The organism is Rhodococcus sp. GXMU-t2271 (assembly GCF_041414735.1).
Classification (GTDB): domain Bacteria; phylum Actinomycetota; class Actinomycetes; order Mycobacteriales; family Mycobacteriaceae; genus Rhodococcus; species Rhodococcus indonesiensis.
On sequence record NZ_JAUIZP010000063.1, the window covers coordinates 1 to 57671 of the forward strand.

A 57671-nucleotide genomic window follows, 5' to 3' on the forward strand; every position below is an offset into this window, starting at 1 on the left:
GACCCTGAGCCTGCGCATGGAACGCCACGTCGCCAACGCCGAGCGCGTCGCCGAATTCCTCGACCGGCGCCCCGAGGTCACCGCCGTCGCCTACGCCGGCCTTGAGTCCTCGCCCTGGCACGACCGTGCCCGGCACCTGGCCCCCCGCGGCGCCGGGGCGATCGTCACCTTCGAACTCGCCGGCGGCATCGACGCCGGCAAGCAGTTCGTCAACGCGCTGACCCTGCACAGCCACGTCGCCAACATCGGCGACGTGCGCTCGCTGGTCATCCACCCCGCCTCCACCACCCACTCCCAGCTCACCGCCGCCGAACAACTCGCCGCCGGCGTCACCCCCGGCCAGGTCCGCCTCGCCGTCGGCATCGAACACATCGACGACATCCTCACCGACCTCACCACCGGCCTCGAGGCGGTCGCGTCTTGACGGCGCGCGTCGACCGGCGCCACGTGGAGCTGCCGCCGGAGGACGGCCGTCTCGGGACGGTCGACATCGGGCCGCTGACGCTCGAGTCCGGCGCGACCCTGCCCGACGTGACCGTGGCGGTGCAACGATGGGGCCGGCTGTCGCCGTCGCGCGACAACGTCGTCCTCGTCGAACACGCCCTCACGGGGGACTCGCACGTGACCGGGCCCGCCGGACCCGAACACCCGTCGCCCGGCTGGTGGACCGGGATGGTCGGTCCGGGCGCGCCGATCGACACCGACACGTGGTGCGTCGTGGCGACGAACGTGCTGGGCGGCTGCCGCGGCACCACCGGACCGGGTTCGCCCGCTCCGGACGGCAAGGCGTGGGGTTCCCGGTTCCCCGGCATCACGGTGCGCGACCAGGTCGCCGCCGAGGTCGCGCTCGCCGATGCGCTCGGCATCGACAGGTTGGCGGCCGTCACCGGAGGGTCCATGGGCGGCATGCGGACGCTCGAGTGGATCATCGGGTATCCGGAACGGGTGCAGGCGGCCCTCGTCCTCGCCGTCGGCGCCCGCGCCACCGCCGACCAGATCGGCACCCAGACCACGCAGATCGCCGCCATCACCGCCGACCCGGACTGGCAGGGCGGGGACTACTACGGAACGGGACGGGTGCCGCGGGCCGGGCTGGGCATCGCACGGCGGATCGCACACCTGACCTACCGGACCGAGGGCGAACTCGACACCCGCTTCGCCAATTCCCCCCAGGGAAGCGAAAACCCCTGGAACGGCGGACGATACGCGGTGCAGAGCTACCTGGAGCACCAGGCCGACAAGCTCGTCGCGCGGTTCGATCCCGGTACGTACGTCGCGCTCACCCAGGCGATGAACCGGCACGACGTCGGACACGGGCGGGGCGGTGTGGCCGCCGCACTCGGATCCACCCCGGTGCCGACGATCGTCGCCGGCGTGGACTCCGACCGCCTGTATCCGCTGCGGCTGCAACAGGAGATCGCCGACGGCCTGCCGGGCTGCGACGGGCTGCGCGTCCTCGAGTCCCGGGACGGTCACGACGGTTTCCTCACCGAGGCCGACGCCGTCGCCAAACTCCTGACCGAGCTCGTCACCCTCGCACGAGGCTGAGGGCCGCGCGCCGCCGGGCCGCGGCCCGGCGGCTCATCCGGTGCCGAGCGGATCGATCGAGACCGCCAGGGCGATGACGAGTCCGCCCACGACGAGGAGCGCGGACACGTCGAAGGCCCGGCTGCGCACGGCGAGCACACCGACCTGATCCTCGGGCACCCACAGGCGCAGCAGACCGGCGAGCAGGGTGGCGCTGCCGAAGACGAACGCGCCACGACGCCACCGGTCCGCCAGGACGAGGATCACCGCCGCGGCGATGACGACCGTCACCGCCAGCAACGGCAGGTTCCGCCGGGCCAGCCGCAACCAGCGCTCCGCGCCGGCCAGGTGCACCACGGGCTCAGCGGCCGGCGAGCTGTTCGGCTCGCTCGACCACGTTCGCCAGCAGGAACGCACGGGTCAGGGGGCCGACGCCACCGGGATTGGGCGACAGGAACCCGGCAACCTCGCCGACGTCGGCGGCCACGTCGCCGCGCAGGCCCTCCGGGGTCCGGCTCACACCCACGTCCAGGACCGCCGCACCCGGCTTGACCATGTCCGCGGTGATCAGTCCCGGTACACCCGCAGCGGCGACGACGATGTCCGCGCGCCGTACTTCCGCTGCGAGGTCCTTCGTGCCGGTATGGCAGAGGGTGACCGTCGCGTTCTCGCTGCGGCGGGTGAGCAGCAGCCCGATCGGCCGGCCGACGGTGACGCCGCGGCCCACCACCACCACGTGGGCGCCCGCGATCGGCACCTCGTACCGGCGCAGCAGATGCACGATGCCGCGCGGGGTGCACGGCAGGGCCGCCTCCTTGCCGAGGACCAGGCGGCCGAGGTTGATCGGGTGCAGACCGTCGGCGTCCTTGTCGGGATCGATGCGCTCGAGCGCGGCGTTCTCGTCCAGGTGCTCAGGCAGCGGCAGCTGCACGATGTAGCCGGTGCAGCCGGGGTCGGCGTTCAGCTCGTCGATCACCGCGTCGAGCTGCTCCTGCGTCGTGTCGGCAGGCAGGTCGCGGCGGATCGAGTTGATCCCGACCTTGGCGCAGTCGTTGTGCTTGCCGCGCACGTACGCTGCCGATCCCGGGTCGTCGCCGACGAGCACGGTGCCCAGGCCGGGGGTGATGCCCTTCGCCTTCAGCGCGGCCACGCGGGCCGTCAGGTCCTCGAAAATCTCGTCGCGGGTCGCTTTGCCGTCCAGGATCGTCGCAGTCACAACCGTCATTGTCTCAGGTCGCCCGGCAACGTCGGACGCAGCCTCACCGACGGGCACGCTCTCGCACCGGACAGCCGCACGTCCGGCACCGCGCGGCTGTCCGCTCCGGGCGCAGTCGGTCCCCGGCGGCACCGCCGGAGGTGCGGCTGGCAAGCTGAATCGGTGTTCCGAGTGATGTTCTACGAGCCGCGCATCCCACCCAACACCGGCAATGCGATCCGCATGGTCGCCGGGACCGGCTGCGAGCTGCATCTGGTGGGGCCGCTCGGATTCGATCTCTCCGAGCCGAAACTGCGCCGCGCGGGCCTGGACTACCACGATCTGGCGTCGGTGAGCGTGCACGAGGACCTCGAGGCCGCGTGGGCCGCGCTGCGGCCGGAGCGGGTGTACGCGTTCACCGCGCATGCGAGCGTGTCGTATGCCGCACTCGAGTACCGGCCCGGCGACGTGTTCCTCTTCGGGCCGGAACCCACGGGACTGCCCGACGAGGTGCTCGCCGATCCCCACGTCACGACCCGGGTGCGGATTCCGATGCTGCCGGGCCGGCGTTCGTTGAACCTGTCGAACGCGGCGGCGGTGGTCACGTACGAGGCGTGGCGTCAGCACGGTTTCGCGGGGGCGGTCTGAACCGGCCGGGCAACGGACCCATCCGCGCCGGGGACGGCCCCGAATCCCCTTCGACGCCGCGCGGAGCCTCGTCGTGAGGAGACGCCGCAACTGTGGGAACGTGGAACGGGGAGGTGGAGACGTCGTGACTCTTGTCGTGCTGGTCGACCGCGACGGTCGGGAAGTGGGAACGGCCGAGAAGGTGGCAGCGCACCGCCCTCCGGCGCCGCTGCATCGAGCCTTCTCGGCGTTCCTCCTCGATGCCGACGGCAACGTCCTGCTGCAACGCAGGAGCCTGGACAAGTACCACTTCGCCGGCCTGTGGGCCAACAGTTGCTGTGGGCATCCCCTCCCGGGTGAGAGCGTGCTCGACGCTGCGGCCCGGCGTAGCTGGGACGAACTGGGTGTGCGCCCGTCGGACCTGCGGGAAGTGGCCTCGGTCGTCTACTCTGCCCACGATCCGGACTCGTCGCTCATGGAGCACGAGTTCGACCACGTCGTCGTCGGACGCGTGCACACGGCTCCTCGTCCTGTTCCGAGCGAGGTGGCCGAGGTACGGTTCCAGTCCCTCGCCGAGGTCGTGCGCGACGTCGAGCAGACCCCACAGGTGTTCGCGCCGTGGATGCCGCACGTCCTCGGCGCGGTGCTGCCGGCGCTGGCCCGTTAGGCCGCCCGGCCGGTCCCGGCGACGGGCCGGACGTCGGCGTCCCGCTTCTCGTCGCAGGAGAAACGGACGCAGCATCGAAATGTTATACGTCGTTATCATTTCGTGATTTTCCCGCGTCGGGTGTGACACCCGCGCCGGGAATTCTCGGTATCCGGACCACTCCGGGACACCCGGCGACGCGCTCGCCGCCCGGCAGTCGGACGAACGAGTCGGAGAACAGACATGGCGGCACCACACCTCCCCCACCGTCCGAAGAACCCGTCGGCACTGCTCGAGGATCCGCACGCCGGGATCGTCCTCGCGGGCGTCCTCACGGTCGTGGGTGTGCTCGCGGCGGTGGCGATGGCCGGTTCCGCGCTGCTGGCCGTCGCCCTCGCCGTCATCGTGGCCGGTGCCGTGGCCGTCGTCGCCGCCGCTGTCTGACGGCGCGGTGAGGACGCACTTCAGTGCGTTCGGTCAGACCCCGACTTCGATGTCGCGACCGGACTGCTGCCAGGCGACGGTGCCGCCGGCCACCGACACGGCGTTGATGCCGCGGCCGGTGAGATAGCTGGCGGCCTGCGAACTGCGTCCTCCGACCGCACAGATCACGTAGACCGTCTCCGCGTCCGGAATCTCGTCGGCGCGGGCGACGAACTCGCTGAGCGGAATGAGCGTCACTCCGGGCACCCGCACCTGCAGGTACTCGTCGCGCTCACGGACGTCGATGACAGGGGCACCGGCGGCGAGCGCGGTGTCCAGGGCGGCCAGGCCGACCTCACGCATCCTGGTCGTTCCTCTCCGGGTTCGGGACTGGTTCCGGTTTGCCCCGCCGCGCGAGGAGCCGGACGATCACGTAGACGACGGCTGCGCACACGGCGAGAAACCCCACCCACGGTAACGCGACGCCCAGAGCGACCACCGACCCGGCCAGTGCCGAGCGCAGCGCGTCCCATCCGGCGAGGACTCCGTCCCAGAAGCTGTCCCGGTCCGCACGGCGCTCCGCCGAGATGTCCACGGTCAGCGTGGACAGCTCGATCTGGTCTGCGAGGTAGCGCTGCTGGGCGACGAGGCCGTCGAGTTCGCTCTGACGCTGGGCCAGCGCGTTCTCGGCCTCGATGAGGTCGGCGGTGTTCGCGGCGGAGGCCATCAGTGCGCGCAACCGGTCCACGGACGACTGCAAGGCCGCGATCCGCGCCTCGAGATCGGTGTACTGGAGCGTGACGTCCTCGCGGGTGGTGGTCAGGCTGGTCACGTCGCCGAGACCGCGGATGTCCTCGATCGTCCCGGTGAGCCGGTCCGCCGGCACCCGGACGGTCAGCACACTGCTGGTGCCCGGCTGCTCGGTGACCGAGTCCACCCGCCCGCCCGCGGCCTCGACGAGCGTCACCACCTGTCGTCCGGCAGCGATCGGATCGTCGGCACGCAGAACCAGGTAGCCGGTGACGATCTCCTTGCGCGCGGTGGGCTGCGCGTCCGCGGGTGCCGATTCGCGGGTGCCGTCGGACAGGGACGGCTGCGGCGGTGCGGCTGCGCTCCCGTCACCCGGTCCTTCCCCGCCTCCGGCGCATCCGGCGAGGAACAGCAGGGCGAGCAGGATCACCAGGGGGCGTCGCATGCCGCAGGATGCTAACGGAAGTCGCGGGACTTTCCGATGATGCGCAGATCCATGCGCTGCAACCGGTCCGCGACCACCGTCACCGCCCCTTCCGCGTTCTGCACCCGTCCACGCACCAGCAGCGCCGGTGCGGTGTGCGCGAGCGTGCGGTAGCGCGCCCACAACCCCACGGAGCACACCACGTTCACCATCCCGGTCTCGTCCTCGAGGTTGAGGAAGGTCACACCCTCGGCGGTCGCGGGTCGCTGCCGGTGCGTGACCGCGCCTCCCACGAGTACCCGGGCCCCGTCGGCGACCTGCAGCAGCTGTGCTGCCGGCACGACACCGAGCGCGTCGAGCTGCGGGCGCAGGAACTGGGTGGGATAGCTGTCCGGGGAGATCCCCGTCGCCCACACGTCCGCGGCGGCCAGTTCGACATCGCTCATGCCGGGCAAGGCGGGGGCCTGCGTCGAAGCGCCGACGCCGGGCAGCCGGTCGGGCCGCTGCGCCGCCGCGGCGCTCGCCGCCCACAGCGCCTCCCGGCGGGTGATGCCGAAGCACCCGAGGGCTCCCGCCGTGGCGAGGGCCTCGGCCTGGGCGGTGCCCAGTTCGACCCGCCGGGACAGTTCCGGGAACGACGTGTAGGGGCCGTGCGCCGTGCGCTCGGCGACGATCCGTTCGGCGAGCGCGTCACCGAGGTGGCGGACCGCGCCGAGGCCGAGGCGCACCTCGCGGCCGCGGTTCTCGGTGGTGGCATGGGCGAGGCTCACGTTCACGTCCGGCCCGTGGACCACGACACCGTGACGGCGGGCGTCGGCGACGAGGGACTGCGGGGAGTAGAACCCCATCGGCTGCGCGCGCAGCAGGCCCGCACAGAATGCCGCGGGATGATGCAGCTTGAACCACGCCGAATAGAACACCAGGGCCGCGAAACTCTGCGAATGACTTTCGGGGAAACCGAAATTCGCGAAGGCATAGAGCTTCTCGTAGATGCGGTCGGCAACGTCGCCGGTGATGCCGTGCCGCTCGCGCATACCGTCGTAGAGCCGGCCGCGCAGCCGTTCCATCTTCGCGGTCGAACGCTTGGCCCCCATCGCCCGGCGCAACCGGTCGGCCTCGGCCGCCGTGAACCCGGCCGCGTCGACGGCCATCTGCATCAGCTGCTCCTGGAACAGCGGTACCCCGAGGGTGCGTTTCAGGGCTTTCTCGAGGCAGGGATGGTCGTAGGTGACGGGTTCGAGCCCGTTGCGGCGCCGGATGTACGGGTGCACGGACCCGCCCTGGATGGGACCCGGCCGGATGAGTGCCACCTCGACCACCAGGTCGTAGAAGACACGCGGCTTCAAGCGCGGAAGGGTGGCCATCTGCGCACGGGACTCGACCTGGAAGACCCCGACGGCGTCGGCGCGGCGCAGCATCTCGTACACCTCGTCCTCCGCGAGGTCGAGACGCGCGAGATCCACCGTGATCCCTTCGTGCTCGGCGACGAGGTCGATCATGTAGTGCAGTGCGGACAGCATGCCCAGCCCCAGAAGGTCGAACTTGACCAGTCCCGCGGCGGCACAGTCGTCCTTGTCCCACTGCAGCACGGTGCGGCCCGCCATCCGGGCCCATTCGACCGGGCACACGTCGGCGACGGGACGGTCGCAGATCACCATCCCGCCGGAATGGATGCCGAGATGGCGCGGCAGTCCTTCGACCTGTGCGGCGAGTTCGAGGACGGGCGACGGGATGTCGGTGTCCGTCTCCTGGTCCACACCGTGCCACCGGGTGACCTGGCGGCTCCAGGCGTCCTGCTGGCCCTGCGCGTAGCCGAGAGCCCGCGCCATGTCGCGGACGGCGGATTTGCCGCGGTAGGTGACGACGTTGGCGACCTGAGCGGCGTGGGTCCGCCCGTACTTGGCGTAGACGTACTGGATGGCCTCCTCCCGCCGATCGGATTCGATGTCGATGTCGATGTCGGGAGGTCCGTCGCGTTCCGGGGACAGGAAGCGTTCGAAGAGCAGTTCGTTGCGGACCGGGTCGACGTTGGTGATGCCGATGGCGTAGCAGACGGCGGAGTTGGCGGCCGAACCTCTCCCCTGGCAGAGGATGTCGTTGTCCTTGCAGAAGGTGACGATGTCGTGCACCACGAGGAAGTAGCCGGGAAAGTTCAGCCGGCCGATGACGTCGAGTTCGTGCTCGATCTGACGGTAGGCCGCCGGATCGTCCTCGGGGGTGCCGTAGCGGTGCCGTGCCCCGTGCAGGGCGAGTTCGCGCAGCCGGCTGAGTTCGGTATGCCCCTCCGGTACGTCGAACGGGGGCAGATCCGGGGCGATGAGCCGCAGGTCGAACGCACAGTCTCGGGCGAGTTCGGCGGCCCGGCGGACGGCACCGGGGTGGGCGGTGAACAGTTGCGCCATCTCGGCACCGGAACGCAGATGGGCACCACCGGTCGGGAGGAGCCGCCCCGCGGCTTCGTCGAGACTCTGCCGGTCGTGGATGGCGGCCAGCGCTGTCGCCAGTCGCCGGCGGTGCGGCGTGGCGTAGTGGGCCGCCGTGCTCGCAATGCACGGAAGACCCTGGCGATCGGCGAGTTCCGCGAGGAACGCGTTGCGTTCGCCGTCCTCGGGGAGACCGTGGTGAGTGAGCTCGACCGTGACCCGATCGGCACCGAAACGCTCGACGAGGTCGCGCAGGGCCGCCTCGGCCGCCTCGGGGCCCCCCACGTCGAGGGCTCGGCGGACGTGCCCGCGTCGGCAGCCGGTGAGGATCTGCCAGTGCCCACCGGCCGCATCGGTGAGCGCGTCGTAGTCGTAGCACGGCCGGCCCTTCTCCCCACCGGTCAGATGCGCGGCGGCGATCTCGCGGGACAACCGCCGATACCCCTCCTGCCCCCGCGCGAGGACCAGGAGGTGCGTCTCCTCCGGAGACCCGGCGGCGAGGGAGAGTTCGGCGCCGAACACGGTTCGCATCCCCAGTTCGCGGGCGGCCTCGGCGAAGCGCACGACGCCGTAGAGACCGTCGTGGTCGGTGAGCGCAACGGCTTCGAGACCGAGGCGCACCGCCTCCTCCACGAGTTCCTCGGGGCCGGAAGCGCCGTCGAGAAAGCTGAATGCCGAATGGGCGTGCAGTTCGGCGTAGGGCACGACGGGCCCGTCGGGCGGCCGGACGCGCGGTTCGTACTCTCCGCGGGTGCGCGACCAGGCGGGACTGTCGCTGCCGTCACCGGGGAATTCGACGTCGCGCCGGGGCCGGCCCGACAACACGCGTTCGAGCTCCGACCAGGTCGGCGGCCCACTCCCCCAGCCCATCCCTGCACCGCCTTCGGCTCGACCGTCTACGCGTATCGTACATATGTTCGATTTGCGCGATCCGCCGGGCGGACGGTCACCGCCGCAGTTCCGCCGGACTTTCCAGCCGCCCCAGCTTGTGGGGGTTGTTGACCGCGTAGAGGTGAGTGATCCGGCCGTCCTCGACCACCAGACTCACCGCAGCGGCTGCGCCCTCGACCTCGAATCGCACGCCCGGCATCCCGTTGAGCCAGGCGCCGGCCGCCACGAAGCCCGGGGCCTGGGCGAGGCGGAGCAGCAACGCCGTCAGCCTCTCGGCTCCGGCGATCGGTTTGCGGGCCGCCGGCACCACCCCGCCGCCGTCGGCGATCGCCACCACGTCCGGGGCAAGCACCTCCATCAGACCTTGCACATCGCCCGTCGCGAGGGCCGACATGAACTTCTCGACGACTGCCAGTTGCTCGGCCGGCGCCACCCGCATCCGCGGTCGCCGCGCCGCGACGTGCCGGCGGGCACGGTGAGCGATCTGCCGGACCGCGGCCGGGGCCTTGCCCACCACCTCGGCGATCTCGTCGTAGGGCGTATCGAACACCTCACGTAGGACGAACACCGCCCGCTCGACCGGACCGAGGGTCTCCAGCACGGTGAGCATCGCGATCGAGACGCTCTCGGCGAGTTCGGCGTCCTCGGCCACGTCGGGACTCGTGAGCAGCGGCTCGGGTAGCCATTCCCCGATGTACTCCTCGCGTTGCCGCGCCAATGCCCGCAGCCGGTTCAGCGCCAGCCGCGTGACGATCCGGACCAGGTAGGCGCGCGCATCCCGCACGTGCGTCCGGTCCACGTCGGCCCACCGCAGCCAAGTCTCCTGGACGACGTCCTCGGCGTCGGCGGCGGAGCCGAGCATCTCGTAGGCGACGGTGAAGAGCAGGTTGCGGTGGGCGACGAACGGGTCGTCGGTCACGACTTCGACGCTACGGCGAGCGGCTCGAGATTGCAGGCGGCGGACAACCCCTGCGACTCGATGCCGAATGCCGTGTTGGAGCGGGTCATGAAGTTCACCAGCGCGATGTAGGCGGTCAGCTCCACCATCGCGGCCGGGCCGAGCGCCTCCAGCAGCCGGGCCGACAATTCGTCGGTGACCGTCGGCGGCGTCTGCGTCATTGCCTCGGCGTACTCCATGACGTCGCGCTCCAGCGGCGTGAACACATCCGACTCACGCCACCGGGGCACCTCACGCGCCTTCCTCAGATCCAGCCCCTTGTTGTGGGCGTCGAAGTAGCCGAGGTCCAGGCAGAAGCTGCATCCGACCAGTGCGGCCACCGCCATGTGGGCGAACGACTTCAGGTTCTCGTCACACCGGTCCCACTTCCGAATCCGGCGAGCGACCGCGAATCCGAAGTTCAGCACCCTCCGGTTGTGCCACATCACCCCCACCCCCTCGGGCACGTCGCCGAGCACCTTCCGGGCCGTCCGCTCGACGAGCGCGCCGTAGAGGCCGGTCACCTCCGCTTTCGGGATCCTGCTGGTCATGATTCCTCCTCCGATCGTCTGTTCTCGGCATGGAGACACCGGCCACGAACCGGATGTGACAGCCGGGCCGGAAATCGCGGCCGGGGCGGCCGAACCGACGAGAGCACCCCGTCGAGAACTCCACCGGCGCCGGTGGCCTTACGAAACCGGACGAATGGTTTTTCGGTGGTATGCTGCGAGCGCTACCAGAGACAGACCTCCGGGACGTGCCTTGTGCCGCGGCACGGACGGGCCTCTGGTGGCTCCGCAGGGAGCGGAGGGTGAGGTTCCGTTCGGGCAGGCTCGGGGGGCCGGCCCGAACGGAACACCTCCGTCCGCACCCGGTCACGCAGGGCGGCCGACGAAGCGAGGAGTGGACATGCCCCGGGACTCCGTCGGTGCACCGACCGTCGAACCGGCAGCCACTCCGGCCGCTGCGAACCCCCCGTCCGAGACTTCCGCCGCCGGGCGCCCGGCCCAGCAGCGCGCGATCCGGACCCGCCAGCAGATCCTTCTCGCCGCCGCCCGGTTGTTCGCCGACAACGGCGTCCACGGCACGGCCCTCGCCGAGGCCGCGGCCTCGGCCGAAGTGACCAAAGGAGCGCTGACCTTCCACTTCCCCACCAAGGACGCCCTGGTACAAGCGTTGATCAGCGAACAGGAACAGCGCACCCGCACCGCGATCGGCGCTGTCCTGCACACCGACGTCCCCGCGCTCGAGCAGCTGGTCGCGCTCACCCATGCGCTCGGCCGGTTGTTCACCGAAGACCTGATCGTCCAGGCCGGTCTGCGGCTGACCGGCGAGTACGAGCGCGCCGACCGCGAGGCCTACCGGAGCTGGATCACGGTGTTCGAAGGCCTGTTCCGGCGCGCGTCGGACGAGGAGGAACTGAGCGCCCGGCTGGACCCGGCCGCACACGCCCGGTTCCTCGTCTCCTCCGTTGCGGGGGTGTACCTGCTGTCGATGGTTCTCGCCGGCCGCGCGGACCTCGAGGCCCGCCTCGACCAGATGTGGGAGCTGTTGCTCCCCAGCATCGTCCGTGCCGATCGGCACGATCGGATCCCGGCGATCCGCTCCGCGCGCTGACTGGTTCCCCACCCTCCGAGACGGGCGGTTCGTACAGACGTGCGTCGCCGGGGCGGATCGCCGTACCGGACCGAAGCCACCGGGAGGAATCGCGACGAGAAGGCGGTTCCCGCGGTATCGGCCGAGTAGCGGGCCCGGCAACTGCCCGCTCGTCACAGGAACCTCCCGTTCGGCCCGCTGGGAGCACCCGCGCACACCGGTCCATTTCGGGGTTGTCCCCCATCCCGATTTCGGGTGTGCGCCCGGATGTGCCGCTCCGCCCACCGCAGCAGTATCGATCTCGTGAAGCGGATCCTGCTGCAACTGTCCGCCGCCGCGGGCGCCGTCATCGTCGTCGTCACTGCGATCGCGGCAGGCGTCGTCGTGCACGCGTGGAACTCGGCGGTGGTCGACACCACCGGACAGGTCACCTTCGACCGTGCGCTGCACATCCCGCCGCTCGCGACGAGCGAGATCGCACCCGACGGGGTCCGCGTGTTCGACCTGACCATGCAGCGCGGCACCACGGACCTCGGGCACGGTCCCGGCACCCGGACCTGGGGCGTGAACGGGGCGTATCTCGGGCCGACGTTGCGTGCAGGCCGCGGCGAACAGGTCCGGGTGAACGTCACCAACGATCTCGGCGAGGCGAGCACCCTGCACTGGCACGGCGTGCACCTGCCGGCCGTCGCAGACGGTGGTCCGCACCAGGTGATATCTCCGGGGGCGACGTGGAGCCCGCAGTGGACGATCGACCAGCCGGCCGCAACGCTGTGGTACCACCCGCACCCGCACGGCGCCACCGCCGACCACGTCTACCGCGGGATCGCCGGGCTGTTCCTGCTCGACGACCCGGCCGGCGGTCCGCCCCTGCCCGACCGGTACGGGATCGACGACATCCCACTCGTGGTGCAGGACAAGCGGTTCGACCGCGATCAACTCGACACCGACGAAGCGATGTTCGCCGCCGTCGGCCTCCTCGGCGACGAGATCGTCGTCAACGGCACCCCGCGGCCCTACCTCGACATCACCACCGAGCGGGTCCGGCTGCGATTGCTCAACGCCTCGAACGCTCGCGTCTACAATTTCTCCTTCGATACCGGTCTGCCGTTCCTGCTCGTCGGCACCGACGGCGGCCCGCTCACCCGTCCGGCACCGATGCGCCGAATCCAGCTCTCCCCAGGCGAGCGCGCCGAGATCGTCGTCGCGCTGCCCGCAGGCGCGACGACCGTGCTCCGCAGCACCCCGCCGGACCTGGGTGCGGACTTCTGGCAGACCAGGTTCTCCGGCGGTGACGACGAGTTCGACATCCTCGAACTGCGCGCCGCGCATACGCTCGCGCCGAGTGCGCACGCACCGGAAGGACCGGTCACCCACGAGGATCCCGGTACCCCCGCCGTCACGCGGCACCTGGACCTCACCGGCTCCGGCACCATCGACGGCCGCGCGATGGACATGTCCCGCATCGACCAGACCGTCGCCGCCGGCGCCACGGAGGTGTGGGAGGTCCGCAACAGCAGCGGGGCGATCCACAACTTCCACGTCCACGGCACGAGCTTCCGCGTACTCGGCGACGGCCATCCCGCCCTGTCCGGACCGAAGGACACCGTCTACATCGCACCGGGGCGCACCGTCCGATTGCTGATGCGGTTCACCGGCCACCCCGATCCCGCGGCGCCGTACATGTACCACTGCCACCTGCTCCGGCACGAGGACGACGGCATGATGGGGCAGTTCGTCGTCGTCGGCCCGGGTGCGGGGCCGCCACCCGAACCGCCCGCCCACACCGCCGTCCACGAGTAGCGTGCGTCCTATGACGTCCGCGATCCGGATCGACGGACTGGTCAAGCGATTCGGACGCTTCACTGCGCTCGACGGCCTGGATCTGGAGGCCGCCGCGGGCGAGGTGCACGGTTTCCTCGGCCCCAACGGGGCCGGCAAATCCACCACGTTGCGGGTCCTGCTGGGTCTGCTTCGCCCGGACGCCGGGCACGTCGAACTGCTCGGCGGCGACCCCTGGCGCGACGTGGTGAGCCTGCACCGGCGGCTCGCCTACGTGCCGGGCGATGTGAGCCTGTGGCCCGGAATGACCGGTGGGGAGGCGATCGATCTGCTCGGACGGTTGCGCGGCGGGCTCGACCGGCGGCGCCGCGCAGATCTGCTCGACCGGTTCGAGCTCGACCCGACCAGGCGCGGGCGTACCTATTCGAAGGGCAATCGGCAGAAGGTGGCGCTCGTCGCGGCACTGGCCTCGGATGTGGAACTGCTGCTGTTCGACGAGCCGACCTCGGGGCTCGACCCGGTCATGTCCGCGGTGTTCCACGACGAGATCACCCGGGAGAAGCAGCGCGGGCGGACGGTCCTGCTGTCGAGTCACGTGCTCAGCGAGGTCGAGGCGCTCGCCGACCGGATGAGCATCATCCGCGACGGTCGGGTCGTCGAGACCGGCACGCTCGAGGACATGCGTGCGGATCTGCGCTCGACGATCGACGCGGTCCTCACCGCACCCGTGGCCGACCCGACGGCACTGACCGCACTGCCCGGGATCCACGACGTGCGGATCGACGGCCCGCGCGTGCACTGCGCGGTCGAGCACGGCCACGCCGGTCCGGTGCTCGCGGCTCTGGGCCGCAACGACATCCGCAGCATCACCGTCTCGCCACCGTCCCTCGAGGAATTGTTCCTGCGGCACTATCACCGGCACGGGCAGGGCCCGACGTGACGGCCTCGTGGACGGGGATGCGGCCGCTGCTGCGGGCCACCGTCGAGCAGGACCGCGGCAGCGTCGCGCCGTGGATCGTGCTCGTCACGGCGCTGTCGGTGTCGTCGGTCCTCGCCTACGGCTGGGTGTTCACGGATGCGGCGAGCCGCCGCACCCTCGATGCCACCCTCGGCGCGAACCCGGCGCTGCGGGTCGTGTTCGGCCCGGCGCGCGACCTGACGTACGCGGACGGATTCAACGCGTGGCGGGCCGGGGCGCTCGGCGCATTCTTCACGGCCCTGATGGCCATCCTGGCCGTCACCCGCAACAGCCGTGCCCACGAGGATTCGGGTCAGGCCGAACTCGTCGCCTCGGGCGTCGTCGGCCGCCAGGCCCGGCTGGCGACGGCCGTCGCGTGGTCGTCGCTGGCCTCCGTCGTGCTCGGTGTCGTCTGCGCGGGCGCGACGATCCTCGTCGGCGGCGGTGTCGCCGACTCGGTCACGCTGGCCGCGACGTTCACCGCGTCCGGGCTGGTGTTCGGTGCGCTCGCCGCGGTCACCGCCCAGCTGGGGTCCTACGCGCCCACCGCCAACACCCTGGCGGTCGGGGTGCTCGGGGCCTGCCTGCTGGTCCGCGCCTACGTCGACGTGGTCGCCCCCGACGGATGGGCGATCTGGACGACCCCGCTGGGCTGGGTGCAGCAGGTTCGTCCCGCGTCGGGAAACGACTGGTGGCCCCTGGCGGCCTGCCTGGCGCTGACTGCGGTACTGCTGCTGATCGCTTTCGTCCTGCAGGCCCGGCGCGATTTCGGGGTCGGTGTGATCGCGCCGTCGCCGGGGCCCGCCGAAGGCGGCGCCGCAACGAACGTGTGGGGCCTGGCGCTGCGTCTGCACCGCGGCGCGCTCGCCGCGTGGACGACGGTGTTCGTGGCGCTCGGGGTGGTGTTCGGTTTCATGTCCACCACGTTCACCGAGGTCTTCGCCGACAATCCGGCACTCGGATCGCTGCTCGGGAGCGGACGCGGCTCGCTCGTCTTCGGTTTCGTGGTGACGATGCTGCAGCTGATGGGCATCGTCGCCGCCGTGTTCGGGGTCCAGGTGATGATGCGGCTGCGCGCCGAGGAACTGGCGCTGCGCGTCGAACCGGTGCTGGCCGGGGCCCTGACCCGGACCCGGTTCTTCGCGTCGCACGCGGGAATTGCGCTGCTCGCCCCCGCGGCGACGCTGCTCGTGGGGGCGACGCTGTTCGCGTACGTCTCGTCGGCGCGGGGTGGACGGATCGCGGCCGGAGATCTGATCCGGCAGGCGCTCGTGACGATCCCGGCGGTGTGGGTGCTGGTCGGGCTCGCGGTCGCGGTGATCGGCGCCCGGCCCCGGGCGCGGATGCTCGGCTGGCTCGGGGTGGTCGCGGCATTCGCGCTGACGATCCTGGGCCCGCTGTTCCGGCTGTGGAACTGGATTCTGGGAATCAGTCCGTTCCGGCACGTGCCCGTGGTGACGGCGGCGCCGCCGCAGTGGCTCGGGCTCGCCGTGCTCACCGTCGTGGCCGCCCTGTTCGTGGCCGTGGGGTTCGCGGGGTTCCGGCGCCGGGACGTCGGCTGAGGACCGGCCGCACTACAGTCGCGGAGCATCGGGTCGTCACCGGGAACGGAGCACCGCATGAACCGTTGGGCCACATTCGTCGTCGACCGGCGCTGGTGGGTGCTCGGGCTGGCGGTCGTCGTCGTCGTGCTCGCGGGCATCTGGGGCGCCGGGGTGTTCGGGCGGCTCTCGCAGGGCGGGTTCTACGACCCCGGCAGCGAATCGGCCGAGGTGCAGCGCATCGTGGACGACAATTTCGGTCCCCAGACCGCCGACATCATCGCGATCTACACCCCGCCGCCCGGGCGCACCGTCGCCGACATCGGACCCGAGGTGACCGCGGTGCTCGATCGGTTCGCGGCCGAGGTGCCCACCCATTCGATCGACTCCTACTGGTCGGCCACGCCGCCGGCGAAACAGTTGCTGCTGTCGAAGGACGGCGGCAGCGCGGCGGCGGCCGTCACCCTCGAGCCCGGCTCGGAGATCACCGTCCAGACGTTCCAGGGCCTGCTCCCGAAACTCGAGGTCCCCGGTGTCGACGCGCAGTTCGCGGGAAACTCGGTCGTCGGCGTCGCGTTCACCACCCGGCTCGAGCGCGATCTGCTGTTCGCGGAGGCGATTGCGCTGCCGGTGACGCTGGTGCTCCTGGTGTTCATCTTCGGCGGTCTCGTCGCCGCAGCGGTCCCGGTGTTCGTCGGGGTCCTCGCCGTCCTCAGCGCCCTGGCGACGCTGCGTCTGCTCACGATGTACACCGAGGTGAGTTCGTTCGCGCTGAACGTCACGTCCCTGATCGGTCTGGGCCTGGCGATCGACTACGGCCTGTTCATCGTCAGCCGTTTCCGGGAGGAACTCGACTCCGGCGCCGACCCGGCCACCGCGACGCATCGCACCGTGCTCACCGCGGGCCGCACGGTCATGTTCTCGGGGCTGTTGCTGATGTGCGCCTTCGCCGGAATGCTCGTGTTCCCGCAGGCCCTGCTGCGGTCCCTGGGTCTCGGCGCGATCGCCGCGGTGCTCAGCGCGGCGGTGCTCTCGCTCACCGCGATTCCCGCACTGCTGGCGATACTCGGGCACCGCATCAACGCGCTGACGTGGCGTGAGGGCGCCGCGCGGCGGGGCGAGGCCCGGGCCCGGCGCTTCTGGGGGTCGGTGGTGACGAAGGTGATGCGCCGGCCGGCGCTGGTGGCGGTGACGATCACCGCCGGTCTGCTGCTGCTCGCCACGCCGCTGCTGCGCGCCTCCTTCGGCGAGATCGAGTACACCGCCCTGCCCGCGGGTGACCCGGCGCGTGCCGCCACCCAGACACTGCTCGACGAGTTCCCCTCCACCGGCAACGGCGTCACGCTCGTGCTGCGGGGTGACGACGGTTCCGGACCCGCCCCGGCCGCGGTCACGGCGGTGTCCCGCGCGGCGGCGGAGGTGGACGGCGTCGCGCAGACCGTCACCGTCGCCGCACGGAACGACGTCGTGGTCCTGCTGGCGCTGTACGCCCAGGGTGTGGAGGAGACGCCGCAGGCGGGCGAGATCGTCCGGGAGCTACGGGATCTGCCGCCCCCGCCGGGCACCGACCTGCTCGTCGGCGGCGGCCGGGCGATGGTCGACGACAGCAATGCCGCGATCGCACGCTCGATGCCGGCGATGATCGCGGTCATGGTGCTCTCGACCCTGGTGCTGCTGTTCCTGGCATTCGGGTCCGTGGTGCTGCCGCTCAAGGCGGTGGCGATGGCGGGTCTGAGCCTGGCGGCCACGTTCGGCGTGCTCACCTGGGTGTTCCAGCTCGGCAACGGAGCGGAGCTGCTGGGCGTGACCCCCAGCCCGCTGGAGCCGAGCTTCGTGGTGCTGATCCTGGCGGTGGTGTTCGGCCTGTCCACCGACTACGAGGTGTTCCTGATGTCGCGCATGGTGGAGGCCCGGGCCGCCGGAGCGAGCACGGAGGAGGCGGTGCGGTTCGGCACCGAGCGCACCGGCCGGGTGGTGACCTCGGCGGCGTTGCTGCTGATCGTGGTGACCGGCGCGTTCACGATCTCGGGACTGTCGATCATGCGGTTCCTGGGCGTGGGGATGATCCTTGCGCTGATCATCGACGCGACCGTGGTGCGGATGCTGCTGGTGCCGTCGCTGGTCAAGCTGATGGGCGAGGCGAACTGGTGGGCGCCGGCGTGGATGAAGCGGGCGCACGCGAAGGTCGGCATCGGACACTAGAATCCGTTCTTACCTTGCAGTAGGTTCGGGCCATGGCCACGTACCTCGTCACGGGCGGCACCGGTTTCCTCGGCACGCACGTGCTCGGCCGACTGCTCGCGACCCACCCGGACGCCGACATCCATGTGCTGGTCCGGCCGGCGTCGCTGCCGAAGTTCGAGGCCCTCTGCAGGCGCCTGGACGGTGGGTCCCGGCTGCACGCACTGCTCGGCGATCTCACCGAACCGGGTCTCGGACTCGACCCCGCCACGGTGCCGCCGGCCGAGCACGTCCTGCACCTCGGCGCGATCTACGATCTGACCGCCGGCGAGGAACAGGCGACCACGAACGTGGCGGGTACGCGCGCGGTGATCGCGCTCGCGCTGGAACTGGGCGCGACCCTGCACCACGTCTCGTCCGTGGCCGTCGCCGGTGATCACCGCGGCACGTTCGCCGAGGACGACCTCGACCTGGGCCAGCACTTCCCGTCGCCGTATCACCGCACCAAGTTCGAAGCCGAGAAGGCGGTCCGGGCGAGTCCGGTGCGCCGGCGCATCTACCGGCCGTCGGTGATCGTGGGCAGTTCCACCACAGGCGAGATCACCAAGATCGACGGTCCCTACTATTTCTTTCCTGCCCTGGCCGCGCTGGCGGCGCTGCCGTCCCGGCTGCCGCTGGTCCTGCCCGACCTCGGCGATACCAACCTGGTGCCGGTCGACTACGTCGCGGCGGCGATCGTCGAACTGATGCACCGTCCCGGATCGGACGGGTGCACCTTCCATCTCGTCTCCCGCCCGCAACCGGTCCGCGAGGTGTTCGCGGCGCTGGCCGCCGCGGCCGGCGCCCCCGCCCCCGTCGCCGGCGTGCCCGGCGCGCTGGTACGTCCGCTGTTGTCGAGCAGCGCGCTTCCCGGCCTGGACACCGTCCGTCGTCTCGTGCTGCGCCGGGCGGGCATCCCACCGGTCGTGCTCGACCAGCTGACCTTCCCGAGCCGGTTCGCCGACCGCAACACCCGGGAGGCCCTGCGCGGCAGCGGCATCACAGTGCCCGAGTTCGCCGGGTACGCCCCGGTGCTGTGGCGCTACTGGCGCGAGCACCTCGACCCCGGCCGGGCCCGCCGCGACGATCCGCGCGGACCGCTCGTGGGACGGCACGTGCTGATCACGGGCGCCTCCTCGGGCATCGGCCGTGCGAGCGCGATCGCCGCGGCCCGCGAGGGCGCCGTCGTCTTCGCGCTCGCCCGCCGCGCCGAGGAACTCGACGCGGTCGTCGCCGCGATCCGCGCGGACGGCGGCAGCGCGTACGCCTACCCGTGTGACCTCACCGACTCGGCTGCGGTGGAGCACACCGTGCAGGCGATCCTCGCCGAGCACGACCACGTCGACATGCTGGTCAACAACGCGGGCCGCTCGATCCGGCGCGGGCTGTACCACTCGACGGACCGGCTGCACGACTTCGAACGCACCATGGCGGTCAACTACTTCGGCGCCGTGCGGTCGACCCTGGCCGTGGCTCCGCACATGCGGGCGCGCCGGTTCGGGCACATCGTGAACATCAGCACCGCCGGGGTTCAGGCCCGCACCCCGCGATACGCGGCGTACATCGCGTCGAAGTCCGCGCTCGAGGGGTTCGCCGACGTCGCCGCCTCCGAAATGCGGGACGACGGAATCACGTTCACCACCATCCACATGCCCCTCGTCCGAACCCCCATGATCGAACCCTCCGGGTCGTACAACCCGGGTCCGGCGATCAGCCCGGAGGACGCCGCGCAGATGGTCGTCCGGGCCCTCGTCGAGCGGCCCAAGCGCATCGACGTGCCGATCGGGACCGTCGGCGAGTTCGCCGGCATCTTCGCCCCGGGTCTGCGGGATCGGATGTTCGCGCTCTACTACCACGCCTACCCGGATACGCCCGCCGCCCGCGGTGAGAAGTCCGACGCGCCTCCGCAGTTGCGGACGCCGACCCGTCCGGCGCTCCCGAACCCCGCGGTGCTGCGCCGAGTCGGCCGGCTGCTGCCCGGCGTGCACTGGTGAGGCGGCTCCGCCGCCGGTGTGTCCTTCGGGTGGCTGGGACCGCCCGAAGGACACACCGCTAGAGGACCGCCACCAGTGGGCGCACCGGCTTCGGCTCGGCGCCGCAGCTGACCGGACGCGGCGGCAGCTGCCGGGTCTCGACCCGCACGCGCCAGTGACGGCCGTCGCGGTGCCGTACCACCGCTGCGGCGTCGCTCTCGTCGACGACGAACGCATCGGCATCCGCGGCCACCTGCTCACGCACCGCGATCTCGGCGACCTGCCCGGCCGCGGACCAGCTGCTGCGCCCCCGCAGCCCCGGCAGGTACACCTCCCCGCGAGCGGCGGCCGCCATGGCGTCCCGGCTCTGCGCGACGTCGAGCCGGCCGTAGGTGTAGCCGGTGGGCAGCAGGATCAGCGACGGAGCGAACCGGTGCCCGCCGGTGTGCGAACACTCCCACACATCCTCGCCGAACTCCGCGGCCAGCGCCGCCGCCACGGGACGCCCCAGCACGGCGCAGCACCGGTCCCGCTTGCCATGGGCACACACCAGTGCGACGGGCCGGCCCTCCGCACGGCCGAGGCCGGGCGCGGGACCGGCGACGACGTGCGGGATCAGATCGAGCAGTTCCTTCGGCTCCCCGACCTCGAGTCGCTCGCACCAGCTGCTGCCCGGATCGGACCGGGCCAGGAGCACGGTGCGGGCGCTGCCGGGACGCGACGTGTCGCGGCCGGGTCGCCGGATGAACAGCAGCCGCACGCCGGCGGCGTCGGCCGCGGCCGAGAACTCGCCGGCGAGGTCGGGACCGAGAGCGGTGCCGTCGAGGACGTCGCGTCCCCAGCCGGACGGCATCTCGAGGCACACCCAGCCCGGAGCGGTGGCGGCGGTTCCAGGCAGTGGCTCGTCGAGCGCGGACGCCGCCGAGCAGGTGGGAGGAAATTCAGGGCTCACCCGCTCATTGTGTCCGTCCGGGCTGGTCGTGGAAGCGACGACCCTCCGCGAGTTGCTGCACGAAGGTCTCGATGCGGCGGGCACGGGTCTCCGGGCGCTTCGCGGCCTGCAGCCGGTAGGCGATCGCGAAGCGGTTGCGACCGTCGAGCGTGTCGTAGAAGGCCCGCGCGGCGGGATTGTCCGCGAGGGCGTCGAGGAAGTCCTGTGGCACCTGCGCGGTCGCCTGGCCGGCGTAGGCGCGCTCCCAGCGGCCGTCTGCGCGGGCGCGGGCGACTTCCGCAGCCCCGGCCGCGCTCAGCCGCCCCTCGGCCTCGAGGCGCTCGACGAGTTCGCGGTTGCGCTGCGACCAGGGGCTGCGGGCACGACGCGGGGTGATGCGCTGGAGGCGGAAGTCGTCGTCGAGCCTGCGTGCCTGACTGTCGATCCAACCGTGGCACAGTAGTTCCTCGACCACCTCGGCGTAGGTCACCGACGGATGCGCCGACCCCTTCTTGGCGAGCTTGACCCAGATGCCTGGCGAATCGGTGTGGTGCTCACGCAGCCAGGTGGCGAAGGACTCCCGATCGGGGAAGTACTCGACAGGCAACTCGTCGGCCATGGTCATCTCCCCAGCCGGCGCAGGCCGGCCCGCGTCCACAGACCGAGGAAACCCTGGGACAGATAGGCGAGGGAGCCGAGCGCGAGCACCCACTTCACGGTGCTGACCGTCGTCGCCGCCCGGACCGCGGTGTCGGTGATGCGGTCCCGGTGGTCGAGCAGATACAGACCCGCGACGTTCTCGACGTAGTCCGCGGACGCGGCTACTGCGGGGGCGACGGCGAGGGCACGGCGGATGCGCGCCGGCACGGGCCGGTGCTCGGCGAGCGATCGCGCGCCGGCACGCAGCGCGAGGGCAAAGGTCAAGGGATGCAACAGATCCCAGTAGTAGTGTCGGCGATACCGCGCGACGGTGTCTGCGTCGAGTCCGTCGAGAACGGCACGGTATGCCGCCGCCGATCGAGCGGTCTGGATCCGTCCCACCGCCGGCGCGGCGGGGCCGAGCACGCGGGCGATGTTCGCCTGGGACACCACGAACAGCGCGGCCGTGGCGAGGAGTCTGCGATCCGGAGCAGTCGGAGCCATGGGGCGATCGTAGGTGGTGTGACGCACGTCGCCCGGCTCGTATTCGAATCTGCCGTTCCCCCGCGAGTACAGTGGGCGCGGTGTTGTTCCTGACGTCTCGGCGATACGTCGACCTCGAGCTCCAGGCGAGCGCCATCTGTTCGCGCTCGCTCTGACGACCGCTCCTCCAGGAACCCTCCCGTCGTAGGCCGCCGCATCCGGCGCTGTGCTACGACTTCTTCATTCGAAAGGCACACCCATGCCCGACACCGCCCTGTCCGCGCGCGCCGAGAAGACCTCGCGGCGCCTGCCACGATGGGCCACCTCCTTCGGCCCCCAGATCGTCCTCGGTCTCGTCGTCGGCGTCGTCGTCGGTCTCGTCGCACGAGCGATGCCCGACGCCGCCGACGGCAACGAGAACTGGCTCGTGGGCACCGTCCACACCCTAGGTTCGAGCTACGTCAAACTCCTCACTGTCGCGGTGATCCCCCTGATCTTCACCGCCATAGTGAGTTCCATCGCGAATCTGCGCGAAGTGACCAACGCCGCGCGTCTCGCCGTACAGACTCTGCTGTGGTTCGCCTTCACAGCCTTCGTCGCGGTGATCGTCGGCCTCGTCGTCGGTCTGATCGTCGAACCCGGTGCGCGCACGGACGTCAGCACCTCGGCCGAGAAGGCACCCGGGACCACCGGCTCCTGGTGGGCATTCCTCACCGGCCTGGTGCCGAACAACTTCCTCGGCCTCAACGTCAAGACCACGCTTGCCGAGGGTGCGGCCACCACGACGCTGAGCTTCAACGTGCTGCAGCTGCTCGTCGTCGCCGTGGCCGTCGGTATCGCCGCCCTGAAGGTGGGGGACAAGGCTGCACCCTTCCTCGAAATCAACGCGTCTCTGCTGGCGATCGTGCAGAAGGTGCTGTGGTGGATCATCCGCCTGGCCCCGATCGGCACCGCCGCGTTGATCGCGAACGCCGTCGCCACCTACGGTTGGGACGCCATCGGTTCGCTGGGATGGTTCACCGCCGCCGTCTACATCGGCCTGGCTGTCGTCTTCTTCGGGGTGTATCCGATCCTGCTGCGCATGCACGGGTTGTCGGTGCGCAGCTTCTACTCCGGCGTGTGGCCGGCGACGCAGCTCGGTTTCGTCTCCCGCTCGTCCATCGGCACCCTGCCACTGACCGAGCGCATCACGGAACGCAACCTCGGCGTCCCACGTGAGTACGCCGCGTTCGCTGTTCCGCTCGGATCCACCACCAAGATGGACGGCTGCGCCGCGATCTACCCCGCCGTCGCGGCGATCTTCGTCGCCGAGTTCTACGGCGTACCGCTGGGCATCACCGACTACCTGCTGATCGTGATCGTCGCCGTCGTGGGTTCGGCCGCCACCGCGGGCACCACCGGCGCGACGGTGATGCTGACCCTGACGCTGTCCACCCTGGGTCTGCCGCTGGCCGGGGTGGGGCTGCTGCTCGCGGTGGAGCCGATCGTCGACATGGGCCGCACCGCCGTCAACGTGACCGGCCAGGCCCTGGTGCCGACCATCGTCGCCAAGCGTGAAGGGATCCTCGACCGAGAGCGGTACGACGCCGACCGGCGCGGCGAACCGTTCGCGGACGAAGACGCCGCTGTCGCCGCGGTCTGACGATCTGCAGTCACGGCGAGGGACTGCACTGGTGAGGGACTGCACCGACGGCAGACTCACGCAGTCGGCGACGAAGGGGAGTACTGCGGGTTCGAATGCGCGGTACTCCCCTGTCGTTCCCTTCTCGTGCCGAACCTCCCGGCCCGCAGTTCGTGGGTGCCCCGTTCCCGCCCTCCCCGATTCGGATCAGCACGTGGTGATGAACTGTGCCGGCGTGCACCGTGTCCTCGTGCGTCGTGCAGGGCTGCTCCGTGCGCGGGACTCGAACCCGCTGCGCTGCCCTCCGCGCGCCGGAGGATACAGACGGGTCGATTCACCGCGACCCACGGCGTGTGCTCGCTTCCGATCCGGGTACCCGCTGCCCACGATCACTCGTCGATCAGGTCCACCTCCCAGTTCACGCGCTGGATCTCCAGGTCCACCCGGCGGATCCGGCGGGCCAGATCGTCGGCGGTGCGCCGCAGGTCCCGGACCGACAGCGCCGAGACGTACGCCAGTTCGGACCGGAGCTGTCGGCCGTATCGATCCTTGCCGCCGGAGGCCGCGTCCGCGGCCGCGGTGAGCGCACGGTGCCGCGTCTGCAGAGCGTCCCGTTCGGCCAGCGCATCGGTGAGGGTCCGGTCTCCGACACGGGTGGCGGTGTTCGTCTTGTTGATCCGAGCGATCAGCAGAGCATGCCGATCGACGGCGTCGGTGAGTTGTTCGAGAAGCTCGCCGGCGTTCTCGGCGGGCTCCTCCCCTTCCTGATATCGGGCATTCGCCACTACCCGAGTGCCGAGCTGCTCGATCCGTCGTTTCAGCTCGCCTCGTTCGGCGAGTGCCTCCGCCAGCCGCATGACGTCGAATCGTAGACGAGCGGTGAATTCATGCGTACCCGATTTCCGGCACCGTCGAGACGACCCAGCCGGGTGGGAATACCGTGTCCCACGTTCCGGTCCGCGAACGGCCCTGCCACGTCGGCGTGCCCGAGGGTGAGCTGCGGTACAGGCCGCGAGCGGCGGCAAGGGTGCGGTCGTACTGGGTCGGCCAGCCGATGTCGGCGGCGAGTTGTTCGAGGACGGAGCGATCTCGGCTCAATGCCCGTTCGGTGTGAGCCAGTGCGGGCAGCGAGTCCCGCTTGTCGGTGTTGCATGCTCCGCAGGCGAGTACGAGATTCGCCAGTCCGTCGAGGGGTGCCCGGGACCACGGTAGTACGTGGTCGACCGGACTTCCATCGGAAAGCTTTGCCGCACAGTAGAAGCAACGCGCTCCGAACGCCTCACGAAGCGCCACCCGAGGTTTCGTCAGCGAGACGCGCTCGCGGCCGAACAGGTGCCCCGCAATGTCGGGGACGTCGAGGAAGGCGTTGTACCGGCGCACGTCCTGAACCCACAGGATCTCCAAGGTCGGAGTGAGCAGACCGGACAGGCGTGCCAGGGCCGCCGCAACTCCCGGAAACAGGCGGATCGCGCCGCCCTGCCGGACGATCGCTGCCCGGGTGATTCCGGAGTGCAGCCAGGAGTCGTCGTAGAGGAACGGCTCGCCGCGTCCGCCCGGCAACCGTTGAAGCCGGTACAGCGGCTGTTGCGCGAGCGTGAGCGCGACCTCCGCGACGGTCTCGCGGTACAGGTCGGGCTTCCGCAATCTCGCGAGGGACAGACCGACCACCCCGCCGGTGTTCGCCGCGCTGCGCAGCGCCTCCACCGCCGTCAGGATCCGAGCCCTGGGCTGCGACGACTGGCGGAGCCGATGCCCGTCGAACGGGCGGACCTGGGACCAGTACAGGTCGATCACCCGCTCGGCGAGAGCGTCGATCGGCACGTCGAGTGCCGCGGCCGGCTCCGCCGGTAGATGTTCGACGCAGAAGCCGACCAGGGCCGACAGGGTCGCCAGCTTGTAGGTGGCGGTGCGCGCTCCGGTCTCGAGGACCGCGACGACGCGCTGACCGAGCGCGAGAGGATCCGTCGGTGGTCCGGTACCGTCCACCCCGCGACGGTAGCGCAGCGGAAGGATCCACGATGGGCAAGTTGGTCCGCGACCGGATTCCCGAGATCATCGAAGCCGCCGGCCGGGTGGCGCGCATTCGCGTACTCGATCGGGACGAGTACCGCCGCGCCCTGCTCGACAAGCTGGTGGAGGAAGCGCGCGAACTGCGGGAAGCACAGAACTACGACGAGCGGCTCGGCGAACTGGCCGACGTGCACGAGGTGTTCACGGCTGTGCTCTCCGCGTGCGGGATCACCGCGGACGAGGTGGCTGCCGCGGCCGCGGGAAAGCGGGCCGAACGCGGCGGCTTCGATCGCCGCATCTGGTTGGACCAGCTCCGGTAGACCCGGAGTTCCGCTCAGTCGGTGAGGAAGGGCAGCACGGTGGCCTCGAACTCGCGGTGCCGGTCGCGGTGGATGCTGTGGCCGCAGGTGAAGTCGTGGACCGCGACGTCGCCGAGGACGTCCACCGCGGCGGTGAGCCGGGTCGGATCGACCATGCTGCCGGGCCCGCCCCGCAGAATCAGCGTAGGCGCGGTGATCTGCGGAAGACGTTCCCACCACATCGGATTCGGCGCCCGGAACTGGGTGATGGCCGAGCCGGTCATGGAGCGGTCGAAGGCGAAGGTCGCGCGCGGATTGCGCAGCAGGTTCGTCGAGGCATGCCACAGTTCGGCCGGTGACGGCAGACGCCCACCGAGCACCGGCGGCGGATCACCCGGGCGCAGCGGCAGGGGGGCCTCCTCGAGCACGAGCCGCCGCACCAGACCCGGGCGCTGCTGCGCGACGAGGGATCCGGTGTGTCCGCCGAGGGAGTGCCCGACGAGGTCGACCGTCTCGAGGCCCAGGTGCTCGCAGAGCCCGAGCACGTCGGCGCCGAACTCGTCGAAACGGTAGGACGCGGCGCGGGCGCTGCGTCCGTGGCCGCGCAGGTCCACCGCCACGACCCGCCGGCCGGCCGCGAGCAGGGACCGGGCGAACCGGTCCCACGTGCGGCCGTCGCCGCCCATCCCGTGCACCAGCAGCACCGGCACGGGGTGGTAGCCCGTCGTGGGCGCCGAATCCCGGTAGGCGATCGCCACCCCGTTCGGCGCGGCCGTCAGCACACTGGTCTCCACGTCGATCGAGCGTACTTACTCGTAGACGCCCTCCACATGCCAGTGCTCGTCGACGTGGATCACCAGCAGAGCCCGGGACTCCTCGAGTCGCACCTGCAGCCGCGCCACCGCCCGCGCCGCCGCCGGATCCCACCAGTACTCGTCCACCGGCCACGGTCCGGCCCACCCGCGCACCCGCCAGCTGCGGCTGCCCCAGCTCAGCCGGCCGGGATCGCCGCTGAGCAGACCGCGCTCGGTCACCGTCACCGGGGTGCCCGCCGCATCCTCTAGCGCCACGCCGGGCAGGGTGGTGAGCACCACAGCCGGGGCGGGCGGCGGTAGCCGGCCCGGCCACGGCGCCGACGGATCCGTCGCCGGCACCGACTCCTCCCCCAACGGCACGAGGGTCACCCGTTCCACCGGGCCACGTCCACCACTGAGCACCCCCACCAACACGGAGTCGGCACCGAGCAGTCCCTGCACCCGCACCAGGGCGCGCCGGGCCCGTTCGTCCTCGTCGCCGACCCCGCCCCACAGACCCAGCTGCAGCGACCCCGCCGTCACCACCTCCACCGGTTCGAGCCGCAGCAGGACGATCCCGGCGGTGGGGCGGGCCGCACTGTGCCCGGTGAGCCAGCCGTCGAGTTGCCAGCGCACCCGATCGGCCGTGCCGTCCGGGGTCAGCGGCTCGGCGCAACGCCACGTCCGGGTCAGTTCCTCACCGTTGCCGGTGCGAGCGGCCACCAGCAGCCGGGTGCAGGCCACTCCCGCCGCGGCCAGCCGGGTGTGCAGCAGCGCGGCAAGCGCCCGGCCGGCGAAGGCGGCCGAATCGACCCGTTCGAGCGGCGGATCACAGGGACGTTCCACCACCAGATCGGGCGGCAGGGCACGGCCGGACGGCGGTCGTTGCGGCCGTGCCCGTGCGTCGCGGTGCGCGGCGACGGCGTCCGGTCCGAAGCGGGAGGCGACATCGGTCGGCGAGAGGGCAGCGAAGGCCCCGATCGTGCGCAGCCCGAGCCGTTTCAGCAGGTCCACCAGGTCGACGCGCTCCGGGGCAGCCAGGGACGGCTCCAGACAGATCTCCGAAATATCCAAAGGCGCAAGGAATTCCTCGTCTCTACCGGATGGGACGAGACGGGCGTGGCGGGCGGCGAGCACCGCCGTGAACAACTCGTCGGCGATGCCCACCTGGCATTCGACGCCGACGGCGGCCACCTCGTCGATCAGTCGCTCGGCCGCTGCTTCCTCGGAACCGAACCAGCGCACGACACCGCGCGCGGCGAGCACCACCAGACCGGGACGCAGCACCTCCACGCCCGGCGCCGCCGCATCGATCGCCGCCGCCACCGGCTCGAACAACCGCGCGTCGCGATCCGGATCATCTCGGGCCACATACAGATCCGGGCACCGGGCTTGGGCTTCCCGGCGGCGCAGACCTCGTCGCACCCCGGCTGCCCGGGCCGACGTGGAACAGGCCACCACCCGGTTGGCCGAGATCACCGCCACCGGCGTCGTCGGCGGCAGGTCGGCGGCCGCGGCGGCAGCGATCGCCGGCCAGTCCGGGCACCACAGGGCCACCACCCGGGCCGGGCGGGGTTCGCTCACAGTGCCACCTCGGCAGGCCGGGGACTGCCCACCTGCGCCGGTCCACCCGGTCGCCACTCCACCCCGGCTCGACCGGCGCACAGGTCCATTCGCGCCGACCGAGGCTGGAAGGACCGGCCCTGCGCGCGCACGGAGAACCTGGTACCGCACAGTCTGCCCCGGGCCGGGGCAGACAGCCCCCGGTAACCGTGCACCGCAGCCTCGAGCCGCACGTGCGCCCCGTCCCACCGGCCGTCGGTGACCACCAGGGCCGCGCCCTTGCTCCGGGCCCGAGCGACCACCGCCCGGGTCCGCGACGGCGGCACCACGGTGCCCCCGAGACCGAGAACGACGAGGTCCATGCCGTCGAGCAGGACGGCGGCCACCTCCACCGGGTCCGGCCCCGGGTCGGGGATCAGCGCGATCCGGCTCAACTCGGCCCCCATCTCGGCGGCAGCGAGCAGGCCGAGGCGACGATGACCGACGACGGCGGCGTGCCCACCGGCGGCGGTGGCCGAGGCCAGCACACCGAGCAGCAAAGATGTTGCGCCGGAGAAGCTTACGACGGATCCGCGGGCCAGGCCGCCGTCCGGGAGCAGCCGGGCGAGTGGCTCGGGCACCGGGAGCAGCCGGTCGGCCGGCACCGGGGATGCGGTGGGTTCCGCCGGGCGGGGACGGGCGCTCTCCCCTCTCGCAGGGATCGCGGCGATCTGCCGACGCAATGCCTCGAGCCGTTCCTGCCGGGAGGGACCCACCGGATCCTGCGACCCGCCCTCGACCGGAAACTCGGCCACCTCACCCACACGAACTCCCCTCGCCCTGCGCCGGCCGCGTATAACACGGCCCACCGACAAACCGCGGGGAAGACGCGGTTGTTCGAACATGTATTCGAACGACTTCAGTAGACCCGACTCCGGGGCGCCCGTCAAGCGATGGCCCCCGCGGCATCCACTACCCTCGTCAAGGTGTCGGAACAGGAGCGAGCGGCAAGCGTCGTCGGCCCGGATCACTTGGTGGCCGGACGTTATCGGCTCGTCTCCAAACTCGGTGGCGGTGGCATGGGAGCGGTCTGGCTCGCCCACGACACCCTGCTCGATCGGGACGTGGCCGTCAAACAGGTCACCTCGACCGTGGGCCTGCCCACGGAGGCCGCCGAGGAGATCCGCCGCCGCACGCTGCGGGAGGGCCGGATCGCTGCCCGCCTCACCCACGAGCACGCGATCGCGATGTACGACGTCGCCCTCCATTCCGGCGAGCCGTGGCTGGTCATGGAGCATCTTCCCTCCCGCAGCCTCGCCCAGGTGATGAACATCGCCGACACCCTGCCGCCGCTCGAGGTGGCGCAGATCGGCGCACACATCGCCGACGCACTCGCCGCCGCCCACGCTGCCGGGATCGTGCACCGCGACATCAAGCCGGGCAACATCCTCGTCGCCGAGCGCGGCCGCGAACTGGGTAGGGTGAAGATCAGCGACTTCGGCATCGCCCGGGCCAAGGGCGATCACGACCGGTCCGGCGTGATCACCGGCACCCCTGCCTTCTTCGCACCCGAAGTGGCCCGCGGCAGCGATCCCACCGAGGCCGGCGACGTCTTCTCCCTGGGTGCGACCCTCTACACCGCGATCGAGGGTCAGCCGCCGTTCGGCATCGATCCCGACTCGATCGCCCTGTTGCACCGCGTCGCCCGCGCCGAGATCATCCCGCCGACTCGTACGGGCCCACTGACCGACGTCCTGCTCGCGATGCTGGAACCCGACCCTGCCCGTCGCCCGACAATGGAGCAGGCCCGGGACCGTCTCGCCGCGGTCGTCCTCGGGGCCGACGCCGACCCGGAGCTGCTTCGCGGCCGTCCGATCCTGTCCGCCGACGGAACCGTCCCCGTGTGGGCCCGGCGCGCCACCGCACCCGTCGTGGGATCCCGGCGCACCGCGGCTACCGGCGGCACTCTCACCGGGTTGCCCGCCGCTCCCCAGCCCGTCTCGCTCCGGGGCGTACCCCGCCCCGCGGAGTTGCTGCGCCGGCTGCGCCCCACCGGGCCCCCGCCGCGCACCACGCAGGAGAAGATCGTCGCGTTCGCACCGATGGCGATGGCGGTCATGGTGGCCGTGATCGTTCTCGCTCTGATCGTGGCCCTGATCATCGCGGTCGCCGTCAGCTGAGCTTGACCTTCGGGTCGGCCGAAGCTCGATGATGGTGCCGTGACCCCCTCCCCAGACCTGATCACGATCGGCATCATGGCCCGGCTCAGCGGGCTCACCCCGGGGGCGCTGCGGTTCTACGGCGACTGCCGGCTGCTCGTGCCCGCCATGGTCGATCCCGTCACCGGCTACCGGTACTACACGGTCGACCAACGCGAACGAGCGGTGACGATCCGTCAGCTCCGCGAACTCGACGTCCCGCTCGAGGACGTCGGCCGGATCCTCGACGGCGACGCCGAGTCCGGTGCCGCGCTGCTCGACGAACACGTCGCCGAACTGCATCGCCGGGCCGAGCGCGCGACCCGGCTGGCCTCCGCCGTCAAGTCCCGCCTCACCGCCCTCGCGGCACCGCTGGCGGTCGCCGTGCCAGGCCGGCTCCTCGCCGACACCGTCGAACGCGTCCTTCCGTCCATCGCCACGGATCCGAAAATTCCTTGTCTGACAGGCATTCTCGTCGAGGTGAATGCCGGGACGGTGGTCCTGACGGCGACGAACCGTTACCGGCTGACCACCGGCTCGGTGACGGCCGCGGTCCGCACCGAGGACCCGTTCCGCACCGTCGCCGACAGCTCCGCACTCCGCGGGACCGCCATGTCACTGCGGGAACACGAGAACGTCGGCCTGGCCCTCGACGACTCGGGCGCGCTCACCCTCACCGGCGCGGACGGTGAGCGGCACAGCTGCCCCGCCGTCGAGGGAACCTTCCCCGACTACCGCAGCATGCTCGCCGCCCTCACCCCGCCGGTCACGCGGGTGATCGTGCACCGCGACGCCCTGGCCGGGGCCGTGCGCGACGCTGCGGCCGGCACGATCGACCTTCGCGTGCGGGCGACGGCACTCACCGTCGGCCACGGGAGGCACGACCGCGTGCTGCCCGCCGACGTCACCGGCGCCGACCTGGATCTCGCCTTCGACCGGGACGGGCTGGGCGCCGCCCTCGACACCGCTGTCGGCCCGGAGGTGGTGCTGGACATCGCCTCCTACGACCGGCCCGTCGTGATCCGTTCCGCCGCGGCCGGGGACCTGACCACGCTGGCCATGCCCGTCCGCCGAGAGGAACGACCGTGACCACCGATCCAATCATGGCCGCCGTCACCGACGCGGTCACAGCCGGCCGCTCCGGCGACAACACCACCGCCCGGACTCGGCTGGTGGCCTTGTGGTCGAGCATGGGGCCGCACGGCGATCCCCTGCACCGCTGCGCTCTGGCTCACTACCTGGCAGATCTGTACGACGATCCCGCCGTCTCCCTCACCTGGGACCTCCGCGCCTTCGACGCGGCCGCGGCCCTCGACGACGACCGGCTCGCCCGGCACCACGCCGCGTTGCAGGTGCGGGCCTTCCAGCCGTCGCTGCACCTGAATCTCGCCGACGACTACCGGCGTCTCGGGTCCTTCGCGGTCGCCACGGAGCACTTGACGGCGGCCCGCGACTGCGTCGACATCCTGCCCGAGGACGGGTACGGCCGCACGGTACGCGCGGGGATCGAGCACGTCGCCGCGGCACTCGCGACCGGCTCGACCGCGCGGCTGCCCACGCACTGAATTCCGGTCAGTCGATCCGCCGCCGGTGCGCCCACCGGGTGAGCGCGTTGCGGTTGGACTGCTGGGTCTTGCGCAGCACGTTCGACGCGTGCGTCTCGACGGTCTTGACCGAGATCACCAGTTCCTCGGCGATCTCCCGGTAGGTGTAACCGCGCGCGAGCAGGCGCAGCACCTCGAGTTCGCGCGGGGTGAGCGAATCGAGTTCGGGGTCGAGCGGCGGCTCCGGCACGCTCGAGCGGCCGGTGAACGAGTCCAGGACGAATCCGGCCAGACGTGGGCTGAACACCGCGTCCCCGCCGGCGACCCGTCGCACCGCGTCGGCCAGTTCGGATCCCGAGATGGTCTTGGTGACGTACCCGCGCGCGCCGGCCCGGATCACCGCGATGACGTCCTCGGCGGCGTCGGACACGCTCAACGCCAGGCACACCGGCCCGTCGGCGATCCGTCCGAGCACCGCCACCCCACCCCCGTCGGGCATGTGGACGTCGAGCAGGACCACGTCGGGGCGGGTGGCGTCGATTCCCGTGACCGCTTCGGTGACCGTGCCGGCCTCGCCGACGACCTCCATGTCGACCTCCCGGCCGAGCTCTGCGCGCACCCCCGAGCGGAACACGGCGTGGTCGTCGACCAGGAACACACGGAAACGGCGGGAGGCGTCGAGTGACGTCAAGTGGGCTGCTCCTCTGAACGGGCGTCGGTGCCCTCCCACTCTAGGGTTGTCGTGCGCTCCGCTCCGGTACCGGCACGGGGCATGTGGATGCGGATCTCCGTGCCCTTGCCGGGGTTCGAGCGCACGACGACCCGGCCGCCGCGACGCTCCACCCGGCCCCGGATCGAACGGGCCAGGCCCTGCCGGTCCTCCGGGACCGCGGACTCGTCGAAGCCGACGCCGCGGTCCCGGACGAAGACACTCACCTGCTCGGGTTCGACCTCGACGAACAGGTCCACGCTGTCCACCTGCGCGTGCTTGGCTGCGTTGACCAGCGCCTCCCGGGTGGCACCGAGCAGGGCGGTGAACGACTCGGCGGTGAGGTCCTCGTCGTCGCCGGGCGTCACGTCGCCCACGATCACCGGCGCCACCGATACCCCGTGCTGGTCCTCCACCTCGCCGGCGATGGTGCGCAGCGCCTCGGCCAGGCTGGTGTGCGGGGTCTCGCCACCGCCGAACAGCCAGCGCCGCAACTCGCGCTCCTGGCTGCGCGCCAGGCGCAGCACCTCCTGCGAGTTGTCGGCCTGCTTCTGGATCAGGGCGAGCGTCTGCAGCACCGAATCGTGCAGGTGCGACGCGATCTCCTCGCGTTCCTCGTTGCGGACGCGGGCGGCACGTTCCTCCTCGAGCGCGCGCCACATCCGCACCCACAGCGGCACCGACAGCAGGCCGGCCCCGACCAGCGTCACCAGCACGGCCAGCACCGACGAACGTAGGGCCGCCACGTCGACCTGGGCGAGGATCACGACGCCGAGCCCGATCACGATGAGCGAGGCACCGCCGACCACCCGCGCCCAGGTGAGCACCGTCGGGCGGGCGGGCAGGCCCAGCACCGAACGTGGTCCCTCCGCGTCGAACTCGCGCCAGACCAGCGCTGCGCCCACCGCCACCACGACGACGGGGGCGATCACCGAGCCCACGCCGCCGTTCAACAGCCACGAAAGCCCCACGGCCAGGCCCACTCCGATGACCGCAAGGCCGAGGGCCCGGCGCCGTTCGGTCGGCGAGGGCGGTTCGGTGTCCGAGCCCTGCGGTGTGAGGACCCACAGCAGTCCGTAGGCGACGATGCCCAGGCCGGCCAGCGCAGCCAGCACCGTGAACGCCACCCGCACCTTGAGCACGTCGACCCCGAGATGGTCGGCGAGGCCGCCGGCCACGCCGCCCACGACCCGGCCACCGACCCGGCGCTCGAGGCGGGGGGTGGGCAGGGGTGGGTAGGGAACCGGCTGCATACCTTCGATACTGGCACGCGTACCCCGTCCCGGGCATCGGGGACGAACCCTGAACCGGCGACCGCGCACCGGCGCGGAAATCAGGGTCGGTCCCTGATGCGCGACGGTGCGCCGGTCCAGAAGGATGTGGTTCATGAACACGCGAAGCTTCCCCGAGCAGCTCTCGGACATGTGGCGCACCCGTCCGGTCCGGCTGCCACGACAGGGCCACGTCGCCGGGGTGTGCGCGGGCATCGGCGTGCGATACGACGTGGATCCGGTGCTGATCCGCGTGGCGTTCGTGGTGTCCACCTTCTTCGGCGGCGCCGGCCTGGTGCTGTATCTGGCGTGCTGGCTGCTGCTGCCGCGCTACGGCGATCAGGTCTCCCCCGCCGAATCCCTCGTCGGCCGCGGCCAGAGCTCCGAATCGAGCACCAAGGTCGTGGTGCTGCTGGTGGTGCTGGCCGTCGCGGCGAGCGCCTTCGGTCCGCTGGGCGCCGGGGTGGGCGGTTCCGGGTTCGTCAGCATGGTGCTGATGCTCGGCGGTCTGTGGCTGCTGTACCAGCGCCGGCCGGAACCACCGGTCCTGCCCGGGGCACCGCAGCTGTTCCCCCAGAACCCCTTCCAGGCGCCGTTCCAGCAGAGTCAGTACCAGCAGGCACCCTTCGCGCAGCACAGCGCCGCCCCCGGCCCCGCACCGGCGGACCCGGACTTCTGGACGAAGCCGGAACCGGAATCGCCCCGGCCCGGCGACCAGTCCCCCGGGCCGGAACCGGCACCCCCACAGGATCCGTTGCTGCAGCGCCCCACGCCACCGTCGTGGGATCCGCTCGGTGTCGCACCGTTCGCATGGGACCTGCCCGAGCCTGCGCCCACGACGGCCGTCGTGCCCGCGAAACAGCCTCGTTCCCGGCTGACCACGACCGTACTGGGCCTGGCGGTGCTCGCCGCGGCGGCTGCGGGGGCGGTGGCTTCCGCCGGCGAGGTCGCGTGGCTCACCCCGGCGCGCATCGGTGCGATCGCGCTCGTGGTGATCGGACTCGGCCTGCTCGTCGGGGCATTCCTGCATCGCGGCTACGGACTGCTGGTGGTGACCGGTCCACTGCTCGGGTTCGTGGTGCTCGCCTCGCTCGTCGGACCGATCGACACCTCGTCGTGGGGAGAGCAGTTGTATTCGCCCCGCACTGCCGCGGAACTGCAGCCGGAGTACTCGGTGCAGATGGGGGCTCTGCAACTGGACCTGCGCGGACTCGAACTCACCGAGGACGAGACCGTCTCCGTCGAAACCCGATTCGGCGCCACCGAGGTCCTGCTGCCGCAGAACCTCGACGTCGACGTCGTCTGCACCGAACGGGCTTCGAACCCCTGCACGATCCAGGGCCTCGACGGCGGCGACGACGGCGTCGGCGGACCGGTCCTGACCCTGAATCTCGACACCGCATTCGGCAACTCGGAGGTGCGCCGTGGCTGACACCGACTACACCGACCCCACCCAGCCGGCGTCCGGCGCCCGGCGACGGGGCCCGTCGATCCTGATGCTGCTCTCTGCGATCGCGGCGCTGGCCGTCAGCGCGTGGGCGCTGATCGGGCCGTTCTCCCTCGAGCCGCTGGCGAACGTCGAGTTCCGCTGGCTACTCGTCGCGCTCGCCGTGGTCGTCGGCGCGACGCTGGTGTTCGCGCCGGGCAAGAAGAAGCGCTGACACCGTCGCCCCGGAACGCACTGCGCCCTTCGGTTCCGATCCGAAGGGCGCAGCCGCGTCTCACTCCCACTCGATGGTGCCCGGCGGCTTGCTCGTGACGTCGAGGACGACGCGGTTGACGTCGGGCACCTCGTTGGTGATGCGGGTGGAGATGCGCTCCAAGGCCTCGTACGGCAGGCGGGTCCAGTCCGCGGTCATCGCGTCCTCGCTGGAGACCGGGCGCAGCACGATCGGGTGACCGTAGGTGCGGCCGTCACCCTGAACACCCACGCTCCGCACGTCGGCGAGCAGCACCACCGGGCACTGCCAGATCTGCTTGTCGAGGCCGGCAGCTGTGAGTTCCTCCCGGGCAATGGAGTCGGCGCGGCGCAGGATCGCGAGGCGCTCGCGGGTGACCTCGCCGATGATGCGGATACCCAGGCCCGGGCCGGGGAAGGGCTGGCGGCCGACGATCTCCTCCGGCAGGCCGAGTTCACGCCCGACTGCCCGCACCTCGTCCTTGAACAGCAGCCGCAGCGGCTCGACCAGTGCGAACTGCAGATCCTCGGGCAGGCCACCGACGTTGTGGTGGCTCTTGATGTTCGCGGTGCCGGTGCCGCCGCCGGACTCGACCACATCCGGGTACAGCGTGCCCTGCACCAGGAACTCGACGGTTTCGCCGTGGGCGGCGTTCTCGCCGAGCACCTCCGAGACGGCGCCTTCGAAGCTACGGATGAACTCGCGGCCGATGATCTTGCGCTTGGTCTCCGGATCCGTCACGCCGGCCAGCTCCCGCAGGAACGTGTCGGCGGCGTCCACGGTGACGAGCCTCGCCCCGGTCGCGGCGACGAAGTCCTTCTCGACCTGTTGCCGCTCGCCCTCGCGCATCAGGCCGTGGTCGACGAACACACACGTCAGGCGGTCGCCGATGGCCCGCTGCACCAGGGCTGCGGCGACCGCGGAGTCGACCCCGCCGGACAGGCCGCAGATGGCGCGTCCGTCACCGACCTGCTCGCGGATCTGTTCGATCAGGGCCTCGGCGATGTTCGCGGCCGTCCAGGCGGCGGGGATACCGGCGATGTCGTGCAGGAAGCGGCTGAGCACCTGCTGGCCGTGCGGGGAATGCAGCACCTCGGGGTGGTACTGCACGCCGGCGAGGCGGCGCGCGCGGTCCTCGAACGCGGCCACGGGCGCGCCGGCGCTGCTGGCGGTCACCTCGAAGCCCTCCGGCGCGGCGGTGACCCCGTCGCCGTGGCTCATCCACACCGGCTGTGTCGCAGGCAGGCCGTCGTGCAGGACACCTCCGGTGACCGACATCTCGGTGCGCCCGTACTCACGATTGCCGGTGTGCGCGACGGTGCCGCCGAGCGCCTGGGCCATGGCCTGGAAGCCGTAGCAGATCCCGAACACCGGCACGTCCAGGTCGAACAGTTTCGGGTCGAGTTGCGGTGCCCCGTCGGCGTAGACGCTGGAGGGGCCACCGGAGAGCACCACGGCGAGCGGATCGCGGGCCGCGATCTCCTCCACCGGGGTGGTGTGCGGCACGACCTCGGAGTAGACCTTGGCTTCGCGGACGCGGCGGGCGATCAGCTGCGCGTACTGGGCTCCGAAGTCGACGACGAGGACCGGCCTGGACTGCTGGGTTTGCGACACCCGAACAGTCTAGAGGCCCGGTCCTCGTCCAACGAACGGCGGTTCGGGTCAGGCGACGCCGGACGCGGACCTGGTGCGGACCTCGACGATCGGCAACGACAGCGCGCCCGGGGCGCCGGCCGGAACGACCGGCTTGTTCGGGGCGATCGGGTCCAGCCGGCGGTAACCCTCCCCCTGGCCGGGACGCAGGTCCTGCTCCCCCTTGTTCGGCCACAGCGCCGCCGCGCGCTCGGCCTGCGCAGCGATGGTCAGCGACGGATTGACCCCGAGATTGGCCGAGACGGCGGCCCCGTCCACGACGCTCAGCGTCGGGTATCCGTACACGCGGTGGTACGGGTCGATGACACCGTGTTCGGGATCGGTGCCGATCACGCAGCCACCGAGGAAGTGCGCAGTGAGCGGGACGTTGAAGATCTCCCCCCAGGTGCCGCCCGGGACGCCGTCGATCTTCTCGGCGATCCGGCGGGTGGCCTCGTTGCCGACGGGAATCCACGTCGGGTTGGGGTGCCCGTGGCCCTGCCGGCTGGTGACCTTGCGGCGACCGAACAGGCCCTTCTTGGTGTAGGTGACGATCGAGTTGTCCAGGTTCTGCATGACCAGGGCGATGATGGTGCGCTCGCTCCAGTCCTTGACGCTGAGCATCCGGGCCATCTGGACCGGGTTCTTCACCACCTGGCCGAGGAACTTCAGCCAGCGCGGCGTGCGGCCGCCACCGTCGGTCATCAAGGTCTGCAACAGACCCATCGCGTTGGAGCCCTTGCCGTAGCGGACCGGCTCGATGTGGGTGTCGGCAGTGGGATGGAACGACGACGTGATCGCCACCCCGCGGGTGAGGTCGAGGTCCGGGTCGACGCTCATCTTCCCGGCGCCGACGATCGACTCGGAGTTGGTGCGGGTCAGATGGCCCAGCCGGTCGGACAGTTCCGGCAGGGCGCCGGTGTCCTTGAGGTGGTGCAGGAGATGCTGGGTGCCCCACGTGCCGGCGGCGAGGACGACGTGCCCGGCGGTGTAGGTGCGACGGTTCTTCCGCTTCCAGGTGCCGGTGCGCTCGGTGTCGACGTCCCACGTGCCGTCGGAGGCCTGGCGCAGGCCGGTGACCGTGGTGAGCGGGACGATCTCGGCGCCGGCCCGCTCGGCGAGCCCGAGGTAGTTCTTCAGCAGTGTGTTCTTGGCGCCGTGTCGGCATCCGGTCATGCACTCGCCGCATTCGATGCAGCCGGTGCGGTCGGGGCCGACACCGCCGAAGTACGGGTCGGCGACGGTACGGCCGGGCTCCCCGAAGTACACCCCCACCGGGGTCTGGATGAAGGTGTCGCCGACGCCCATGTCCTCGGCGACGGACTTGACGATCTCGTCCGCGGGGGTCATGTGCGGGTTCTGCACCACGCCGAGCATGCGACGCGCCTGGTCGTAGAAGGGGCTGAGTTCGTCGTCCCAGTCGGTGATGTGTGCCCACTGGCCGTCTTCGAAGAACGGCGCCGGCGGCTTGTAGAGGGTGTTGGCGTAGTTGAGGGAACCCCCGCCGACGCCGGCTCCGGCAAGGATGAGGACGTCGTGCAGCAGGTGGATCCGTTGGATGCCGAAGCACCCCAGCTTGGGGGCCCAGAGGAATCGCTTGAGATCCCAGCTGGTCTTCGCGAAGTCGGCGTCGGCGAAACGCCGGCCCGCTTCGAGGATGCCGACCTTGTAGCCCTTCTCCACGAGCCGCAGGGCCGTCACACTTCCGCCGAACCCCGATCCGACGATGAGGACGTCGTAGTCCGTCGCGCGCTGCTCACCCACCGAAACACCTCCATGAAGCTGGTTGTTACTCACCAGTATGCACGGACTTGCTGTGACCACTGCCACAAGGGTGCCCTAACTGTAACCTCGAGTTCCATAAACCGCAGGTGAGGCCCGGAAACGGCTGTGGCCGAATGTCACATCGCTTCGATCGAATCGACGCGATGTGACATTCGGCCACAGCGGGAAAGGCGCAGGGGCGGTCAGGCGCGGACGGTCAGGCCGACCTTCTGGAACTCCTTGAGATCCGAGTAGCCCGACTTCGCCATCGCACGACGCAGACCGCCGACCAGGTTCAGCGAGCCGAACGGGTCGTCGGACGGACCGGTGAGCACCCGGTCCAGACTCGGGCGCTCGTCGTAGGCGACCTGCAGCAGCGCGCCGCGCGGCACGGACGGATGCGCGCTCGCCGAGGGCCAGTACCAGCCACGGCCCGGGGCCTCGGCCGAGACCGCGAGAGGGGCGCCGAGCACGGCGGCGTCGGCGCCGCAGGCGATGGCCTTGGCCAGGTCGCCCGAGGTCTCGATGTCGCCGTCGGCGATGACGTGGACGTACCGGCCACCGGTTTCGTCCAGGTAGTCGCGACGGGCGGCGGCAGCGTCGGCGATCGCCGTCGCCATGGGCACACCGATGCCCAGCACTTCGCTGGTGGTGGTGGCGCCCGCTGTCGAGCCGTAGCCGACGACGACGCCCGCCGCGCCGGTACGCATCAGGTGCAGCGCGGTGCGGTGATCGCTCACACCACCTGCGACGACCGGCACGTCCAGCTCGGAAATGAACGTCTTGAGGTTCAGCGGCTCGCTCGCACCGTGCGCCACGTGCTCGGCGGAGATGATGGTCCCGTGGATGACCAGCAGGTCGAGGCCTGCTTTCACCAGGTGCGGAGTCAGTGCCCGCGCATTCTGCGGGCTGACCCGGACGGCCGTGGTCACGCCGGCGTCGCGTACCTGCGCGATCGCGGCGGCCAGCAGGTCGGGCTGCAGCGGGGCCGCGTGGAGCTTCTGCAGGTGGGCGATCGCCGCTGCCGGGTCCGGGTCGGATTCGGCGATGCCGACGAGGCGTTCGATCTCGGCATCGACATCGGCGTGCCGGCCCCACAGTCCCTCACCGTTGATGACGCCGAGGCCGCCGGCCTTGCCCAGTTGCACCGCGAAGGACGGCGAGACCAGCGCATCGGTGGGATGGGCGAGCAGCGGAATGTCGAATCGGTACGCGTCGAGCTGCCAGGCCGTCGACACCTCCTTCGAGGAGCGCGTCCGGCGGGACGGCACGATGTTGATGTCGTCCAGCTCGTAGGTGCGTCGGGCGGTTCGCCCCATGCCGATTTCAACCAGGTCGCGCACGCGCGTCCCTTTCTTCTCAGGTAGATGCCCCCACCGGACACTCCGGCGGGGGCCGATCGCGGACTCTTGCTCTACCGAACCACGTAGTTCGGTGCCTCGGCCGTGATCGTGATGTCGTGGGGATGGCTCTCCTTCAGACCCGCCGCCGTGATCTGCACGAACTGGGCCTCCTGCAGCTGTTCGATGGTGGCGGCACCGGCGTAGCCCATCGCTGCCCGCAGGCCACCGATCAGCTGGTGCGTGACCTGCTGCAGCGGACCGCGGAACGGCACGCGACCTTCGATGCCCTCGGGCACCAGCTTGTCCTCGGAGAGCACGTCGTCCTGGAAGTAGCGGTCCTTCGAGTACGACTTGCCCGCGCCCCGGCTCTGCATCGCGCCGAGCGAACCCATGCCGCGGTAGCTCTTGAACTGCTTGCCGTTGACCAGGATCAGCTCACCCGGCGACTCGGCCGTGCCGGCCAGTAGGGAGCCGAGCATGGCCGTGGAGGCGCCGGCGGCGAGCGCCTTGGCGACGTCGCCGGAGAACTGCAGGCCGCCGTCGGCGATGACCGGCACGCCCGCGGGCTTGGCGACGGCGACGGCCTCGAGGATGGCGGTGATCTGCGGCGCGCCGACACCCGCGATGACGCGGGTGGTGCAGATGGAGCCGGGACCCACGCCGACCTTCACGGCGTCCACGCCGGCCTCGATGAGCGCTGCGGCGCCCGCCCGGGTCGCGACGTTGCCTCCGATGATCTGGACCCGATCGCCGACCTCGGTCTTGAGCTTGGCGATCATCCCGAGGACACCCGCGGAGTGACCGTGGGCGCTGTCGACCACGAGCACGTCCACCCCGGCGTCGGCCAGGGTCATGGCCCGGGTCCACGCGTCGTCGCCCACGCCGACGGCCGCACCGACGAGCAGGCGGCCGTCGCGGTCCTTGGTGGCGTCGGGGTGCTGCTCGGTCTTGACGAAGTCCTTGACGGTGATCAGTCCGGTCAGGCGGCCCTGCCCGTCGACGATCGGCAGCTTCTCGATCTTGTGACGGCGCAGCAACCCGAGGGCGGCTTCGGCGGTGACACCCTCCTGCGCGGTCACCAGCGGCGCCTTGGTCATGACCTCCGCGACCGGGCGGTTCTGGTCGACCTCGAACCGCATGTCCCGGTTGGTGATGATGCCGACGAGCTGACCCTCGTCGTCGGTGACGGGCAGCCCCGAGATGCGGAAGCGCGCACACATGGCGTCGACCTCGGCGAGGGTGGCGGTCGGCTTGCAGGTGACCGGGTCGGTGACCATGCCCGCCTCGGACCGCTTCACGGTCTCGACCTGCGCGGCCTGCGCCTCGGCGGACAGATTGCGGTGCAGGACGCCCATGCCACCGGCGCGGGCCATCGCGATGGCCATGCGCGACTCGGTGACGGTGTCCATTGCGGAACTGACCAGCGGAACCCGGAGGCGGATGTCCCGGGTCAGCTGGCTCGACGTGTCCACCTGGCTCGGGATGACGTCCGACGCGGCCGGAAGCAGCAGCACGTCGTCGAAGGTCAGACCCAGCATGGCGACCTTGTCGGGGTCGTCACCGCCGGTATGCACGTGCCCTCCGGTACTCCTCATGCGGTTCGGACCCTCCATGACGCGTCGATACGGTGCGGGCGGGTGGGCCCCGGCCCGGCATCGGTGATTACGGAACACAATGTCGTGAAAGACAATGGTGCGAGCGGTGCACACCGTTCCCCGGACACTCCGAACAACGATGCCCTGCTCGTGAACTATCGTATCGGTTCACCGGGTCCGGCACACACGCGCATCCGCACGCGTACACGACGCCGCGCGGGAAGTCCACGGTGTGACGGCTGGCGCGGACCCCGTCGGACTGCGTACCGTGGAGTCGTGCGTGATCAGTTGCCTCCCGGTCTGCCACCGGACCCATTCGCTGGAGATCCCGACGATCCGTCCGCCGCACTGGACGCCATCGAGCCGGGTCAGCCGCTCGACCCTGCCGAGCGGCTGGCCGTCGAGGAGGATCTCGCCGACCTCGCGGTGTACGAAGCGCTGCTGTCGCCCCGCGGCGTCCGCGGCCTGGTGGTGTGCTGCGAGGACTGTCATCAGGATCACTACCACGACTGGGACATGCTGCGGGCGAACCTGCTGCAGCTGCTCGTCGACGGTACGGTCCGGCCCCATGAGCCGGCCTACGATCCCTCGCCCGACGCCTATGTGACATGGGACTACTGCCGCGGCTACGCGGACGCGTCGATGAACGAGGCACTGCCGGTCGACCCGTACGGCCTCGACTCCTAGAAGAAGCCTCCGCACCACGGGAAGGGCCCGCCGGGACGAACGTCCCGGCGGGCCCGTCCCGTTGCGTCTACTCCGAAGGTGCGGGCACCACGGTGATCGTCTGGCTGATCGACTGCTGCTCGAGCGAAGTGGAGGGTGTCGGCGCCGACGCCGACGGGGTCGTGGTCGGCGCAGCAGTCGGCGCGGTGGTGGGCTCCGGTGTCACCGGTGCGCTCGTCGGTTCGGTGGACGGGAGCGGCGGCGTCGTGACCGGGGACGGTGACGGACTGGGTGCCGGCTGCGACGACGGCGGCACCAGATCGACGCCGGGTGCATCGCTGGAGGTCGCCGGAGGCACCGTTCCCGTACCGGGCGTCGTACCGGCGATGGTGGGGTCCACGGTCGACGGGGTCGTCGGAGTGGTCGGGACCGGCGCGGGAATCACCGGGGTCGATTGGACCGGCGGGGCGGGCAGCACAGGCGGGGGCGGGGGCGGAAGAAGCTTGCTCAACTCGGTGGTGAGCCGCTGCACCCAGTCACCGAGCTGGTCGCGCTGGCCGGCGTCGGTGACCGATCCGGACCGCTGCTGTGCCGATTGGATCAGTTCCTGCGCGCCTTCCGTGTCGCCGACGGCGAGCCGCTGCTCGGCCTCCTGCAGCGTGGAGGTGGTGTCGATCCGGGCGATCGTCGACTCGGCCTGCTCACTGAAGACGACCTGCTTGACACTCCACAGCGGGTCGCCGGGTTCTGCCTGGTAGGACACGGCGGTTGCCCCACCGACGGCGATGGCGATCAGGGCGGCGGCACCGGCGATGGGCCGGATCAGGCGGAGCTGCGTGCGGGAGCGGGAGCGGCGCTCGGCGAGTGCGTCGCGGGCACCGATCTCCCGGTTGACCGCGGCGACGATCTCGTCGAGATCCGGTTCGGGAGGAAGCGGATCGGCCAGGATCTCGGCACGCCAGCCCGCAAGAAGGGTGGCCAGCTCGTATTCCTCGGTCGTCTCGGTGGGCACCGGTCCGTCGCCGGAGATCGCGTCGATGAGGGCGTCGTCACGGCGCACTGCCGCAATGTCCACGGGGGTGCCGTCGTCGGCGAGATCGGCGAAGAAATCGTCATCCGCGCCGTGCTTCCTACCCATTTCTCTCACCTGCTCTCGTCACTTCCTTCTTCAGTCGGGCGATGGCACGGTGCTGTGCCACCCGAATGGCCCCTGCCGTACTTCCCACCGCTGCTGCCGTTTCTTCGGCGGACAGACCCACCACGAGCCGCAGGACCAAGATCTCCCGCTGCTTCTCCGGGAGCGTGCCCAGCAGCTGCTTCATCTGCCGGCTCGTCTCCGCGTTGAGTGCCTGCTCCTCCGGACTGTCGTCCAGCGACATCGATTCGGGTACCTCTGCGACCGGATCCGCCCGGTTGCGGGCGGCGCTGCGGTGCGCGTCGGCGACCTTGTGTGCCGCGATCCCGTACACGAATGCCATGAAGGGGCGTCCCTGGTCCTGATACCGCGGCAACGCCGTCATCACGGCCAGGCACACCTCCTGCGCTACGTCGTCCGCGGAGAGCTGGCCACGCTCCGCGGCTCCGACCCGAGCCCGGCAGTACCGGACGACCAAGGGCCGGATAATTCTCAGAACCTGAGCGAGAGCTGTCCGATCTCCCTGCGCAGCCGCAGCGACAGCGGAGTCCAACTCCTCACCCATAACAGTCATCGATTGCGCAAGTCCTGGCGTTACAAAGTGACACGACCCCCCGGCCGGGTGTGCTTCCACATGCAGTGGAACATTCCCAGACTAGCGACACGATCGGACGGAACGGACGCACGGATGGCTTCTAGGCCCGGATCGTTGCGAATCTCCCACCGCGCCGGGCGACGAGTGCCGCCGACTCGTCGCGCACGCGCCGAGCCGCGTCGCCGCCCCCGAGCCCGTCCCACAGCATCGCGGCCGCCCAGCGCAACGGGACAAGACCCAGCGCCGTACTGCGATCGAGTACGTCGAGGCACAGGTCACGAGCGGGTGCGAGATCGGACTCCCCCGTCCACGAGGCGGCTCGCAGCAGATCGGACTTGACCAGGTGCCGGACCGAGCCGCTGCGTTCGGCCTCCGTCGCGGCAGCAGCCGAACGCCGGCGGGCCGTGGCGAAGTCCCCGGAAGCGAGCGCAGTCTCCGCGCAGACCCAGTGCAGGCGCACCCGCTGCCGCCGGAGCACCGCGCCGTGCACGCCCTCGGCTTCGTCGAGAGCGGCGGCGCAACGGTCCAGCAGCCGGACGGCCAGCCGGATCCGGCCGCATCCGAGTGCGTCCGCCGCCAGACCCGTGAGGGCGTCACACCGAGCCTCGGCGGTCCGCGAGGAATACGGCGGGGCGTCGGCGAGCACCCCGGCCGCCCGACCGTCGAGGACGGCGGCCTCGCGGTGCCGGCCGAGCTGACGCAGCAGCGACCCTTCGGTGCTCGCCGCCAGGGACAGGAGCGCTCCGTCCGCACCCGTGGCGCGGCGGAGCCGGGTCAGCTCCGCGCGGGCGGCGGCGTAGCGACCCTGACCGCCCAGGGCGACGGCCCGGTGCCACGACGCGACGGGATCCCCGCCGAGAGGGAGCGGGAACAGGTCCGGCCTGGCACCGAAGGCCGCCGATGCGAGCGTGGACGTGTCGGACGGCGGAGCGGTGACGGGCACGAGCCCATGATCGCACCACCTTCTCCTCCGTCCGCCGGGGAGGCAGAGTGCATTCCGAGAAATATGCACCGAAGGCGCATCAATTACTTCCGTGCTTCAGCCGGTTGAACATCCGGTTTACGTTTTGTTAATTACAGACACGGTGTAGGTACGTAAAGCCGTGCGGACCGGAGCCATTTTCGGTTCACACGAGCCGGACGGATGCCCTTCCGCGCTCAGCGCAGGGTCTATAGTCCCTGTTCGGGGCCGTTCCGGTCACCGGAGGTCGGTACGCACGAGCGAGGCGCACACCTTCAGGACACAATCACGAATCTGCCACGAAGTAAATATTTCGGCGGTTAATTCTCGCAGATCGGGATATGCAAATTGCCACTCCGCGAAAGTGTTGACTCCATTTCCTCGCCACCTTTACGGTTACGAAGCCTGAACAACTGCTTTGGGAGGAAAGACCTTCCGCCCACGGTCCGCTCGCCCCTCGGGCGAGCACGCTGCAAAGGAGTACCCATGCCTGCACCCCACCACTTGCCCGGACCGAACGCGGACGTCTGGGATTGGCAGATGCACGGACTGTGTCGTGGGGTGGACTCCTCGATGTTCTTCCACCCGGACGGTGAGCGCGGCCGGGCCAGAGCGCAGCGCGAGAGCCGGGCCAAGGAGATGTGCCGGCAGTGCCCGGTACTCGCGCAGTGCCGGGAGCACGCCTTGGCGGTGTCCGAGCCGTACGGGATCTGGGGCGGCATGTCCGAGACCGAACGGGAAATGTACGCGCGGCACCGACGACGGCGGATCGCGGTCTGACCGGGCCGCCGGACGACCTCACGAGAAGACGAAGCCCCGCACGGATTGTTCCGTGCGGGGCTTCGTGGTTCCCGGGTGCCCGGCTCGCTAGTGAGCGTGACCGTGGCCGTGACCGGCCTCGGGCTCTTCCTCCGGCTTGTCCACGACGGCACTCTCGGTGGTCAGCACCATCCGCGCCACCGAGGACGCGTTGACGACCGCGGACCGGGTCACCTTGACCGGATCCACGACACCGTCGGCGAGCAGGTCACCGTAGGTGAGAGTGGCCGCGTTGAAGCCGGATCCGGCAGGGGCCTCGGACACCTTGTTCACCACGACCGACCCGTCGAGACCGGCGTTGCCGGCGATCCAGTACAGCGGGGCCGTGAGAGCGGCGCGCAGCACGGCGACACCGGTGGCCTCGTCACCCGAGAGAGAGTTCTCGAGCGCGTCCAGCTCACGGGCGGCCTGCACGAGCGCCGAACCGCCACCGGGCACGATGCCCTCCTCGACCGCGGCCTTGGCCGCATTGACGGCGTCCTCGACACGGAACTTGCGCTCCTTGAGGTCCGTCTCGGTCGCTGCGCCCACCTTGATCACCGCGACACCACCGGAGAGCTTCGCGAGCCGCTCCTCGAGCTTCTCCCGGTCCCAGTCGGAATCGGTGGCCTCGATCTCCCGACGCAGCTGTGCGACGCGGTTCTCGATGTCCTCCTGCGTACCGGCACCGTCCACGATCGTGGTGTTGTCCTTGGTGACCACCACCCGGCGGGCCGAACCGAGCAGGTCGAGACCGGCATCCTTCAGGGTCAACCCGATGTCGGAGTTGATGACGGTGCCGGCGGTGACGACGGCGAGGTCGTCGAGGAACGCCTTGCGGCGGTCACCGAAGAACGGCGCCTTGACCGCGACGGCCTTGAGGGTCTTGCGGATGGAGTTGACCACGAGGGTGGAGAGCACCTCGCCCTCGACGTCCTCCGCGATGATCAGGACCGGCTTGCCGTTCTCGGCGATCTTCTCGAGCAGCGGCAGGAAATCGGGCAGGGAGCCGATCTTGTCGCGGTAGAGGAGGATGACGGCATCCTCGAGGACCGCCTGCTGTGCGTCGATGTCGGTGATGAAGTACGGCGACAGGAAGCCCTTGTCGAACTGGACGCCCTCGGTGACGACGAGCTCGGTCTGCAGCGTCGAGGATTCCTCGACGGTGACGACGCCGTCCTTGCCGACGGTGCTCAGGGCCTCGCCGACCATGGCGCCGATCTCCTCGTCGCGCGAGGAGACGGTGGCGACCTGGGCGATCGCCTCCTTGCCCTGGACGGGGGTGGCGGCGGCGAGGAGCGCCTCCGACACCTTCTCGGCGGCCCGGCCGATGCCGTTGCCGAGTGCGATGGGGTTGGCGCCGGCCGCGACGTTCTTCAGGCCGGCCTTGATGATGGCCTGGGCGAGCACGGTGGCAGTGGTGGTGCCGTCACCGGCGACGTCGTTGGTCTTGGTGGCCACGCTCTTGACCAGCTGGGCGCCGAGGTTCTCGAACGGGTCCTCCAGCTCGATCTCCCGGGCGATGCTGACACCGTCGTTGGTGACGGTCGGGCCGCCGAACGCCTTGGCGAGCACCACGTGCCGCCCACGCGGGCCGAGGGTGACCTTGACGGCGTCGGCGAGCTGATCGACGCCACGCTCGAGTGCCCGCCGCGCGGTCTCGTTGAACTCGATTTGCTTGGACATGTTCTCCGACTACTCCTGGAACGAAGGATCCGGAACGGATTCCGCCCCGGGTCCGAGGCGGAACTCCGGGGCGGAATGCGTGCGGCTTACTTGGCGACGACGGCCAGCACGTCGCGAGCCGACAGGATCAGGTACTCCTGGCCGGCGTACTTGATCTCGGTTCCGCCGTACTTGCTGTAGATGACGACGTCGCCTTCCTTGACATCGAGGGGGATGCGCTTCTCACCCTCGTCGTCCCAGCGGCCGGGGCCGACGGCGACGACGGTGCCCTCCTGGGGCTTCTCCTTCGCCGTGTCCGGGATGACCAGGCCGGAGGCAGTCGTCGTCTCGGCCTCGTTGGCCTGGACGAGGATCTTGTCCTCGAGCGGCTTGATGTTCACGCTCGCCACGATGAGCCCTCCACTTTCAGGGGTTCGATGGTCCGAGGCCTCTGGTGGTCCTCGGACAGGGTTTGTTCAGTCACCACGGTGACTCCGCGCGCAGTCCCGTCGTCGCGGGTGCCGGAACACGCTCGGCGTCGACTAGCACTCTATACACGCGAGTGCCAGCGCTCAAGGGCAGTGGGTGCTGAATGCGCTCGTGTCGCCTCGGACGCACCACGACCGCGACCACCGAGCCTCCACCAGGGGCGACCTCCGGTCGAGCGCACCCTGTCCGGGAGGCTCCGGACCCACCGCCGGCCGTCGCCCCGCACAGACCCAGCGCGCCTGCAACCGAGGAGACCGAACTGTGACCATTCGTACCCCGGTCGGGTCCCGGTCGCTCCCCCTCTCCGGAAAACGCTCGTTCGGCGCCCGCGCCTACGACGCTCCGCTCGCGCCACCCTCGGAGAGAACGGCTCCGAGCTGGGACGACAGCGGTGGCACGAACGGGCAACCCTCGCCCGGAGCCGACGTCGAGGGCGCCCGGCGGAACAGGCACGCCGCCCTGCGACGGTGCCGGACGGACCAGGATCGGCGCTTTTCGGCGAGCGCTCACACACCCCCGTCTGTTACGTTCGGATAACGGAGACCGAACGCGTGACCATTCGGTGACTTTGCGGCTCGACCGCGTCCCTGTCCGCCGGTCACGCACGGGAGGGGAACTATGCGCACGTCGCTGGGAATTTCCACCGGCGCTTCCGGAGTGGGCTCGGCCCTCGTCGTCGAGGGGCCGGGAGAGCACACCACCGAGTACCGATTTCTCGCCGCCGATCCCGAGGCAACCGGCGACCTGGGCGACCTCGTCATCGATGCCCTCTCCCTCATGAGCACCCAGATCGACGGGCACGCCGTCCCCGACGCGGTGGCAGTGGCCTATCGAACCTCCGAGCACGCGGAGGCGATCCGCTCCGCGTCGGTGCGCGACGGCCACATCGTCCACCTGGTTCCGGAGACGACGGCCGTGCTCGCCTACCTGAACAGCACCGGTCTCGTCGACACCGCCGACACCCTCGCCGTCGCCGACCTGGGTGCATCGGGATTCACAGTCTCCGTTGTCGACCGACGTTCCGGATCGATGCTGCGCTCGGCCCGGACCGAGGACGTCGGAGGCGAAGCCGTCCGCGCCCGCGTCTACGACCACGTGCGCCGCCGGATCGGCCGCGCCCGTGGCCGCATCCCGATCGACCCCGCCCTGCTGACGGTGCGCTGCCAGGGCGCACTCGAGGCCCTCGGAGAAGCGTCCACCACCAGGATCGAACTCGGCGACGCCGGCCCGGCGGTGCCCCTGACCCGCACGGAACTCGACGAGATGGTGTCCGACCTCAGCGACACCGCGGCGACGTTCACCCGGCGGGTCTGCGACACCGAGCCGCGGCCGCAGATGCTCGCGCTCGTCGGCGGCGCAGCGGCGATGCCGGCTCTCGCCGGCGCTGTGACCTCGGCCTTCGCCGGTCCCGTCGCGGTGGTGCCGGAACCGGCCACGGCAGCGGCCCACGGCGCCGCGCGGCTCGCCGCGTCGTCACGACTGTCCTCCTATCCGTCGGTAGGTGCCTCGGCTCCGACGCCGGGCACCCCCGGCGGCAAGGTCTCGGGTGCCCTCGCCGGGGCGCTGGTCATCGGTGCGCTCGTAGCCGGCTATGCGACCGACCACGTCGCGTCCGACGACACCGCCGTGTCCCCCGCAGGGACCAGCGGCCAGGCCACGACCCAGCCGGCGGCAGCCGTCCCCGACACCGGACACACGCAGATCCCCTCCGAGGATCCCCACGCCGCCGTCACCACGACAGCTCCCGGCGACGGCTACCCACGCACGGACACGCCGGTGCCCTATCCGACGCCCACCGTGCCGCAGTCCTCGACGAGCACGCCGGCGACGACCACGCCGTCCAGCACACCGGAATCGACGACGAACGAGCGGCCCGAGTCGCCTGCGGACGTCCCCGGCACCGACCGGCCGTGGCAGTTGCCGGGAACCTTCCCGGGCCTTCCGCTGCCGACCGTCCCGCTGCCGACGCTGCCCGGCACGACGCCGTCGGAGAGCACCACACCGAGCTCGACGCCGTCCGCGCCGCCGTCCGCGCCGACGTCCGAGTTCGCACCGCCCGAGACGACGACCGAGGCCTCCTCGGCCGCGGCCCCGGAGGAGGCGGCGCCGGGCACGTCACCGCCGCTCACCGAACCCGCACCGGCCGGCTGATCGCCCCCGCCGATCCCCCCAGGATCGGGTCAGACGGGCACCTGGGCGATCTCGACCGGCAGGCCGGGATCGGTGCCGACGGTGAGCGCGGAGGGCTGGGCGCCCCCGGCGATCAGATGCGCCCCCAGCGCGGCGATCATCACCCCGTTGTCGGTGCACAAACGCGGCCGCGGCACCCGCAGCGTGATCCCGGCGGCGGCGCAGCGCTCCTCGGCGAGCTCACGCAAACGGGAATTGGCAGTGGCTCCGCCCCCGAGGACCAGCGTGTCCACGCCCATGTCCTGCGCAGCCCGCACCGCCTTCATCGTCAGCACGTCGGCGACCGCCTCCTGGAAACCGGCCGCGACGTCCTCGAGCGGGACGGGTTCGCCGGACCGCTCGCGTGCCTCGACGAACCGCGCCACTGCCGTCTTGAGCCCGGAGAAGGAGAAGTCGTGCCGGGCGTCGCGCGGCCCCGTCATCCCCCGCGGGAACACCACCGCGGTGCGGTCACCGTTCTGTGCAGCCCGATCCAGCGCCGGTCCGCCCGGAAAACCCAGTCCGAGCAGCCGGGCGACCTTGTCGAACGCCTCCCCGGCTGCATCGTCGACCGTGGTGCCGAGCTCGACGATCGGCTTGCGGCCGAGATCCTCGACGTGGAGCAGGTGGGTGTGCCCGCCGGAGACCAGCAGCGCCACGCACGGCGGCATCGGTCCGTGTTCGATCGTGTCCACGGCGACGTGCCCACCGAGGTGGTTGATCGCGTAGAACGGCACGTCCCACGCCGCCGCATACGCCTTGGCCGCGGCGACACCGACGAGCAGTGCGCCGGCGAGACCGGGCCCGATCGTCACGCACACGGCGTCGGGTTCGACGACCCCGGCGGCGGAGAGCGCCCGTCGCATGGTCGGGACGATCGCCTCGAGGTGCGCGCGGGACGCGATCTCCGGGACGACGCCACCGAAGCGGGCGTGTTCGTCGACGCTGGAGGCCACCTCGTCGGCGAGCAGTTCGAGCGTGCCGTCACCGACCCACCGGACGATGCCGACGCCTGTCTCGTCGCAGGAGCTCTCGATCCCCATCACGATCACGACTGTGACTCCTTCCGCCGGTCCGGCCGGCACATGGTGTACGCGTCGGCCCCGCTCGGCTGGTAGTAGCGCTTCCTCGTTCCGACGATCTCGAAACCCTCCCGGCGGTACAGCGCGATCGCTGCGTCGTTGTCGGTGCGGACTTCCAGGAACACGGGACCGCCCCAGACGTCGGCCATCCGCAACAGCTCGGCGAGCAGCGCGCCACCGACGCCGCGGCGCCGCTGTCGTGGGTCCACCCCGATGGTATGGACCTCCGACTCCGGATGAACCGCGGTACCGAGTCGGGCGAGACCGGCGTAGCCGATGAGCCGGCCTTCGTCGTCGCGGGCGGCGACGTAGTGGTTCTGCGGTGCCGCCAGCTCGGCGCGGAACGCGTCGGCGCTCCACGGGTCGTCGCCGGGAAACAGGATCCGTTCCAGCTCGGCGCACCGGGCGACGTCGGACAGTTGCAGCGCGTCGACGAGGGGACGAGGGTCGTGGGTGGTCATTTCTTCTTCCGGTCCGCCGTCTCCACCGCGTCCGGGCGGCGCAGGTACAGGGGCACCAGGGGCTCGGGTTCCACCCCGGCGAGCAGGTCCGCCGCGGCAACCGCGACCAGCCCTGCCGGGGACGGTGTGGCCACCGGATGCGCGGGCAGCTCGAACAGGCCGACGTGGGGGCGGGATCCCGCGATCCGCTGCGACGGCTCCGCCTTCAGATCCGCCGGCCTGCACACCCCCGGACCCTCGATGCGGGCGCCGCCGGAGTACCGCGCCCAGTACACCTCGCGGCGACGGGCGTCGGTGACGACGAGCAGATCGCCGGCACCGTCCGCGCCGCGGATGTCGGCCGCGATCGCGTCGAGACTGCACACACCGTGCACCGGCACGCCGAGGGCGTCGCCGAAGGCCGCGGCGGTCGCCATGCCCACACGCAGCCCGGTGAACGGTCCCGGCCCGACCCCGACGACGACGGCGTCGAGGTCGGCCGGCGTGTGGCCGGTGGACGACAGACAGTCGAGGATCTGCGGGGTCAGCACCTCGGCATGGGCGCGTGGATTGTCCGTGACCCGCACGGCCAACGTCTCGATACCGGCGGTCCCTGGTTCACCGCGGTCGTCCACACGGACGAGACCTGCGGTGACGGCGGGGGTGGCGGTATCCACGGCGAGAACGAGCACGAGTATCCAGAGTACCGCCGGGCGCGGCGGTCACCCCACCCAGGACCAGGTGGCGGTGCGCACGTCCGAGTCCGGTTCGCGGCGCAGCCGCACCCGCAGGTGCCGTTCGGTGAGCGTCTCGACCAGTCCCTCACCCCATTCCACGACGACCACGGCGGCGGTCAGGTCGGTGTCGAGGTCGAGAGCGTCGAGTTCGTCGAGGGCGTTCGGTCCGTCCCCGAGGCGGTAGGCGTCGACGTGGATCATTCCGACGGGTTCGCCCTGGGTGCGATCGCCGGGACGATGTTCGCGGGCGATGACGAAGGTGGGCGAGGTGACCCGGCCCTGCACCCCGAGGCCTGCCGCGATGCCACGGGTCAGGGCGGTCTTCCCGGCGCCGAGCGGCCCGTCCAGGACCACGAGATCGCCGGCGTGCAGTTGTTCCGCCAGGCGTCGGCCCAGTGCCTCGGTGTCCTCGACCGTGGGCAGCTCGGCGCTGTGCTCGGTGTGCGTGCCGGCGGCGAGATCGTCACCCAATTGCGGCGCGCCTCCTGCCCGCGTCGTGGGCGAACCCGCGTTGGATCAGCCGGTCGAGCGCACCGACGACGACCTCGGGGAACTCGAGCTGCACCAGGTGTCCGGCGCCGCGGACCCGCTTGAGCTCGACGTCCGGGAGGGCCGCCGCGAGTTCCTCGGAGCCGGAGAACGGGATGATCATGTCGGCGTCCCCGCACAGCACGAGGGCGGGCACCTGTCCCAGCACCGGCAGTGCCGCGGATTCGTCGTGCAGTTCGAGGGTGCGCAGGAAGTTCACGATGGTCAGCACCGAGGTTTCCGCCAGCATCCGGTCGGAGAATTCGACGAGCTTCGGGCTGACCACTGTCCCGTAGGACGCGGCACGCAGGATCGGCGCGATGATCGCCTTGGCGGCACCGCGGGCGTACTGCACGAAGCCCGGCGCGGTACGGGCCAGGTGCCGGAATCCGTCGATCACCGGGTTCTCGAGGTTACGGCCGATGCCGGTCTTGGTCAGGCCGGCCGCGGTGGTGGCGAGTAGTCCGACTCCGACGATTCGTTCGTCGAACAGCTCCGGACGCTGCGCGGCCAGGGCGATGGTCGTCATTCCGCCCATCGAGTGCCCGACCACGATCACCGGGCCGGTAGGGGCGACCGTGTCGACGACCGTGCCCAGGTCGCGGCCGAGTTGGGCGATGGTGCAGGACTTCGACCTCGGCGCGGTGGATTCCCCGTGGCCGCGCTGATCGTAGAACACCATCCGCACGTCCTTGCCCCAGCGCTCCTGCAGGTGACGCATCTGCAGGTGCCAGGACTGCATGCGCAGGCAGTACCCGTGCACGAACACGATCGTCAGCGGCGCCAGCGCCGAGCCGACCTCTCGCACGGCGAGTTCGACGCCGTCCTCGGTGCGGACGGTGCGCTTGGGCAGCGCGAGCATCGCGTCGAAGTCTTCTTCGCCGTAGATCTCGTGCGCGGGCAGACCCGCGGTGCGCACCGCGTACAACCCCGCGTTCGAGCCGAGCGTGGCCAGGCTCGCACCCAACAGTCCCAGACTGCCCAACAGCGTCATCGCCGCTCGCCTCCTCCGCCACCGACGTAGGTGCGGACGGTGCGCCCGCCGACGCCGGTGACCACCTCGTAGTTGATGGTGTCCAGCAGGTCTGCCCACTCCTGTGCGACAGGCTCGCCGTGACGACCGTCACCGAAGAAGAACGCGGTATCGCCTTCTTTTACTCCGTCCCCGTCCGGTCCGAGATCGACCACGACCTGGTCCATGCACACGCGGCCGAGCTGAGGGCGGCGACGTCCGCCGAGCTGCACCTCGAAGCGGCCGCTGAGATTGCGCCGGATTCCGTCGGCGTATCCCATCGGCAACAGAGCCACGGTGGTGTCGGTGGGCGCCACCCAGCGATGCCCGTACGACACTCCGGACCCTGCACGCACCTTCTTCACCAGCGCCACCCTCGTTCGTAACGTCATCGCGGGACGGAACCCGAAGTCCCCGACCTCGGGGATCGGGGACAATCCGTACATCGCTATACCCGGTCTGACCATGTCGAAACGCAGGTCAGGGCGGGTGACAGTCGCTGCCGAGTTCGACAGGTGCACCACCTCGGGGCTCATTCCGTGGCGGCTCAGATCGGCGACGGCCTCGCGCAACCGGTCCCGCTGGCAGTCGATCTCGGGGTGACCGAGTTCGTCGGCATGGGCCAGATGGGAAAAGGCGCCGCGCAGCCGGATCGCGCCCTCGGCGTGGGCCCGGCCCAGGTCCTGCAGAAATGCCGGCCATTCGTCGCGTGCCACGCCGTTGCGGTTGAGCCCGGTGTCGATCTTCGCGGTGAGAACCGCGGTCACGCCCGTTTCCCGCGCGGCGGCGACGATCGACGCGAGATGCCGGGTCGACGAAACCCCCAGCTCGACGCCGGCGGTGATCGCGGGGGCGAAATCGGCGTCGACGGTGTGCAGCCACGACAACACGGGCACGTCGATCCCGGCGCGACGCAGCTCGAGTGCCTCGGTCAGGGTCGTCACCCCCAACTCGCGCGCCCCGGCGGCGACGGCGGCCCGCGCGACCGGGACGGCGCCGTGGTTGTATGCGTCGGCCTTGACGACGGCCATCACCGCCGCATCCCCGGCGAACTCCCGCAGCCGCCGCACGTTCTCGGCCACGGCGTCGAGGTCGATCAGTGCCTCGGCCTGCGGCAGGTCGTGGTGGAGGTGGTTGCGGGGTCGGGGTTCGGCCGTGGTCATGGGTCCCGATCCTGCCACTGCGGGCGAAGTGGCCCGCAGCACGGTCGACGGTGTCGGGTCACGATTCGGCCATGCTCCGCAGACGGCGTACCGCCGCGGGCACCCGGTCGAGGATCGCACTCGCCGACGTCGGCGCCCCGGCACCGTCGGCGCCCCCGCGCGCGGCCGTGTCCGCGGCGACCGCATGGGCCCGCGCACCGGCTGCGCCGGCGAGGTCCGGGGCCATACCGGCGGACATCAGTGCCCCGATCATCCCGGACAGGACATCGCCCGCCCCGGCGGTGGCCGCCCACGACCCGCCGGCCTCGTTGACGAACACGTGCCCGTCCGGGTTCGCGATCAGCGTCGAGCGGCCCTTGAGCAGCACGTGCACTCCCCAGTCGGCCGCCAGGGCTCGCACCGCCGTCACCCGGTCCGGCTCTGGGCGACGGCCGGTCAGGCGCGCGAACTCGCCGGCATGCGGCGTCAACAGCGTCGGGGCGTCTCGGCCGCGGACCAGTTCCGGCTGCCGGGACAGCAGCGTCAGCCCGTCGGCATCGACGAGGACGGGCAGATCCGTCGCCAGCACCTCGCGCAGCGTGTCGGCCGCCTGGTGATCGGTGCCGCCGCCGGGCCCGAACACCCACGCCTGCACGCGACCCGCCTCGGCGAACGACGGCGCGGCCACCACCTCGGGGAACCGGGCCAGCACGACGGGCGCAGCACTGCCGGCGTAGCGGACCATGCCGGACGTCGCGGCCACCGCCCCGCCCGCGCAGAGCACGCCGGCGCCCGGGAACCGGGCGCTCCCGGCGACGATGCCCACGACGCCCTGGCTGTACTTGTCGTCGTCGGCGCCGGGCACCGGCCAGATCGCGCCGATCTCGGCCGGCTCGGCCGCCACCAGGTGCGACGGGGGCAGCTCGAGACCGATGTCGACGAGCTCGACCCGCCCACAGCGGGCCGGCGCGAGGACGTGGACCGGCTTGTACGCACCGAACGTGACGGTTACCGCCGCAGTGACGGCCGGTCCGTCCACGGCACCGGTGTCCGGGTCCACGCCGCTCGGGGTGTCCACGGCGACGATCGGTGCGGTGATCTGCTCCACGACCGCCGCGGCCGCCGGGCGCAGCGGGCCCCTGCCCGAGATGCCGACGATTCCGTCGAGCACGAGATCCGGGTCACCGATCCGCCCCGGATCGGCCGGTACGAGGCGTCCACCGGCGGCACGCAGCGCCGCGGCTCCCGCTCGATGGGCCCGCTCCGGGTCGAGGAGCAGCGCCGTGACCGCGACCCCGCGACGACGCAGGGACGCGCCCGCCCACAGGGCGTCGCCGCCGTTGTCGCCCGACCCGACGAGCAGGCTGACGCGCCGGCCGGCGACGGACCCGGTACGCGCACGCAGTTCCGTCGCCGCGACCCGGGCGAGCCCGGACGCGGCGCGACGCATCAACGTGCCCTCCGGGAGGGCTGCGAGCAGCGGCGCCTCCGCCGCCCGCACCTGCTCACACGGGTAGTAGCTGCGCATCGGGTCTCCCGGCCGGGGTCGCTATTCCACCGTCACGGACTTGGCGAGGTTGCGGGGCTTGTCGACGTCGTAGCCGCGGGCCTGGGCGACCTCGGCGGCGAACACCTGAAGCGGCACGGTCGACAGCAGCGGCTGCAGCAGCGTCGGCGCCGCCGGGATCTCGATGAGGTGGTCGGCGAACGGCCGCACCGCCTCGTCGCCCTCCTCGGCGATCACCACCGTCCGCGCGCCCCGGGCCTGGATCTCCCGGATGTTGCTCAGCAGCTTCGAGTGCAGCACCGCCCGCCCCTTCGGCGACGGCATCACCACGATCACCGGCAGCCCGTCCTCGATCAGCGCGATCGGACCGTGCTTGAGCTCGCCCGCGGCGAAGCCCTCGGCATGCATGTACGCCAGCTCCTTGAGCTTGAGCGCACCCTCGAGCGCCACCGGATACCCCACGTGCCGGCCCAGGAACAGCACCGTCGACGACGACGCCAGCTCCCGCGCCAGCCGCCGCACCGGCGCGACCGTCTCGAGCACCCGCCCGATCAGGTGCGGCATCGCCGCCAGATCGGCGTACTCGCGGGCCACCTCGTCCGGATACTTGGTGCCGCGGGCCTGCGCCAACGCCAACCCCACCAGGTAGTTCGCGGCGACCTGCGCCAGGAACGCCTTGGTCGAGGCCACCCCGATCTCCGGCCCGGCCCGGGTGTAGAGCACCGCGTCGGCCTCCCGGGGGATCTGCGCACCGTTGGTGTTGCACACCGCCAGCACC

55 protein-coding genes (1 of these 55 running past the window's edge) are annotated in these 57671 nt (G+C 71.0%); 21 read left to right on the plus strand and 34 right to left on the minus strand.

From position 1 onward, the window contains the following. The coding region (locus QYS60_RS22390) for a PLP-dependent transferase (RefSeq protein ID WP_371384320.1) at positions 1-424 on the plus strand (424 nt) is incomplete at its 5' end. Beyond that, complete coding sequence (locus tag QYS60_RS22395) at positions 421-1548, plus strand: homoserine O-acetyltransferase (protein WP_040783352.1); 1128 nt, start codon at positions 421-423, stop codon at positions 1546-1548. The genes QYS60_RS22390 and QYS60_RS22395, both read left to right, overlap by 4 nt. A gap of 33 nt (positions 1549-1581) precedes the next feature. Here the strand turns inward: QYS60_RS22395 and QYS60_RS22400 are convergent, their stop codons facing one another. Beyond that, positions 1582-1884, minus strand: a complete 303-nt coding sequence (locus QYS60_RS22400; protein WP_003937991.1) for a DUF3017 domain-containing protein — start codon at positions 1882-1884, stop codon at positions 1582-1584. Between the two features lie 4 nt (positions 1885-1888). Continuing rightward, positions 1889-2743, minus strand: coding sequence for a bifunctional methylenetetrahydrofolate dehydrogenase/methenyltetrahydrofolate cyclohydrolase (locus QYS60_RS22405; RefSeq protein WP_289380636.1), 855 nt, complete (start codon positions 2741-2743; stop codon positions 1889-1891). 162 nt (positions 2744-2905) lie between these two features. Between QYS60_RS22405 and QYS60_RS22410 the strand changes: the two genes are divergently transcribed. The 3 genes from QYS60_RS22410 to QYS60_RS22420 all read left to right on the plus strand — a co-directional run bounded on the left by QYS60_RS22410 (position 2906) and on the right by QYS60_RS22420 (position 4439). Then, positions 2906-3370, plus strand: coding sequence for a tRNA (cytidine(34)-2'-O)-methyltransferase (locus QYS60_RS22410; RefSeq protein ID WP_003937993.1), 465 nt, complete (start codon positions 2906-2908; stop codon positions 3368-3370). 124 nt (positions 3371-3494) lie between these two features. Further along, positions 3495-4016 carry an isopentenyl-diphosphate Delta-isomerase gene (idi, locus tag QYS60_RS22415; RefSeq protein WP_235157466.1) on the plus strand — a complete coding sequence of 174 codons (522 nt, stop codon included), beginning with the start codon at positions 3495-3497 and terminating at the stop codon, positions 4014-4016. A gap of 222 nt (positions 4017-4238) precedes the next feature. Then, a complete protein-coding gene (locus QYS60_RS22420) occupies positions 4239-4439 on the plus strand; it encodes a hypothetical protein (RefSeq protein ID WP_003937995.1) in 201 nt (66 codons plus the stop codon). Between the two features lie 33 nt (positions 4440-4472). Here QYS60_RS22420 and QYS60_RS22425 read toward each other — a convergent pair whose 3' ends face one another. From QYS60_RS22425 to QYS60_RS22445, 5 genes are all read right to left on the minus strand, one after another. Beyond that, positions 4473-4781 carry a rhodanese-like domain-containing protein gene (locus tag QYS60_RS22425; RefSeq protein ID WP_003937996.1) on the minus strand — a complete coding sequence of 103 codons (309 nt, stop codon included), beginning with the start codon at positions 4779-4781 and terminating at the stop codon, positions 4473-4475. Further along, positions 4774-5613, minus strand: a complete 840-nt coding sequence (locus QYS60_RS22430) for a DUF4349 domain-containing protein (RefSeq protein WP_289380634.1) — start codon at positions 5611-5613, stop codon at positions 4774-4776. The genes QYS60_RS22425 and QYS60_RS22430 overlap by 8 nt, the downstream gene beginning before the upstream one ends. Positions 5614-5624: 11 nt before the next feature. Beyond that, the gene (locus QYS60_RS22435) at positions 5625-8885 is read right to left on the minus strand and encodes an error-prone DNA polymerase (RefSeq protein ID WP_371384321.1); all 3261 of its coding nucleotides are present in this window, start codon (positions 8883-8885) and stop codon (positions 5625-5627) included. A 76-nt stretch (positions 8886-8961) separates the two neighbouring features. Next, positions 8962-9825 (minus strand): RNA polymerase sigma-70 factor, encoded by an 864-nt coding sequence (locus tag QYS60_RS22440; RefSeq protein WP_289380632.1) that lies wholly within the window; start codon positions 9823-9825, stop codon positions 8962-8964. After that, positions 9822-10394: a carboxymuconolactone decarboxylase family protein gene (locus QYS60_RS22445; RefSeq protein WP_289380631.1), complete on the minus strand. Its 573-nt coding sequence runs from the start codon at positions 10392-10394 to the stop codon at positions 9822-9824. The genes QYS60_RS22440 and QYS60_RS22445 overlap by 4 nt, the downstream gene beginning before the upstream one ends. A 358-nt stretch (positions 10395-10752) precedes the next feature. Between QYS60_RS22445 and QYS60_RS22450 the strand changes: the two genes are divergently transcribed. The 6 genes from QYS60_RS22450 (at position 10753) to QYS60_RS22475 (ending at position 19934) form a co-directional block, all read left to right on the plus strand. Then, a complete protein-coding gene (locus tag QYS60_RS22450) occupies positions 10753-11460 on the plus strand; it encodes a ScbR family autoregulator-binding transcription factor (RefSeq protein ID WP_289380630.1) in 708 nt (235 codons plus the stop codon). 246 nt (positions 11461-11706) lie between these two features. After that, positions 11707-13242 carry a multicopper oxidase family protein gene (locus QYS60_RS22455; RefSeq protein WP_371384322.1) on the plus strand — a complete coding sequence of 512 codons (1536 nt, stop codon included), beginning with the start codon at positions 11707-11709 and terminating at the stop codon, positions 13240-13242. Positions 13243-13252: 10 nt separating this feature from the next. Beyond that, positions 13253-14161, plus strand: a complete 909-nt coding sequence (locus tag QYS60_RS22460; RefSeq protein WP_371384323.1) for an ATP-binding cassette domain-containing protein — start codon at positions 13253-13255, stop codon at positions 14159-14161. Further along, positions 14158-15741, plus strand: a complete 1584-nt coding sequence (locus QYS60_RS22465) for an ABC transporter permease (protein WP_371384324.1) — start codon at positions 14158-14160, stop codon at positions 15739-15741. Before QYS60_RS22460 ends, QYS60_RS22465 begins: the two co-directional genes overlap by 4 nt. A 57-nt stretch (positions 15742-15798) precedes the next feature. Then, entirely contained in the window at positions 15799-17922 is a 2124-nt protein-coding gene (locus QYS60_RS22470; RefSeq protein ID WP_371384325.1) for an MMPL family transporter, read from the plus strand. Between the two features lie 32 nt (positions 17923-17954). Continuing rightward, complete coding sequence (locus QYS60_RS22475) at positions 17955-19934, plus strand: SDR family oxidoreductase (protein WP_371384326.1); 1980 nt, start codon at positions 17955-17957, stop codon at positions 19932-19934. A 58-nt stretch (positions 19935-19992) separates the two neighbouring features. Here the strand turns inward: QYS60_RS22475 and QYS60_RS22480 are convergent, their stop codons facing one another. Genes QYS60_RS22480 through QYS60_RS22490 form a run of 3 tightly spaced genes read right to left on the minus strand, consistent with a single transcriptional unit; the run spans position 19993 to position 21987 of the window. Further along, entirely contained in the window at positions 19993-20865 is an 873-nt protein-coding gene (locus QYS60_RS22480) for a sucrase ferredoxin (RefSeq protein ID WP_371384327.1), read from the minus strand. Positions 20866-20869: 4 nt separating this feature from the next. Continuing rightward, positions 20870-21463: a YdeI family protein gene (locus tag QYS60_RS22485; protein ID WP_371384328.1), complete on the minus strand. Its 594-nt coding sequence runs from the start codon at positions 21461-21463 to the stop codon at positions 20870-20872. A gap of 2 nt (positions 21464-21465) precedes the next feature. Then, positions 21466-21987: a hypothetical protein gene (locus tag QYS60_RS22490; protein WP_371384329.1), complete on the minus strand. Its 522-nt coding sequence runs from the start codon at positions 21985-21987 to the stop codon at positions 21466-21468. 238 nt (positions 21988-22225) lie between these two features. Here QYS60_RS22490 and QYS60_RS22495 point away from each other — a divergent pair, with 238 nt between their 5' ends. Then, a complete protein-coding gene (locus tag QYS60_RS22495) occupies positions 22226-23608 on the plus strand; it encodes a dicarboxylate/amino acid:cation symporter (protein ID WP_003938010.1) in 1383 nt (460 codons plus the stop codon). A gap of 368 nt (positions 23609-23976) precedes the next feature. On the opposite strand, the gene QYS60_RS22500 is transcribed toward QYS60_RS22495, so the two are convergent. Continuing rightward, complete coding sequence (locus QYS60_RS22500; RefSeq protein ID WP_003938011.1) at positions 23977-24444, minus strand: DIP1984 family protein; 468 nt, start codon at positions 24442-24444, stop codon at positions 23977-23979. Between the two features lie 28 nt (positions 24445-24472). Next, entirely contained in the window at positions 24473-25573 is a 1101-nt protein-coding gene (locus QYS60_RS22505) for an HNH endonuclease (RefSeq protein WP_289382024.1), read from the minus strand. A 32-nt stretch (positions 25574-25605) separates the two neighbouring features. On the opposite strand from QYS60_RS22505, the gene QYS60_RS22510 reads away from it, so the two are divergent. Then, a complete protein-coding gene (locus QYS60_RS22510; RefSeq protein WP_289382027.1) occupies positions 25606-25917 on the plus strand; it encodes a nucleoside triphosphate pyrophosphohydrolase in 312 nt (103 codons plus the stop codon). A 14-nt stretch (positions 25918-25931) separates the two neighbouring features. On the opposite strand, the gene QYS60_RS22515 is transcribed toward QYS60_RS22510, so the two are convergent. The 3 genes from QYS60_RS22515 to QYS60_RS22525 are packed head-to-tail and all read right to left on the minus strand — an operon-like array spanning position 25932 to position 29056. After that, positions 25932-26690 (minus strand): alpha/beta fold hydrolase, encoded by a 759-nt coding sequence (locus tag QYS60_RS22515; protein ID WP_289382029.1) that lies wholly within the window; start codon positions 26688-26690, stop codon positions 25932-25934. 15 nt (positions 26691-26705) lie between these two features. Continuing rightward, positions 26706-28274: a DNA polymerase Y family protein gene (locus QYS60_RS22520; RefSeq protein WP_289382031.1), complete on the minus strand. Its 1569-nt coding sequence runs from the start codon at positions 28272-28274 to the stop codon at positions 26706-26708. After that, positions 28271-29056, minus strand: coding sequence for a hypothetical protein (locus tag QYS60_RS22525; protein WP_289382033.1), 786 nt, complete (start codon positions 29054-29056; stop codon positions 28271-28273). Before QYS60_RS22525 ends, QYS60_RS22520 begins: the two co-directional genes overlap by 4 nt. 129 nt (positions 29057-29185) lie before the next feature. On the opposite strand from QYS60_RS22525, the gene QYS60_RS22530 reads away from it, so the two are divergent. Genes QYS60_RS22530 through QYS60_RS22540 form a run of 3 tightly spaced genes read left to right on the plus strand, consistent with a single transcriptional unit; the run spans position 29186 to position 31995 of the window. Continuing rightward, positions 29186-30412, plus strand: coding sequence for a serine/threonine-protein kinase (locus QYS60_RS22530; protein ID WP_371384330.1), 1227 nt, complete (start codon positions 29186-29188; stop codon positions 30410-30412). Positions 30413-30451: 39 nt separating this feature from the next. Further along, the gene (locus QYS60_RS22535; protein WP_371384331.1) at positions 30452-31519 is read left to right on the plus strand and encodes a MerR family transcriptional regulator; all 1068 of its coding nucleotides are present in this window, start codon (positions 30452-30454) and stop codon (positions 31517-31519) included. A gap of 14 nt (positions 31520-31533) precedes the next feature. Next, positions 31534-31995 (plus strand): hypothetical protein, encoded by a 462-nt coding sequence (locus tag QYS60_RS22540; RefSeq protein WP_371384345.1) that lies wholly within the window; start codon positions 31534-31536, stop codon positions 31993-31995. A gap of 7 nt (positions 31996-32002) precedes the next feature. Here the strand turns inward: QYS60_RS22540 and QYS60_RS22545 are convergent, their stop codons facing one another. Both QYS60_RS22545 and QYS60_RS22550 read right to left on the minus strand, forming a co-directional pair. Continuing rightward, complete coding sequence (locus QYS60_RS22545) at positions 32003-32665, minus strand: response regulator transcription factor (RefSeq protein WP_003938020.1); 663 nt, start codon at positions 32663-32665, stop codon at positions 32003-32005. Then, positions 32662-33936 carry an ATP-binding protein gene (locus QYS60_RS22550; protein ID WP_054374071.1) on the minus strand — a complete coding sequence of 425 codons (1275 nt, stop codon included), beginning with the start codon at positions 33934-33936 and terminating at the stop codon, positions 32662-32664. Before QYS60_RS22550 ends, QYS60_RS22545 begins: the two co-directional genes overlap by 4 nt. Before the next feature lie 133 nt (positions 33937-34069). Between QYS60_RS22550 and QYS60_RS22555 the strand changes: the two genes are divergently transcribed. Both QYS60_RS22555 and QYS60_RS22560 read left to right on the plus strand, forming a co-directional pair. Next, positions 34070-35386, plus strand: coding sequence for a PspC domain-containing protein (locus QYS60_RS22555; protein ID WP_003938022.1), 1317 nt, complete (start codon positions 34070-34072; stop codon positions 35384-35386). Then, on the plus strand, positions 35379-35615 hold the full coding sequence (locus tag QYS60_RS22560; protein WP_289379271.1) for a hypothetical protein: 237 nt from the start codon (positions 35379-35381) through the stop codon (positions 35613-35615). The genes QYS60_RS22555 and QYS60_RS22560 overlap by 8 nt, the downstream gene beginning before the upstream one ends. A 60-nt stretch (positions 35616-35675) precedes the next feature. Here the strand turns inward: QYS60_RS22560 and guaA are convergent, their stop codons facing one another. From guaA to guaB, 4 genes are all read right to left on the minus strand, one after another. Continuing rightward, entirely contained in the window at positions 35676-37247 is a 1572-nt protein-coding gene (gene guaA, locus QYS60_RS22565; protein WP_003938024.1) for a glutamine-hydrolyzing GMP synthase, read from the minus strand. Between the two features lie 48 nt (positions 37248-37295). Beyond that, positions 37296-39029: a GMC oxidoreductase gene (locus QYS60_RS22570; protein ID WP_371384332.1), complete on the minus strand. Its 1734-nt coding sequence runs from the start codon at positions 39027-39029 to the stop codon at positions 37296-37298. A gap of 203 nt (positions 39030-39232) precedes the next feature. After that, on the minus strand, positions 39233-40372 hold the full coding sequence (locus QYS60_RS22575) for a GuaB3 family IMP dehydrogenase-related protein (protein WP_289379273.1): 1140 nt from the start codon (positions 40370-40372) through the stop codon (positions 39233-39235). Positions 40373-40443: 71 nt separating this feature from the next. After that, positions 40444-41967 carry an IMP dehydrogenase gene (guaB, locus tag QYS60_RS22580; RefSeq protein ID WP_040783396.1) on the minus strand — a complete coding sequence of 508 codons (1524 nt, stop codon included), beginning with the start codon at positions 41965-41967 and terminating at the stop codon, positions 40444-40446. 276 nt (positions 41968-42243) lie between these two features. On the opposite strand from guaB, the gene QYS60_RS22585 reads away from it, so the two are divergent. Next, entirely contained in the window at positions 42244-42654 is a 411-nt protein-coding gene (locus QYS60_RS22585) for a DUF5319 domain-containing protein (RefSeq protein WP_003938028.1), read from the plus strand. Between the two features lie 67 nt (positions 42655-42721). On the opposite strand, the gene QYS60_RS22590 is transcribed toward QYS60_RS22585, so the two are convergent. The 3 genes from QYS60_RS22590 to QYS60_RS22600 form a co-directional block, all read right to left on the minus strand. Then, the gene (locus tag QYS60_RS22590) at positions 42722-43771 is read right to left on the minus strand and encodes an anti-sigma-D factor RsdA (RefSeq protein ID WP_371384333.1); all 1050 of its coding nucleotides are present in this window, start codon (positions 43769-43771) and stop codon (positions 42722-42724) included. Continuing rightward, a complete protein-coding gene (locus QYS60_RS22595; RefSeq protein WP_040783363.1) occupies positions 43764-44342 on the minus strand; it encodes a sigma-70 family RNA polymerase sigma factor in 579 nt (192 codons plus the stop codon). The genes QYS60_RS22590 and QYS60_RS22595 overlap by 8 nt, the downstream gene beginning before the upstream one ends. Positions 44343-44463: 121 nt before the next feature. Then, positions 44464-45306 carry a hypothetical protein gene (locus tag QYS60_RS22600; protein WP_371384334.1) on the minus strand — a complete coding sequence of 281 codons (843 nt, stop codon included), beginning with the start codon at positions 45304-45306 and terminating at the stop codon, positions 44464-44466. Positions 45307-45810: 504 nt separating this feature from the next. On the opposite strand from QYS60_RS22600, the gene QYS60_RS22605 reads away from it, so the two are divergent. After that, positions 45811-46104 carry a WhiB family transcriptional regulator gene (locus tag QYS60_RS22605; protein WP_003938032.1) on the plus strand — a complete coding sequence of 98 codons (294 nt, stop codon included), beginning with the start codon at positions 45811-45813 and terminating at the stop codon, positions 46102-46104. A gap of 87 nt (positions 46105-46191) precedes the next feature. Here the strand turns inward: QYS60_RS22605 and groL are convergent, their stop codons facing one another. Both groL and groES read right to left on the minus strand, forming a co-directional pair. Next, positions 46192-47808, minus strand: coding sequence for a chaperonin GroEL (gene groL, locus QYS60_RS22610; protein WP_289379279.1), 1617 nt, complete (start codon positions 47806-47808; stop codon positions 46192-46194). A gap of 86 nt (positions 47809-47894) precedes the next feature. Continuing rightward, positions 47895-48197 (minus strand): co-chaperone GroES, encoded by a 303-nt coding sequence (gene groES, locus QYS60_RS22615; RefSeq protein WP_003938034.1) that lies wholly within the window; start codon positions 48195-48197, stop codon positions 47895-47897. A 697-nt stretch (positions 48198-48894) separates the two neighbouring features. Here groES and QYS60_RS22620 point away from each other — a divergent pair. Further along, entirely contained in the window at positions 48895-50427 is a 1533-nt protein-coding gene (locus QYS60_RS22620; RefSeq protein ID WP_371384335.1) for an Hsp70 family protein, read from the plus strand. A gap of 29 nt (positions 50428-50456) precedes the next feature. Here the strand turns inward: QYS60_RS22620 and tsaD are convergent, their stop codons facing one another. The 8 genes in view from tsaD to glmS are tightly spaced (at most 58 nt apart) and all read right to left on the minus strand, a layout consistent with a single transcriptional unit that may run on beyond the window. Continuing rightward, a complete protein-coding gene (tsaD, locus tag QYS60_RS22625; RefSeq protein ID WP_003938036.1) occupies positions 50457-51497 on the minus strand; it encodes a tRNA (adenosine(37)-N6)-threonylcarbamoyltransferase complex transferase subunit TsaD in 1041 nt (346 codons plus the stop codon). After that, positions 51494-51988 (minus strand): ribosomal protein S18-alanine N-acetyltransferase, encoded by a 495-nt coding sequence (gene rimI, locus QYS60_RS22630; protein ID WP_289379281.1) that lies wholly within the window; start codon positions 51986-51988, stop codon positions 51494-51496. The genes tsaD and rimI overlap by 4 nt, the downstream gene beginning before the upstream one ends. Beyond that, complete coding sequence (gene tsaB, locus QYS60_RS22635; RefSeq protein ID WP_289379282.1) at positions 51985-52659, minus strand: tRNA (adenosine(37)-N6)-threonylcarbamoyltransferase complex dimerization subunit type 1 TsaB; 675 nt, start codon at positions 52657-52659, stop codon at positions 51985-51987. Before tsaB ends, rimI begins: the two co-directional genes overlap by 4 nt. A 30-nt stretch (positions 52660-52689) precedes the next feature. Continuing rightward, complete coding sequence (tsaE, locus tag QYS60_RS22640; RefSeq protein WP_054374431.1) at positions 52690-53175, minus strand: tRNA (adenosine(37)-N6)-threonylcarbamoyltransferase complex ATPase subunit type 1 TsaE; 486 nt, start codon at positions 53173-53175, stop codon at positions 52690-52692. Next, positions 53168-54226, minus strand: a complete 1059-nt coding sequence (locus QYS60_RS22645) for an alpha/beta fold hydrolase (protein ID WP_289379283.1) — start codon at positions 54224-54226, stop codon at positions 53168-53170. The genes tsaE and QYS60_RS22645 overlap by 8 nt, the downstream gene beginning before the upstream one ends. After that, complete coding sequence (gene alr, locus QYS60_RS22650; RefSeq protein WP_289379284.1) at positions 54223-55407, minus strand: alanine racemase; 1185 nt, start codon at positions 55405-55407, stop codon at positions 54223-54225. The genes QYS60_RS22645 and alr overlap by 4 nt, the downstream gene beginning before the upstream one ends. Before the next feature lie 58 nt (positions 55408-55465). Continuing rightward, positions 55466-56914 (minus strand): NAD(P)H-hydrate dehydratase, encoded by a 1449-nt coding sequence (locus QYS60_RS22655; protein ID WP_289379285.1) that lies wholly within the window; start codon positions 56912-56914, stop codon positions 55466-55468. Positions 56915-56935: 21 nt separating this feature from the next. Then, positions 56936-57671, minus strand: the 3' portion of a protein-coding gene (gene glmS / locus QYS60_RS22660) for a glutamine--fructose-6-phosphate transaminase (isomerizing) (protein ID WP_289379287.1). The gene runs 1130 nt beyond the window's last position; only the last 736 of its 1866 coding nucleotides appear in the window; the start codon falls outside the window, past its right edge; it ends in the stop codon at positions 56936-56938.

Bases quoted from the DNA above. Each gene is read 5' to 3' on its own strand.
- QYS60_RS22420 (WP_003937995.1), top strand. From the start codon at position 4,239: ATGGCGGCACCACACCTCCCCCACCGTCCGAAGAACCCGTCGGCACTG.
- QYS60_RS22425 (WP_003937996.1), bottom strand. From the start codon at position 4,781: ATGCGTGAGGTCGGCCTGGCCGCCCTGGACACCGCGCTCGCCGCCGGT.
- QYS60_RS22430 (WP_289380634.1), bottom strand. From the start codon at position 5,613: ATGCGACGCCCCCTGGTGATCCTGCTCGCCCTGCTGTTCCTCGCCGGA.
- QYS60_RS22435 (WP_371384321.1), bottom strand. From the start codon at position 8,885: ATGGGCTGGGGGAGTGGGCCGCCGACCTGGTCGGAGCTCGAACGCGTG.
- QYS60_RS22445 (WP_289380631.1), bottom strand. From the start codon at position 10,394: ATGACCAGCAGGATCCCGAAAGCGGAGGTGACCGGCCTCTACGGCGCG.
- QYS60_RS22450 (WP_289380630.1), top strand. From the start codon at position 10,753: ATGCCCCGGGACTCCGTCGGTGCACCGACCGTCGAACCGGCAGCCACT.
- QYS60_RS22455 (WP_371384322.1), top strand. From the start codon at position 11,707: ATGTGCCGCTCCGCCCACCGCAGCAGTATCGATCTCGTGAAGCGGATC.
- QYS60_RS22460 (WP_371384323.1), top strand. From the start codon at position 13,253: ATGACGTCCGCGATCCGGATCGACGGACTGGTCAAGCGATTCGGACGC.
- QYS60_RS22470 (WP_371384325.1), top strand. From the start codon at position 15,799: ATGAACCGTTGGGCCACATTCGTCGTCGACCGGCGCTGGTGGGTGCTC.
- QYS60_RS22475 (WP_371384326.1), top strand. From the start codon at position 17,955: ATGGCCACGTACCTCGTCACGGGCGGCACCGGTTTCCTCGGCACGCAC.
- QYS60_RS22485 (WP_371384328.1), bottom strand. From the start codon at position 21,463: ATGGCCGACGAGTTGCCTGTCGAGTACTTCCCCGATCGGGAGTCCTTC.
- QYS60_RS22490 (WP_371384329.1), bottom strand. From the start codon at position 21,987: ATGGCTCCGACTGCTCCGGATCGCAGACTCCTCGCCACGGCCGCGCTG.
- QYS60_RS22495 (WP_003938010.1), top strand. From the start codon at position 22,226: ATGCCCGACACCGCCCTGTCCGCGCGCGCCGAGAAGACCTCGCGGCGC.
- QYS60_RS22500 (WP_003938011.1), bottom strand. From the start codon at position 24,444: ATGCGGCTGGCGGAGGCACTCGCCGAACGAGGCGAGCTGAAACGACGG.
- QYS60_RS22510 (WP_289382027.1), top strand. From the start codon at position 25,606: ATGGGCAAGTTGGTCCGCGACCGGATTCCCGAGATCATCGAAGCCGCC.
- QYS60_RS22530 (WP_371384330.1), top strand. From the start codon at position 29,186: ATGGCCCCCGCGGCATCCACTACCCTCGTCAAGGTGTCGGAACAGGAG.
- QYS60_RS22540 (WP_371384345.1), top strand. From the start codon at position 31,534: ATGGCCGCCGTCACCGACGCGGTCACAGCCGGCCGCTCCGGCGACAAC.
- QYS60_RS22550 (WP_054374071.1), bottom strand. From the start codon at position 33,936: ATGCAGCCGGTTCCCTACCCACCCCTGCCCACCCCCCGCCTCGAGCGC.
- QYS60_RS22555 (WP_003938022.1), top strand. From the start codon at position 34,070: ATGAACACGCGAAGCTTCCCCGAGCAGCTCTCGGACATGTGGCGCACC.
- guaB (WP_040783396.1), bottom strand. From the start codon at position 41,967: ATGAGGAGTACCGGAGGGCACGTGCATACCGGCGGTGACGACCCCGAC.
- QYS60_RS22590 (WP_371384333.1), bottom strand. From the start codon at position 43,771: ATGGGTAGGAAGCACGGCGCGGATGACGATTTCTTCGCCGATCTCGCC.
- QYS60_RS22595 (WP_040783363.1), bottom strand. From the start codon at position 44,342: ATGACTGTTATGGGTGAGGAGTTGGACTCCGCTGTCGCTGCGGCTGCG.
- QYS60_RS22605 (WP_003938032.1), top strand. From the start codon at position 45,811: ATGCCTGCACCCCACCACTTGCCCGGACCGAACGCGGACGTCTGGGAT.
- groL (WP_289379279.1), bottom strand. From the start codon at position 47,808: ATGTCCAAGCAAATCGAGTTCAACGAGACCGCGCGGCGGGCACTCGAG.
- QYS60_RS22620 (WP_371384335.1), top strand. From the start codon at position 48,895: ATGCGCACGTCGCTGGGAATTTCCACCGGCGCTTCCGGAGTGGGCTCG.
- rimI (WP_289379281.1), bottom strand. From the start codon at position 51,988: ATGACCACCCACGACCCTCGTCCCCTCGTCGACGCGCTGCAACTGTCC.
- QYS60_RS22645 (WP_289379283.1), bottom strand. From the start codon at position 54,226: ATGACGCTGTTGGGCAGTCTGGGACTGTTGGGTGCGAGCCTGGCCACG.
- alr (WP_289379284.1), bottom strand. From the start codon at position 55,407: ATGACCACGGCCGAACCCCGACCCCGCAACCACCTCCACCACGACCTG.
- QYS60_RS22655 (WP_289379285.1), bottom strand. From the start codon at position 56,914: ATGCGCAGCTACTACCCGTGTGAGCAGGTGCGGGCGGCGGAGGCGCCG.